Source organism: bacterium, assembly GCA_040755755.1.
Taxonomy (GTDB): domain Bacteria; phylum SZUA-182; class SZUA-182; order DTGQ01; family DTGQ01; genus DTGQ01.
Map to the genome: position 1 here is coordinate 70,204 of JBFLZW010000054.1, position 57,671 is coordinate 127,874.

At 51.1% G+C, this 57,671-nt stretch carries 54 protein-coding genes and 1 tRNA gene; 35 read left to right on the forward strand and 20 right to left on the reverse strand.

Going from position 1 to position 57,671, the window contains the following annotated elements; all coding sequences use genetic code 11:
* From AB1611_16135 to AB1611_16150, 4 genes are all read left to right on the forward strand, one after another.
* Positions 1-604: hypothetical protein (locus AB1611_16135; GenBank protein ID MEW6381118.1), on the forward strand; the 604-nt coding region annotated here is incomplete at its 5' end.
* A gap of 338 nt (positions 605-942) precedes the next feature.
* Complete coding sequence (gene nifU, locus AB1611_16140; protein ID MEW6381119.1) at positions 943-1,791, forward strand: Fe-S cluster assembly protein NifU; 849 nt, start codon at positions 943-945, stop codon at positions 1,789-1,791.
* Entirely contained in the window at positions 1,788-2,966 is a 1,179-nt protein-coding gene (nifS, locus tag AB1611_16145) for a cysteine desulfurase NifS (protein ID MEW6381120.1), read from the forward strand. The genes nifU and nifS overlap by 4 nt, the downstream gene beginning before the upstream one ends.
* 165 nt (positions 2,967-3,131) lie before the next feature.
* On the forward strand, positions 3,132-4,772 hold the full coding sequence (locus tag AB1611_16150) for an ATP-binding protein (GenBank protein MEW6381121.1): 1,641 nt from the start codon (positions 3,132-3,134) through the stop codon (positions 4,770-4,772).
* Positions 4,773-4,862: 90 nt separating this feature from the next.
* Here AB1611_16150 and AB1611_16155 read toward each other — a convergent pair whose 3' ends face one another.
* Positions 4,863-6,419 carry a phospholipase D-like domain-containing protein gene (locus tag AB1611_16155; GenBank protein ID MEW6381122.1) on the reverse strand — a complete coding sequence of 519 codons (1,557 nt, stop codon included), beginning with the start codon at positions 6,417-6,419 and terminating at the stop codon, positions 4,863-4,865.
* A gap of 183 nt (positions 6,420-6,602) precedes the next feature.
* Positions 6,603-7,451, reverse strand: coding sequence for an ATP-dependent sacrificial sulfur transferase LarE (gene larE, locus AB1611_16160; protein ID MEW6381123.1), 849 nt, complete (start codon positions 7,449-7,451; stop codon positions 6,603-6,605).
* A 667-nt stretch (positions 7,452-8,118) separates the two neighbouring features.
* Between larE and recJ the strand changes: the two genes are divergently transcribed.
* The gene (recJ, locus tag AB1611_16165) at positions 8,119-9,834 is read left to right on the forward strand and encodes a single-stranded-DNA-specific exonuclease RecJ (GenBank protein MEW6381124.1); all 1,716 of its coding nucleotides are present in this window, start codon (positions 8,119-8,121) and stop codon (positions 9,832-9,834) included.
* On the opposite strand, the gene AB1611_16170 is transcribed toward recJ, so the two are convergent.
* The 5 genes from AB1611_16170 to AB1611_16190 form a co-directional block, all read right to left on the reverse strand.
* The gene (locus AB1611_16170; protein ID MEW6381125.1) at positions 9,824-10,675 is read right to left on the reverse strand and encodes a deoxyribonuclease IV; all 852 of its coding nucleotides are present in this window, start codon (positions 10,673-10,675) and stop codon (positions 9,824-9,826) included. The two genes, recJ and AB1611_16170, sit on opposite strands and share 11 nt — an antisense overlap.
* A 48-nt stretch (positions 10,676-10,723) precedes the next feature.
* Positions 10,724-13,834, reverse strand: coding sequence for an efflux RND transporter permease subunit (locus AB1611_16175; protein ID MEW6381126.1), 3,111 nt, complete (start codon positions 13,832-13,834; stop codon positions 10,724-10,726).
* A gap of 9 nt (positions 13,835-13,843) precedes the next feature.
* The gene (locus AB1611_16180) at positions 13,844-15,115 is read right to left on the reverse strand and encodes an efflux RND transporter periplasmic adaptor subunit (GenBank protein MEW6381127.1); all 1,272 of its coding nucleotides are present in this window, start codon (positions 15,113-15,115) and stop codon (positions 13,844-13,846) included.
* Between the two features lie 29 nt (positions 15,116-15,144).
* On the reverse strand, positions 15,145-16,410 hold the full coding sequence (locus AB1611_16185; protein MEW6381128.1) for a TolC family protein: 1,266 nt from the start codon (positions 16,408-16,410) through the stop codon (positions 15,145-15,147).
* Positions 16,411-16,550: 140 nt separating this feature from the next.
* Positions 16,551-17,111, reverse strand: a complete 561-nt coding sequence (locus AB1611_16190) for a TetR/AcrR family transcriptional regulator (protein ID MEW6381129.1) — start codon at positions 17,109-17,111, stop codon at positions 16,551-16,553.
* Between the two features lie 229 nt (positions 17,112-17,340).
* Here AB1611_16190 and AB1611_16195 point away from each other — a divergent pair, with 229 nt between their 5' ends.
* The 7 genes from AB1611_16195 (at position 17,341) to AB1611_16225 (ending at position 23,513) form a co-directional block, all read left to right on the forward strand.
* Complete coding sequence (locus AB1611_16195; GenBank protein ID MEW6381130.1) at positions 17,341-17,859, forward strand: hypothetical protein; 519 nt, start codon at positions 17,341-17,343, stop codon at positions 17,857-17,859.
* 378 nt (positions 17,860-18,237) lie between these two features.
* Positions 18,238-18,888 carry a hypothetical protein gene (locus AB1611_16200; GenBank protein ID MEW6381131.1) on the forward strand — a complete coding sequence of 217 codons (651 nt, stop codon included), beginning with the start codon at positions 18,238-18,240 and terminating at the stop codon, positions 18,886-18,888.
* 37 nt (positions 18,889-18,925) lie between these two features.
* Complete coding sequence (locus AB1611_16205) at positions 18,926-20,266, forward strand: porin (GenBank protein ID MEW6381132.1); 1,341 nt, start codon at positions 18,926-18,928, stop codon at positions 20,264-20,266.
* A 187-nt stretch (positions 20,267-20,453) separates the two neighbouring features.
* The gene (gene istB / locus AB1611_16210; protein MEW6381133.1) at positions 20,454-21,248 is read left to right on the forward strand and encodes an IS21-like element helper ATPase IstB; all 795 of its coding nucleotides are present in this window, start codon (positions 20,454-20,456) and stop codon (positions 21,246-21,248) included.
* Entirely contained in the window at positions 21,205-21,933 is a 729-nt protein-coding gene (locus AB1611_16215) for a polyphosphate polymerase domain-containing protein (protein ID MEW6381134.1), read from the forward strand. The genes istB and AB1611_16215 overlap by 44 nt, the downstream gene beginning before the upstream one ends.
* 2 nt (positions 21,934-21,935) lie before the next feature.
* Positions 21,936-22,604, forward strand: a complete 669-nt coding sequence (locus AB1611_16220; protein ID MEW6381135.1) for a DUF4956 domain-containing protein — start codon at positions 21,936-21,938, stop codon at positions 22,602-22,604.
* Between the two features lie 24 nt (positions 22,605-22,628).
* The gene (locus AB1611_16225; protein MEW6381136.1) at positions 22,629-23,513 is read left to right on the forward strand and encodes an SdiA-regulated domain-containing protein; all 885 of its coding nucleotides are present in this window, start codon (positions 22,629-22,631) and stop codon (positions 23,511-23,513) included.
* An 8-nt stretch (positions 23,514-23,521) separates the two neighbouring features.
* Here AB1611_16225 and AB1611_16230 read toward each other — a convergent pair whose 3' ends face one another.
* Both AB1611_16230 and AB1611_16235 read right to left on the reverse strand, forming a co-directional pair.
* Positions 23,522-23,644 carry a hypothetical protein gene (locus AB1611_16230; GenBank protein MEW6381137.1) on the reverse strand — a complete coding sequence of 41 codons (123 nt, stop codon included), beginning with the start codon at positions 23,642-23,644 and terminating at the stop codon, positions 23,522-23,524.
* A gap of 49 nt (positions 23,645-23,693) precedes the next feature.
* The gene (locus AB1611_16235) at positions 23,694-25,019 is read right to left on the reverse strand and encodes an MFS transporter (protein ID MEW6381138.1); all 1,326 of its coding nucleotides are present in this window, start codon (positions 25,017-25,019) and stop codon (positions 23,694-23,696) included.
* 302 nt (positions 25,020-25,321) lie between these two features.
* On the opposite strand from AB1611_16235, the gene AB1611_16240 reads away from it, so the two are divergent.
* Both AB1611_16240 and AB1611_16245 read left to right on the forward strand, forming a co-directional pair.
* Complete coding sequence (locus tag AB1611_16240; GenBank protein MEW6381139.1) at positions 25,322-26,281, forward strand: hypothetical protein; 960 nt, start codon at positions 25,322-25,324, stop codon at positions 26,279-26,281.
* A 434-nt stretch (positions 26,282-26,715) separates the two neighbouring features.
* Positions 26,716-27,993, forward strand: a complete 1,278-nt coding sequence (locus AB1611_16245; GenBank protein ID MEW6381140.1) for a CNNM domain-containing protein — start codon at positions 26,716-26,718, stop codon at positions 27,991-27,993.
* Here the strand turns inward: AB1611_16245 and AB1611_16250 are convergent.
* From AB1611_16250 to AB1611_16290, 9 genes are all read right to left on the reverse strand, one after another.
* Positions 27,985-30,045 (reverse strand): sodium-translocating pyrophosphatase, encoded by a 2,061-nt coding sequence (locus AB1611_16250; protein MEW6381141.1) that lies wholly within the window; start codon positions 30,043-30,045, stop codon positions 27,985-27,987. The genes AB1611_16245 and AB1611_16250 overlap by 9 nt on opposite strands.
* Positions 30,046-30,257: 212 nt before the next feature.
* Entirely contained in the window at positions 30,258-30,833 is a 576-nt protein-coding gene (pth, locus tag AB1611_16255; protein MEW6381142.1) for an aminoacyl-tRNA hydrolase, read from the reverse strand.
* A 20-nt stretch (positions 30,834-30,853) separates the two neighbouring features.
* Positions 30,854-31,483 (reverse strand): 50S ribosomal protein L25, encoded by a 630-nt coding sequence (locus tag AB1611_16260; GenBank protein ID MEW6381143.1) that lies wholly within the window; start codon positions 31,481-31,483, stop codon positions 30,854-30,856.
* A 55-nt stretch (positions 31,484-31,538) separates the two neighbouring features.
* On the reverse strand, positions 31,539-32,480 hold the full coding sequence (locus AB1611_16265; protein MEW6381144.1) for a ribose-phosphate pyrophosphokinase: 942 nt from the start codon (positions 32,478-32,480) through the stop codon (positions 31,539-31,541).
* A gap of 23 nt (positions 32,481-32,503) precedes the next feature.
* A tRNA-Gln gene (locus tag AB1611_16270) sits at positions 32,504-32,575 on the reverse strand.
* Positions 32,576-32,626: 51 nt separating this feature from the next.
* Positions 32,627-32,884 carry a septation regulator SpoVG gene (gene spoVG, locus AB1611_16275; GenBank protein MEW6381145.1) on the reverse strand — a complete coding sequence of 86 codons (258 nt, stop codon included), beginning with the start codon at positions 32,882-32,884 and terminating at the stop codon, positions 32,627-32,629.
* Positions 32,885-32,912: 28 nt separating this feature from the next.
* On the reverse strand, positions 32,913-33,797 hold the full coding sequence (locus AB1611_16280; GenBank protein ID MEW6381146.1) for a 4-(cytidine 5'-diphospho)-2-C-methyl-D-erythritol kinase: 885 nt from the start codon (positions 33,795-33,797) through the stop codon (positions 32,913-32,915).
* A gap of 9 nt (positions 33,798-33,806) precedes the next feature.
* Positions 33,807-34,628, reverse strand: a complete 822-nt coding sequence (locus AB1611_16285; GenBank protein MEW6381147.1) for a DUF4292 domain-containing protein — start codon at positions 34,626-34,628, stop codon at positions 33,807-33,809.
* Entirely contained in the window at positions 34,625-36,343 is a 1,719-nt protein-coding gene (locus AB1611_16290; protein MEW6381148.1) for a tetratricopeptide repeat protein, read from the reverse strand. Before AB1611_16290 ends, AB1611_16285 begins: the two co-directional genes overlap by 4 nt.
* A 472-nt stretch (positions 36,344-36,815) precedes the next feature.
* Between AB1611_16290 and AB1611_16295 the strand changes: the two genes are divergently transcribed.
* Positions 36,816-37,892 carry a HEAT repeat domain-containing protein gene (locus AB1611_16295; GenBank protein MEW6381149.1) on the forward strand — a complete coding sequence of 359 codons (1,077 nt, stop codon included), beginning with the start codon at positions 36,816-36,818 and terminating at the stop codon, positions 37,890-37,892.
* Positions 37,893-37,930: 38 nt separating this feature from the next.
* Here AB1611_16295 and AB1611_16300 read toward each other — a convergent pair whose 3' ends face one another.
* Together AB1611_16300 and lepB are read right to left on the reverse strand one after the other, a co-directional pair.
* Positions 37,931-40,036: a heavy metal translocating P-type ATPase gene (locus tag AB1611_16300; protein ID MEW6381150.1), complete on the reverse strand. Its 2,106-nt coding sequence runs from the start codon at positions 40,034-40,036 to the stop codon at positions 37,931-37,933.
* Between the two features lie 491 nt (positions 40,037-40,527).
* Positions 40,528-41,118, reverse strand: coding sequence for a signal peptidase I (gene lepB, locus AB1611_16305; GenBank protein MEW6381151.1), 591 nt, complete (start codon positions 41,116-41,118; stop codon positions 40,528-40,530).
* Between the two features lie 464 nt (positions 41,119-41,582).
* On the opposite strand from lepB, the gene AB1611_16310 reads away from it, so the two are divergent.
* The 20 genes from AB1611_16310 (at position 41,583) to AB1611_16405 (ending at position 57,547) form a co-directional block, all read left to right on the forward strand.
* Positions 41,583-42,377 (forward strand): IclR family transcriptional regulator, encoded by a 795-nt coding sequence (locus tag AB1611_16310; protein ID MEW6381152.1) that lies wholly within the window; start codon positions 41,583-41,585, stop codon positions 42,375-42,377.
* A 143-nt stretch (positions 42,378-42,520) separates the two neighbouring features.
* Positions 42,521-43,327, forward strand: a complete 807-nt coding sequence (locus tag AB1611_16315; GenBank protein MEW6381153.1) for a carbon monoxide dehydrogenase accessory protein CooC — start codon at positions 42,521-42,523, stop codon at positions 43,325-43,327.
* A gap of 8 nt (positions 43,328-43,335) precedes the next feature.
* Positions 43,336-43,893 (forward strand): GTP cyclohydrolase I FolE, encoded by a 558-nt coding sequence (gene folE / locus AB1611_16320; protein ID MEW6381154.1) that lies wholly within the window; start codon positions 43,336-43,338, stop codon positions 43,891-43,893.
* A gap of 421 nt (positions 43,894-44,314) precedes the next feature.
* Positions 44,315-45,163: a bifunctional methylenetetrahydrofolate dehydrogenase/methenyltetrahydrofolate cyclohydrolase FolD gene (gene folD / locus AB1611_16325; GenBank protein MEW6381155.1), complete on the forward strand. Its 849-nt coding sequence runs from the start codon at positions 44,315-44,317 to the stop codon at positions 45,161-45,163.
* 36 nt (positions 45,164-45,199) lie between these two features.
* Complete coding sequence (gcvH, locus tag AB1611_16330) at positions 45,200-45,589, forward strand: glycine cleavage system protein GcvH (GenBank protein ID MEW6381156.1); 390 nt, start codon at positions 45,200-45,202, stop codon at positions 45,587-45,589.
* A gap of 2 nt (positions 45,590-45,591) precedes the next feature.
* Positions 45,592-46,239 (forward strand): methylenetetrahydrofolate reductase C-terminal domain-containing protein, encoded by a 648-nt coding sequence (locus AB1611_16335; GenBank protein ID MEW6381157.1) that lies wholly within the window; start codon positions 45,592-45,594, stop codon positions 46,237-46,239.
* 3 nt (positions 46,240-46,242) lie between these two features.
* The gene (locus AB1611_16340) at positions 46,243-47,148 is read left to right on the forward strand and encodes a methylenetetrahydrofolate reductase (GenBank protein ID MEW6381158.1); all 906 of its coding nucleotides are present in this window, start codon (positions 46,243-46,245) and stop codon (positions 47,146-47,148) included.
* Between the two features lie 156 nt (positions 47,149-47,304).
* The gene (locus AB1611_16345) at positions 47,305-48,582 is read left to right on the forward strand and encodes an FAD-dependent oxidoreductase (protein ID MEW6381159.1); all 1,278 of its coding nucleotides are present in this window, start codon (positions 47,305-47,307) and stop codon (positions 48,580-48,582) included.
* Positions 48,575-50,347 (forward strand): 4Fe-4S dicluster domain-containing protein, encoded by a 1,773-nt coding sequence (locus AB1611_16350; protein MEW6381160.1) that lies wholly within the window; start codon positions 48,575-48,577, stop codon positions 50,345-50,347. Before AB1611_16345 ends, AB1611_16350 begins: the two co-directional genes overlap by 8 nt.
* A gap of 11 nt (positions 50,348-50,358) precedes the next feature.
* Positions 50,359-50,772 carry a hydrogenase iron-sulfur subunit gene (locus tag AB1611_16355; GenBank protein MEW6381161.1) on the forward strand — a complete coding sequence of 138 codons (414 nt, stop codon included), beginning with the start codon at positions 50,359-50,361 and terminating at the stop codon, positions 50,770-50,772.
* The gene (locus AB1611_16360) at positions 50,769-51,437 is read left to right on the forward strand and encodes a methylenetetrahydrofolate reductase C-terminal domain-containing protein (GenBank protein ID MEW6381162.1); all 669 of its coding nucleotides are present in this window, start codon (positions 50,769-50,771) and stop codon (positions 51,435-51,437) included. Before AB1611_16355 ends, AB1611_16360 begins: the two co-directional genes overlap by 4 nt.
* Positions 51,434-52,375, forward strand: coding sequence for a methylenetetrahydrofolate reductase (locus AB1611_16365; GenBank protein MEW6381163.1), 942 nt, complete (start codon positions 51,434-51,436; stop codon positions 52,373-52,375). Before AB1611_16360 ends, AB1611_16365 begins: the two co-directional genes overlap by 4 nt.
* A gap of 243 nt (positions 52,376-52,618) precedes the next feature.
* Positions 52,619-52,822, forward strand: coding sequence for a hypothetical protein (locus tag AB1611_16370; GenBank protein ID MEW6381164.1), 204 nt, complete (start codon positions 52,619-52,621; stop codon positions 52,820-52,822).
* Positions 52,823-52,881: 59 nt separating this feature from the next.
* A complete protein-coding gene (locus AB1611_16375; protein MEW6381165.1) occupies positions 52,882-53,799 on the forward strand; it encodes a hypothetical protein in 918 nt (305 codons plus the stop codon).
* Between the two features lie 41 nt (positions 53,800-53,840).
* Positions 53,841-54,470 (forward strand): hypothetical protein, encoded by a 630-nt coding sequence (locus AB1611_16380; GenBank protein ID MEW6381166.1) that lies wholly within the window; start codon positions 53,841-53,843, stop codon positions 54,468-54,470.
* Between the two features lie 294 nt (positions 54,471-54,764).
* Entirely contained in the window at positions 54,765-54,989 is a 225-nt protein-coding gene (locus AB1611_16385; protein MEW6381167.1) for a type II toxin-antitoxin system Phd/YefM family antitoxin, read from the forward strand.
* A complete protein-coding gene (locus AB1611_16390) occupies positions 54,989-55,375 on the forward strand; it encodes a type II toxin-antitoxin system VapC family toxin (protein ID MEW6381168.1) in 387 nt (128 codons plus the stop codon). Before AB1611_16385 ends, AB1611_16390 begins: the two co-directional genes overlap by 1 nt.
* A gap of 113 nt (positions 55,376-55,488) precedes the next feature.
* Positions 55,489-55,839: a hypothetical protein gene (locus AB1611_16395; GenBank protein MEW6381169.1), complete on the forward strand. Its 351-nt coding sequence runs from the start codon at positions 55,489-55,491 to the stop codon at positions 55,837-55,839.
* Positions 55,840-56,018: 179 nt separating this feature from the next.
* The gene (locus AB1611_16400) at positions 56,019-56,324 is read left to right on the forward strand and encodes a hypothetical protein (GenBank protein MEW6381170.1); all 306 of its coding nucleotides are present in this window, start codon (positions 56,019-56,021) and stop codon (positions 56,322-56,324) included.
* 287 nt (positions 56,325-56,611) lie between these two features.
* Entirely contained in the window at positions 56,612-57,547 is a 936-nt protein-coding gene (locus tag AB1611_16405; protein MEW6381171.1) for a DUF2887 domain-containing protein, read from the forward strand.
* The last annotated feature ends 124 nt before the right edge of the window (positions 57,548-57,671 follow it).

Sequence of the window (57,671 nt, forward strand, 5' to 3'; positions counted from 1 at the left end):
CTTGTATGGCGGCCTCTACGGCCTGTATGGCCTGTATGGCGGCCTCTACGGCGGGCTCTACGGCCTGTATGGCGGTTTGTATGGTGGACTCTATGGCGGGTACGGCCTGTATGGCGGCCTCTACGGCGGCCTCTACGGCCTGTATGGCGGTTTGTATGGTGGACTCTATGGCGGGTACGGCCTGTATGGCGGCCTCTACGGCCTGTATGGCGGGCTCGGCCTGAGATACGGTCTTGCTGAACAGGCCGGGACATGGGAAGGTACCTGGTCCACGACTACCACCAAAGGTGTAGTGTATGCCACAGGGCCTATAACCTTGAACCTGGTTATAGATCCTCTCGTACCATCCGCTGTTTCCGGTTACGTTCAGCTCGTGGGTAACCCCGTTCTTTCAGTCCTTGTGGATGTCACCGGAGAGATACTCAATAACCAGATTATTCTCTCTGGCGCCGGTCTTGGAATTGGCGCTCAGACGATCCAGATCGACCTGGTTTGTACACTGACCTCCGCCACTGAAATGACAGGTACCTATACCCAGATCAACAGCACTTCAATTATCGGGACAGGTTCCTTTGCAGCTACGTTAATAACACCCGTGATTTAGTTCTCTTCCTTGGAATGTTTTTGCTCCGGATTCCCCCCCTCCCCCAAACAAAATGAGGGAGGAGGGGGACATCTGTTTCCACCTCTTGGGAGGGATAATTTCATTGGAGTCGTAATAATTGTTGGGATACAGAGGAAATACTCTGACAGCAGGAATCAATAGCAGAGAAAAAATGATATAATATCTTCTGTTGGTCTTCAGCAATTGTTGTCTTTTCACCGATTCTGTGCTAATCTACCGTTGTAAGTACTGCATCTATGTAATTGTTTTTTGTTTCTCATATCCCTGTTTCCCTGTCTGCCTATCACGGATAGACGGACAGTTAGAGAGAGGTGGCCATGTGGGATTATTCTGCAAAAGTTATGGATCACTTCCATCATCCCCGCAATGTGGGAGAGGTTGAAAACCCTGATGCCGTGGGAGAGATCGGCAACATTGTCTGCGGGGACGCGCTGAAACTGACCTTACGGATAGACCGGAAAACGGAGAGGATTCTGGATGCCCGGTTTCAGACCTTTGGCTGCGGCAGTGCCATTGCCTCATCCTCGGCCCTGACCGAGATGATCAAGGGCAAGACGCTGGATGAGGCATCAAAGGTCACCAATAAGGATATCGCCGACTACCTGGACGGGCTGCCGGAGGAGAAGATGCACTGCTCGGTCATGGGCATGGAAGCTCTGGAAGCGGCCATCAATAACTACCGGGGGATCAGGCCCCGGAGCCAGGAGATACCGGCGGGAGAAAAGATCGTCTGCCGCTGCTTCGGCGTGACGGACAAAAAGATTGCTCAGGTTATTGAGATGAATAACCTGACCACGGTCGAACAGGTAACTAACTACACCAAGGCGGGAGGAGGCTGCGGCCAGTGCAGGCCGCAGATCGAAGCGATCCTGGCCGAGGTATTGAAAAAAGAAAAAGAGAAAAAAGAATCGCTGCCGAAAAAAATGACCAACCTGGAAAAAATCCGGCTGATTCAGGAAACCCTCGAAAAGGAGATCCGTCCCCACCTGCGCGCGGACGGAGGAGACCTTGAACTGGTCGATGTTGACGGCAATAAGGTTTACCTGCGATTGATCGGCACCTGTCAAAGCTGTCCCAGCATGGGATTTACCATCGAAACCTTCATTACCCAAAAATTGCGCCAGGCGGTAAATGAAGAGATCGAAGCCAAGAAGGTGGAAGAATGAGAACGATTTATCTGGATAACAATGCCACTACCAGGGTGGCACCGGAAGTTATGGAGGAGATGCGGCCTTACTTCGATGAGCTCTACGGTAATCCCTCCAGCATGCACAGCTTTGGAGGACAGGTGGCCAAAAAGGTCGCCCAGGCCCGGATGAGGGTGGCAGACCTTCTGGGGGCACGGTCCCCTTCGGAAATCATCTTTACCAGTTGCGGCACGGAAAGCGATAATGCCGCTCTTTTCGGGGCCCTGCGCTCTCAGCCTGCAAAGCGGCACATCATCACCACCCGGGTGGAACATCCTGCCGTATTAAACACCTGCCGGTATCTTCAAAAGGAAGGCTACCGGATCACCTTCCTGCCGGTGAACCAGGACGGTCAATTGGATCTTGAAGAGCTTCGGGCGGCTATTACTCCCGATACGGCCATTGTCTCGATCATGTACGCCAATAATGAAACCGGAGTCATCTTTCCAATTGCCGAAATTGCCGAAATAGTCAGGGAAAAGGGAGCTGTATTTCATACCGACGCGGTCCAGGCAGTGGGAAAGATCCCCTTGAATTTAAAGGACAGTCCGATTGATATGCTCTCCCTTTCCGGCCACAAGCTCCATGCACCCAAAGGGATCGGCGCCCTGTACATTCGAGAGGGGATAAAATTCACGCCATTTCTCATCGGAGGCCATCAGGAGAGCGGCCGCCGGGGAGGAACGGAAAACGTGGCCTCCATTGTCGGTCTGGGCAAGGCCTGCGAGCTGGCTTCCCTGCACATACATGACGAGCAGACCAGGGTCAGGGCGCTGCGGGACAAACTTGAAAACAATATCCTTGCACAGGTGCAAAACACCAGGGTGAACGGAGACCGCCTCAACCGGCTGCCCAATACGACCAATATCAGCTTCGAGTTTATCGAAGGTGAGGCCATTCTGCTGCTGCTCAGCGACCGGGGAATTGCCGCCTCATCGGGTTCCGCCTGTACCTCCGGATCCCTTGAGCCATCGCATGTTCTGCGGGCTATGGATGTTCCTTTCACCCATGCCCACGGTTCCATCCGGTTCAGCCTGAGCCGCTACACGACCGAGGAAGAAATCGATACGCTCCTCTGCGAACTGCTGCCTATTATCGAGCGCCTGAGAGCCATCTCACCCTTCGGTCCAAAGATGAAAGCCTCCTCAAGATGATAGTTATCCTGGCCACTGATCACTTGCACTTACTGACCACTGATAACTGACCACTGATCACTTCCCACTGATAACTTCCCCTATCCCTGCCGATGAGATATACAAAGAAGTCCTCATCCCAAAACAACAGACGCAGTCAGACGAAACCACGACAGGATACCAAAAATGCTCATGAAGATTGATGAACCGCCTGTATCTCAGAGGGACGCCAAGGAGCACGGGGATCGTTCCCCATCCTCTTTTGCTCAGGGGGGAATGAAGGGGATTTTCAATGGGGGGAGAGGTGAATTTTCAGCAAAAAAAGCGCCTTGCCCGGTGATTCACCTGTTATTGGTGGATGGGGACCGGCAGCTTGACCAGGCAGTTTGGAACCTTATTGAAAAGGAAGGCTGTAAGGTGCACCTGGCTGCCCGTGCCGATGATGCCCTGAATCTCATAAAAAAAGAACCGTTCGATCTTCTTCTGGTGGATACTGGATCATCAAATCGGAGCGGGGTGGATTTTCTGGGCTCGCTTCAGGGTTTTGGGGATGGTCTGCCGCTGATTCTGATTGCCGGTGAACAACAGGCAAGCCCGGCCATCGAGAGCTGGAAGGCAAGGGCATGGGAATCTCTGGCCAAGCCCGTTCAGCCATCGGAACTGGTTCAGGCAATCCGAAGGGTTATCGACAGAAAGGCTGTCGTCGATGAGAGAGACTGGCTGCGCAGGAAACTGGAGGAGATGGAGAGCCAGGTTGAGCAAAGAACGAGCCAGTTACTGGAAAATCAGCGGATACTTGAAATCATGTTTAATGGGCTGGAGGTAGGTATTACTCTGGTTGACAGAAATTTTAAAATCATTAAAGCGAATCGCTATGTCGCCCAGCTTTTCAGGAAGCAGCCGGAAGAGCTGATCGGGAAAAAATGCTATGCGGTCTTCGGTGAAGATAAAGATTGGAAATGCCTTGCCTGCCCGGCGGAAAATTGCCTCAATACCGCTCTGCCGATCAGTATCGATCGAAAGATACGTACTCCCGGAGGAGATCTGCTCTATTTGCAGCATACTACCTTTCCCCTGCTGGATGAAGCTCAAGGAGTCACAGGGTTCATTCATTTTACCGAAGATATCACCCAACATGTCAAGCTCGAAAATCAGTTGATCCAGTCTGAAAAATTCACCGCTCTTGGCAGGCTGGCATCCTGCATTTCACATGACCTCCGAAACCCTCTGACCGTGATCAGAAATGCCAGCTACTATCTCAAACGGAAGGTAGACCAAAAGGAGGATAAGGTTGTCCGGTATCTGGACATAATCGAGCGGGAAGCGGATCAGGCGGAGCGGATTGTTTCGGATTTACTTACCTTTTGCCATCCTCAGCCGCTGGAACGAAGAGAAATCGGGATTCCCGAACTGGTGGAAAATCTGCTGGCTACCATGCCTGTTCCGCCGCACATTACCGTCAGGAAGGAAATCAGTCAGGACATTTCCCCCATCTCGGCAGACCCGGATCAACTTCACCGGGTATTCGGCAACCTGGCCAAAAACGCTTTCGATGCCATGCTCTGCGAAGGCCAGCTTACCATTCGGGCCCGCGAGGAAAACGACCAGGTAGTGATCGAATTTCAGGATACGGGCATTGGGATTCCGGAAAAAATCCTGCCCACACTCTTTGAGCCCTTTTTTACCACCAAAGCTAAAGGCATCGGCCTTGGATTGTACATCTGTAAATCCATTATCGAGCAACATCAGGGTACCATCAAGGTGAAGAGCCAGCAGGGGCAGGGAACCTCCTTTTACCTTTTCCTGCCCAAAAAGCGGGGGATATAAACGCACTTCGTAACTACTATCTTCTTTGCCCCTTTGCGCCTCTGTGCCTGAGTAGCTGTTACAAAAAAATTACATGCAAGCAATCGAGAGCTACCCTTGTCCCTTCTCCCTGTTGAGCAGCCAGTTGCTCAGGAAAGTAATCCCTCTGGCAAAGAGGCTGTTTTGTCCATACATGACCAGCTCATAGATATTCTCTTCGATGACCGGCTTTTCCGGATCGAAAAAGATGCCTTCAAAATTGAGGGAAGACAGCCATTCAGTGTCAGGGGATGCCTTTTCCATCTTATGGTGGCGCAACCGGCTCGCGGGGTTGTCAGCCAGGCGGTTGAGGTTATCCACAAGTCCCGCCACTCTGCCCAGGGTGCGGCGGTGATCCGGATGAGTCATGCCGCTGTGCTCGGCCAGAAGATCAATGCGGGCCTGGTGAATTGAACGGATGAGCTGGCACTGACTGCCGGAGGCAGCCTCCCATGATACATTGAGCTCAGAATCAAATCCCATGCTCCGGTTGGCGATATTGGCAGAGCCTATGGTCAGAAAGCGATCATCGACCAATAAGAGCTTGGCATGGACATAGGACGGAATCTCACGGCCATCCCGGCTGGTCGAAGCAGGATAGTAAACTCCGAAGGCATGGCCGTTCTGCAGGGCAATCTCCTTGAGTGAGTGAAGGACCTTAACCTGCATAATGCCTATGCCGATCTCTTCGAAAAAAGCGTGCATTCGATCAGGCACGATGATGACAATCTGAAGCCGGGGACGGTCAGGAGCCCTCATCCGGTTAACGAGGGCCTTGTAAACTGCCTGGGAGCTGAAGTACTGGTTTTCGATATAAATCAGCCTTTCGGCAGATTCAATAGCCTCAAGATAAAGGCTGCGAATCTCCTGGATAGACTCCTGGATGGGAAAAACACCCCTGGCCTGTGTCCGGCTGATGGCCACATTTTCAGCAGCGATACTGATACTGGGCTCAATCTGAAAAGAATAATTTTCCGGCGGCGGCGGAAAATCAAGATAACCTCCGCCCGACGACTGCCATCGGACCTTGAACAACTCCACCAGTTGCCCGGCTACTGCATGTCCTATATGGTACGATTGAATATCATGGACCGGTTCATAGGGCCTGCCATCCGAGTTCTTCCGGTCGGGGTGCGTCGCCAGGTGCCGGCGGTCATCCCATCGGCTGGCGCAGATATCCATCCCGCCGACAAAGGCGATGCAGCCATCGATCACGGCAAATTTCTGATGATGGCTGGCCCCGATGGGGTGATGGGAATCAAAATGGAACCTGATCTGCCTGCTTGCTCCCCAACTGAATCTCCATGCCTGAAACCATTCCCTGGTCAGAGCATAGACAATGCTGAAATCCCAGGCCAGCATGTAGATTTCAAGCTCCGGGTTTCGTTCGCAGAGGGATTTGAGAAAATGATAAAATCGAACCTCCTGATCGGGATTTTTAACGTCATCCCCCCGAATCAACTGCACCTCGCTGTCAAATTGCCACCCGGCAATCAGAATATAGTGCCGGGCCTTCTCGGCCGCAGCATAAAAGGCACGATAATAGTCGCGGGCATCTACCAGGAGTCCGGTTTCCTGAACATCATAAACGCCCCAGCAGTTATGACCGGGTTTCAATATCGTTTTCAATCTTTCTTCTTACTCCTCACAACACTGGCTTCCCAGGGGAAAACTATTCAAATAACTCGGAATTTTATGCCAAAATGATGCAGGGAAGCGTGACTTTATGGTAAAAGGAAGCGTGACTCATGGGAATCAAGGATTCATCGCCATGTGTACAAAGTTACTGAATCCCGGAAAACGTTGACTATCTCAGGGGCAATACTCCTCCAGGTCCAGGGTCACGGTTTCAAACCCAAGCTCTCGCAGGCCATGGATAATCTTTGGGCCAAGCCCATTATCCAGGATAATTTTCCAGTCATGGCCAGAGGCATGGATTCTGGCCAATTGGCTGTGATGCTGGTCATTGTTCTGTGTTTGGTTCTGTCCATGATGCTGTCCATAATATTGCCCGTGGTAGCGAAGCCGGAAACAGGACAAGCCCAACTCCTGCAGAAACCTCTCTCCCTGCTCAATAAGGCTGAGTTTTCCCCTGGTCAAAAGCTCTCTAACGGGGAACCGAGTAGCCAGGCAGGAATTTGAAGGCTTATTCCAATTCGGCAGGCCAAGTTCCTGAGCCAAAGCCCGGACCTCATCTTTTTGCAGCCCTGCCTCTCGCAACGGGCTTCGTATGGCCAGTTCCTCAGCCGCCCGAAGCCCTGGCCGGGGAAGCCGGGAATCCTGATCATTGGTGCCGTCAACCACCCAGGCCAATCCCTTTTGAGCGGCAATCCCCCTGGCAAAAGAGAATATCCTTTTCTTACATACATAGCACCGCTCAACAGGATTGGTGGCAAGCTCAGGGTCCTGCAGCGGATCAAACGACACTATAAGATGATGAACACCAATCACCTGAGCCATGATTTTAGCCTGCTCGATTTCCTGCCGGGGAATAAAAGGCGAATCCACCGTTACCGCCAGAACACTCTCCCCTAAAACCTCCCTGGCTATTTTCAAGACCAGCGAGCTGTCCACACCTCCGGAAAGGAGAACCACCGTGCTCTCGATCCCTTTGAGTATGCCCTGGATAGCATTGAATTTTGCTGATATATTCTCATCCATGATTCAATTTCCCTTATTGACGAGCTATCACCCTTTTGGGCGGACTTTGGAATGAATGTGGCGGCAGCCGCTTTGGATTGCGGTGGCACGACACCCTTTTCCTCGGCGTGCGTTATGCCAGGGTATCGGTGTGCCAGGAAGTCGGCCTTGTGCGCAGGGAGCCCCTGCGACATCGGATGTCATCAAGCACTTGCAGGGGATATTATACCCCCACGGGGGTGCTTTCCCTGCCAGTAGGAGCCATTAGTTCAGGTCCCCACCCAGCATAAAGGCAATTTGACTTTTCGGTTTTCAGCACACAGCGGTGAGCGATCGACACGTATTGGAGATGATCGCCATTTTATCGGCTATCTTATCCAAATGTCAAGATGAAAATCAGATCGCTTATTAGCCATCGGGTTAATTTCCCTACCATAGGAGCCCCCCGGTTACATTTCCCCAAACTGTTCTCCGGCTCTGGATACCCCGGATAATCTCCCGTCGCTCCTCATTCAGACGAGCTTAAGCAGGAAAAAAAATCAGCCCGGTGAAAAAAGACCTATACAAAAAAAATCTGGCGTACTATACTGGGAGACAATACCGCTAGTTTAAAAATTTCAGTATGATTTATGCGACTTATCAAATGCTTAAAAATATAGCATGACCCGAAAAAGGAATAAAAACTCCCATGTCTAAGATCTGGAAAATCAGGAAGACGGACATCTCCGCCAATCTGACGGGCAGCTTTAATCTTTCTCCCCTTGTTTTGCGGCTCCTGGTTATCCGGGGGATAGACACTGAGGAGAAAATTGAAAAATTCCTGCATGGTTCCAAGGCGGATTTACATCCGCCGACGCTCTTGCGGGATATGGAGAAGGCAGTAGCGAGAATCTTTCAGGCCAGGGAGAGAAAAGAGCAGGTGCTGCTCTATGGAGATTATGATGTTGATGGCGTGACCTCGGTGGTTTTGCTGTCCAAACTTTTCGATGAGCTTGGCCTTCCTTTTTCCTATCATCACCCTCACCGTATGAATGAAGGCTACGGCTTTCATCTTTCCGGGATAGAAATGGCCAAGGCCAAAGGAGCCAGCCTGGTTATTACCGCTGACTGCGGAATCACCAATCATGAGACGGTCGAAGCTGCCCGTACCCTGGGCATTGACGTGATTGTCACCGATCACCACAAGGTGATCGGCAAAATTCCGGATGCCGTAGCGGTCATTAATCCGCAGCGCGAAGACTGCCCCTATCCCTACAAGTTCCTGGCCGGTGTTGGCGTTGTGCTGAAGCTGGTACAGGCGGTTTTCCAGCAGATGACGCCATCCCCCTCGCTGGAGGAATATCTTGAGATCGCCGCCCTGGGGACCGTGGTTGATGTAGTTCCGATCACCGGGGAAAACAGGATTATCACCAAGCTGGGATTAGCGGTCATGGATAATCAACTGAACCAGGGGATTGTAGCCATCCGCAGGCTGGCCGGGCTTTTGGGAAAGAATATGAACTGCGGGCATATCGGATTTCAGATCGGTCCACGGCTGAATGCAGCCGGGCGGCTTTCCATGGCCGGCCTGGCAACGGAGCTGCTTCTGGCCTCGGACGAGAAAAAAATCGCTGAAATTGCTGCCTTGCTGGAGGCAGAAAATACGAAGAGAAGGTCGTTGCAGGAAGAAATGACTGAAACCGCAACCCAGGAGATCGAGAAGCATCCTGAAATTCACAACGGCAAGGTCCTGGTGATTTCCGGTGAGGGGTGGCATCCGGGGATTGTGGGCCTGGTTGCCTCTCAGTTGCAGGAGACCTATTATAAACCTGCCATTGTCATTACCACCGAGGACGGCATCGGCCACGGATCAGCCCGCAGCATTCCTGAATTTCACATCTTCAACGCCCTTCAGCAACTGGCACCGATGCTGCTGAAATTCGGTGGCCACAGCCAGGCTGCGGGATTGACCATCGAAGGCTGCCACATCGGGCTGCTTCGCCAGAAGATCAACCAGATCGCCGATGAACTCCTGGCTGGAAGCGCCTTAATTCCAAAACTGGACATTGATATGCCTGTTGATCTCGCCGAGCTGACCCTCCGCAGTGTCGAGGAACTGGAGCTTTTACAGCCCTTTGGCTATGGAAACCCCGCCCCTGTTCTGGCTGCCTTTAACTGCCGCCTGAAGACCGCTCCCCGCTGTTTCGGCCATGGAGGAAGGCACTTGAAATTCCGCCTGTCGGATGACAAGGGCCGGACATTCGACTGCCTCGGCTGGAACATGGCCAACCGGATCGCCGAGTGCAAGGTTCCCTTCCTGGATATTGCCTTCAAGCCATACATCAACGAGTGGAATAGCCAAAGGAACATCCAACTGGAAATCAAAGACTTTCGCCCGGCAAGCGGCGAGCCGTTTATTTTCTGATCAAAGACCGTAAGATTGAAAGATTCCTCTCATCCTCCTCCAGCCTCATTCCATCGCCCTTGGGTGTCTCGATGACCATCGGGATTTCAGCAAACCGCGCATCGTTGAGCAGCATCCGGAAGGCAGTGATCCCTAATACGCCCTGCCCGATATGCTCATGACGGTCCTTGCGGGAACCGGACTCATGCTTTGAGTCATTCAGATGAAAGGCCAGAATTCGGGAGGTCCCGATAAGGCGGTCAAACTCTTCAAAGGCTTTCCGATACCCCTCTGGAGTGCGAAGATCGTACCCGGCAGCAAAGACATGACAGGTATCAAAACATATTCCGACCCGGTCAGGATAGTGAACGGCTGAGAGTACCTCTGCCAGATGCTCGAATCGATATCCCAGATTGCTCCCCTGACCAGCAGTGGTTTCAAGCAGTATCCGGCTCCGGGAGTTGCCCGTTTCAGCAAAGAGGTTATCCAGATGCCGGGCGATTCTCCGCAGGCCCGCTCTTTCTCCGCTGCCGCGATGCGAGCCGGGGTGAATAACCAGATAGGGAAGGTCCAACGATCCGGCCCGCTGCATCTCCTCCAGCATGGAGTTGTATGATGTGCGGGACAGTTCAGGATCGGGGGATGCCAGGTTGATCAGGTAGTTATTGTGGGCAAAGATAATCCCGATCCGGGACTTTTGCCGCTGAAAATCCTCAATCTCCTCATCGGAGATGGCCTTCGAGTGCCAGCGGTTATTGAATCCGGTGAATATCTGAATGGCCGTGCAGCCGATGGATATTCCCCGCTTGATGCTTTTGGACACCCCACCGGCAATCGACATATGAGCGCCAAGTAATCTCATCGGGAAAAGTTGTCAGTTATCAGTTTTTTTCTGACCACTGGCCACTGATCACTGACCACTCCCCTCTCCCCCCTTGAATCTGCGAATCATCTTCCCCGGCCAGGCGGCTACATCTTCCATGTAGGTGTAGACCACCGGAATAACGAACAGGGTCATCAGGGTGGAGGCGATCAGGCCGCCGATGAAAACCACGGCCATCGGGGCTCTGGTCTCCGCACCCCAGCCGATGCCCAGAGCAAGAGGCAGCATACCGAAGATGGTGGTCAGGGTAGTCATGAAAATAGGCCGCAGCCGCACCCGGCAGGCTTCGGTCAGGGCAGCGTTCCTGTCCATTCCCCGGCTCCGGAGAATGGTGGTGTAATCGAGGATCAGAATGGCCACATTGACCACATAGCCCACGAGCATGACAATGGCCATCAGGGAGAAGATGCTGAAGGTCATGCCGGTTAAAAGGAGCGCTCCCCAGACGCCGATCATGGCCAGGGGGAAGGTGAACATGATGGAAAAAGGCTGCAGGAAGGATTCGAGCAGGGCAGCCATGACCAGGTAGGTCAGGATGACGGCCAGGAACAGGGCCGAGAAAATCTCACCGAAGGATTCGGCCATGTGCTCGGCCTGCCCGGCGAAAAAGAGGCGGTATCCGCCATGAAAAAGATCAGCGGATTTATTCTTGATTTCCTCGATGATATTTCCCAGAGTCGCCCCGCCGGTCAGGTTAGCCGAAACGATGATCACCCGGTGCTTGTCCTTGCGGATAATGGATGCCGGACCGGAGGTTTTCTCGATCCTGGTCACCTGGGATAGGAGTATATTGCCTCCCTTGGGCAAAAAGACCTGAAAATCCTTGACCTGGGAGATATCCTGCCGCTGCTGGCTGACCAGTTTCACCCGCATGTCGTATTCCTTATCTTCGACCCGGAATTTCGAGGCAATCCTTCCTTCCACTGAAGTTCTGATTACCGAGGCTATCTGGGCCACGGACAGGCCAAGGTCTTTGATCCTGATCCGGTCAGGGTAAATGGAGAGCTGGGGTTTTCCGGGCTTCCAACTGGTGCCGACATCGGTGGTTCCCTGTACCTTGCGGGCCAGGGCAACCATCTTGGTGGATAACTCCTCCAGTCTGGCAAAATCATCTCCGGAGATCTCGATCTGCAAGGGAGCCTCGCTTCCTCCTCCGATATCCGGAACGCCGATAGTTATGGTGGCGTCGGGGATGTCCTGCAGTTGAGCACGCAATTCATCCTGAATCTGGAACGATGTCCGGTCGCGGGCAGTCTTGTCGGAGAGCCTGATCAGCATCTGTCCGACATGCGGCCCCTGAATATTGTTTCCCAATCCCCCGGTTAATATCCCCAGAGTTATAAAGCGCTTTTGCACCTCCGGATCTTTCCTGATGACCCGGTCGATACGATCCATAACCGATCGTGTCTTCTCCAGCGGTGTTCCGGGCGGAAGCTCAAGCGTGACCGAAAGCTCGGCCTTGTCCGCCTGGGTGATGAATTCCGAGCCGATAAAGGGAACCAGACGGGTAGCGGCAAAAAACAGTGCCAGAGAAATCGCTATCACCAGCCAGCGTCTCCTCAAGGATTTATCCACCAGATTTCCATAAGCCCTGACCATGGCCTCATAACCCCGGTCCCAGAGCTGGTAGAAGGGAGTGAAAAGGCTCTTTTTCCCCTCTTCCTCCTCCTTTCTGGCAAGAACAGCATAGAGCATGGGAGTGAGCGTGAAGGAAATCACCAGAGAGACGACAGTGACAAAGATGGTGGTCATGCCAAACTGCCGGAAGAACTGCCCGATAATTCCACTCATGAAGGCGATGGGCAAAAAGACCACCAGGTTGGTCATGGTCGAGGCAGCTACAGCCAGGGCAATCTCACCGGTTCCCAGCTCCGCGGCCTCGGCTGCCGACATTTTTTTCTGGCGGTAGTTGAAAATATTTTCCAGAACCACTATGGCGTTATCCACCAGGACCCCGACGGCAAGGCCAAGGGCCATCAGGCTCATCATATTGAAGGTGAATCCGGCAAAGCGCAGCAGAATGAAGGTGGCGATAATCGAAATCGGCATGGTCAGGGCGGCGATGATCGTCAGCCAGACATTGTGCAGAAAGACAAACAGGACCAGCGTGGTCAGGATAATTCCGATAATGATGCTGTCCCGCACGTCATCGATGGAGGCCGTGATGAACGCAGAGTCGTCATTGATGATGTCCAGGCTGATCCCGGATGGCAGGGTTTCCTGGACCTCGGCAATCTTTTTGCGCAGAGCATTGACCACGGCCACAACGTTGGCATCTCCCCGCTTTTTCACCGACAGCCCTATGCCCTCACGGCCATTGATGATAGTCATCATCCGCTGCTCGGCAGAGCTGTCGGAAATGGTGCACACATCGGTGATGGGAATCGTCTCACCATGGGGGCTGGTTAAAAAGAGCTGCCGCATCTGGGGCACGGTGTCGAATTCCCCCTCCAGCCGCAGGGTGTACTCCCTGCCCGCCTGGGTGATATGCCCGCCGGGAACATCCAGGTTAGCGGCATTCAGCGCCTGGATCAGACCTTCCAGGCTTAAGTTGCGGGCTGAGAGTTTATCCTGGTCAACCGCGATGAGGATCTCTCTCTTCTGGCCGCCCAGAATGTCCACCGAGGCCACCCCTTCAGCCCTTGAGAGTTTCTCCGTGATGACCTCATCAGCCAGGGTGTACAGCTCGACCATATTCCGGTCACCGGTCAATACCAGGTTCATGATCGGCTTGGCCTTAAGGTCGAGCTTCTGGATAATGGGTGCATCGGCATCATCCGGAAGCTCGTTTTGAATCAGATCAATCTTCTCCCGCACATCCTGAGCTACGACATCGAGCTTCTTGCTCATCTCAAACTCGATAAAAACCTGAGACATATCCTCCATGGACATGGAGCTGATGTGCCTGATGCCGTCGATTTCACTGACTGCATCTTCAATTTTTTTCGAAATCAGGGTCTCGATATCCGCCGGGCTTGCTCCCCGGTAGACCGTGGTTATACTGACAAAGGGAAATTCCACCGGAGGAAATAGATCGACCCCGATTTTGGCCAGGGAAAAGACACCGATAACCAGAACAGCCAGATAGAACACCGTGGTCGCTACCGGACGCTTAACTGAAAAAGAAACCAGATTCATGGCGTTTTCCTAACTCCCTTTTTTAACCAGCAGAGGCTCATCGCCTGCCAGCTCATTTTGCCCTTCGATGATCAGCAACTCATTTCCGGCCAGCCCTTTGAGAATAATATTTTTCTCATCCACCTCATAGTCGGCTACTTCCACGGGCACCATTTTGGCCCGCTCCTGATCAGCGACAAAAACTACCCGCTGGTGGTTTCGCTCGACAATGGCAAAGCTTGGCACAACCACAGCCTGCTGGAAAACCTGGGCAGTGATTTCCAGTTTGGCAAACAGGCCGGGCTTTAAGGCCCCGGTCGGGTTGGGGACATTGCAGACCACTTCAACTGACCGGTCCACCGGGTCAACGGCCGGGTTGACCCGGTCGATGCTGGCCTGAATCGGAGCAGTGAAGCCATCGGGGGAGATGGTTACGGTCAATCCTGGTTTGACCTGCTGGAGGTACTCGGAAGAGACCTTGGCCCGAAATTCCAGAAGGTCGATCTTTTCCAGAACCAGAATGGTCTTGCCCGTATCGCCCATTTCACCCATGTTCATGATTTTTTTGCTGATCACTCCTGAAAAGGGTGCCGGGACCCTGGTGTCCGAAAGTCTTTCCCTGGCAATAGCCAGGAGCTTCTCTCCGCTGGCTAAAGAGGCCTGGGTAGTCTTCAGCCCGGCCTGGGCCGCTTTCAGCCCGGCCTGGGCACTTTCAAGCTCCGCCTGACTGGCCTGCAGGGATGCCTGGGCTATATCGAAGGCACTCTTGGCATAGTCATACTTTTGCCGGGGCAGGGACTGATTCTTGACCAGCCGCTCGATCCGCTCCTCTTCCAGCGCCTTGAGCTTCAGGTCAGCCTGACTTCGGGCAACCGCTGCCTGGGCCGCAGCCAGGCGCGCCCCGGCGTTTTCCACCTCGGTGTTGGCCGCCTCAAGCCGGGCCCGCAGCTCCTCGCACGTGGCCTCGGCCCGCTTGACGTCCAGGTGAAGCTGAGTATCATCCATGCGGACCAGAACCTGCCCCTTTTCCACCCGGTCCCCCTCGTCAACGGCAATTTCCATGATCTTGCCGGGTGCCCTGGGGCTGATCATGGCCTTCTCATCAGCCTGAAAAGTCCCGTTGGTAACGATTTTCCAGGCCACGTCTTCCCGCTGGACAGACCGGACCACAACCGCAACCCGTTTCTGATCCAGCAGGGATTGAACCTTCGTCTGCCCTTCATTGGGTTTGCAGGAAGCGAGTAAAACAGCCAGGGAAGCGGCACATACGGCATACACGGCGGCAGCGGACATTTTTTTCATGATAATTCCCTCATGTAACCCCTGATCCTTCAATCACCTGTAGCCAGAGACAAGCTGCGGACAGCCAGTACCTGATCATAGCGGGCATTATTCAGGTGATTTCTGGCCTGGGCCAGTAATGTCTGGGCATCCAGCACTTCCGTGTTGGTAGCCATGGATTCTTTATACAGCTCATTGGTGATCCGAAGATTTTCTTCGGCCTGAGCCACCTCTTTTTGCGCGGTTTCAATATCCTGCCGGGCTTTTTGGATATCCAGCCAGGCGGATTCCACATCCTCCCGGATTTGTGCTTCAAGCTTTCGGAATTGAATCTGATTCATGGTCAGTTGACTGCGGCCCTGAGCCACCTGGGCACTGATGCCAAATCCGGTGAAAAGCGGCCAGGTGATATGGATACCTCCAGTCACCGATTGCTCCTGGTATTCGCTTTCGCTTGTTGTATAGTCCCACCTGCCGGAGGCGGAGAGAACAGGATACCGCCTGGACTGATACGCCTTGAGTATATTCTCCCAGTAAGCCCGGTCAGCCAGAAGTCTTTGCAGGTCCTTTCGCCTGCTCAGGGCTGCCTGCTGAAGCTCTGGAAGAGCCTTCTCCGGATATGGTGACAATTCCACGTCCTGCAATTGATAGAGTTGCTCAGGCTCTACTCCCAAAAGGATCTTAAAGGCGGTCCATGATTTCTGCTGCTGGTTCTCCGTTGCCAGAAGGTCTCTTTGCACCTGACTGAGTGCCAGTTCCGTCTTGAGAAGATCGGTTTTGGGCACCATGCCTTCAGCAAAAAAGTTCTGGGTATCCCGCAAATGATCCTGGGTGTTTTTTTCCAGTTCCTTCAGAACACCGATTTCTTTCTGGCATCGCAAAATTCCCAGATAGGCTTCGGTGATCAGAAAATCCAGGGTCTCCTCATACCGCCGTGCAGCCAGCTCTTCCACTTTCTGATACTGCCTGGCTGCCCGGATACCGGCCCAGATTCCAAGGTGAAACAGGGTCTGTTCCAGGGCGATATGAGCATCCGAATAACGCTGGTCCCCATCGGGCATCATCGGCCTGTCGTGAGCCGTATAATTGGCGGATGAAGTAAGCTGCGGCCATGCTTTGGATCGTGCTTCCCGGGTTTTCTCCTGCGCAATCCGAAGATTCAGGCGGAGGGTTTGCAGGTCCCGGTTGCGGGCTCTGGCTATCTGCCTGGCCTGCTCCAGAGTCAGGAGAGAGGGAGTGGCGGTTTGCGCCTGGGCATGAGGCCCTATCTGGGCAACAAGGATTAAAATCCCACCGAAGATGACAATTATCAGCATACTTCGGCGCAGGCGACTATTCTTTTTTAGAGCGTTTTTTTTATGGCATTCTTTCATAGCATTTTAAGTTCTCTTGTGAACATTGACCGAAACGTTATTTGAGTCATAAAGGTTAATGGCGTTCAAGTGGCTATTGTTACTTATTCGGATTTTCCGAGGAGCAACTCCAGGGAATCGTCCAGGAATTTTTCCCACGGGAAATCCTTGTCCACATCCAGACGAAAAATAATATTATTGGCCTGATCCAGCAATACCCGGGCCAGCCGGTTGCGGTCTTCAACCTGATTCCCCGCCTGAAACAGAGGGTCCAGCACGGTAGCCAGCAGGGTCAGACGCTGATCTCTGGTCGATTCCGCCATTTTAATCACCGATTGCATCAGAGGGGGCGGCAGAGTGGACAGAGATATTTCTTCCTTTTTCCTCTGAACTTCAGCGATGTTCGACTTCAACATGGTTGAAACCTTTTTTTCCAGCGGCCAGTTTTTATGAACAATTTTGATCCACTCCCCGGTCACTTCCTGAAGGTGGCTCTGGATAAGGGTCAGCAGTATCTCCTCTTTGCTGGTAAAATGAAGGTAGACAGTTCCCTTGCCGATCTGCGCCTCACGGGCGATTTCCTCGATCGTGGTCTTTTTATAGCCGAACCGCTGAAAGAGCTTCAGGGCTGTCTCAAGAATCGTATTTTTAACCTGGTCATCCATCGTTGACTTGTGTCCATTTCCGTTTTCCAGTCATTATACCAGTTTTTCGACTCCTGTAAAGACCTTTTTCCCTATGGTTGAAAAATCAGACGTACTGTTATATTATAATTTTCCCGATGAAAAACAGAGAGGAGGTGGGGAAAAAGATTTTCCAGGGAAATGGATTGTACACTTTTCTCAAGTGTCTGCTCAGGAACTTAAACTTGACTCATGATTGAGGAGAAGAAAGATGAAGTCTTTCATGATAAAATTGATGATGATATTGTCGTGTTACGGACTGATTTTTTTTGCCTGCATCAATCCCTGCTCTGCTCAGGGAAGTGCCGGTACATTCGGTTTGGGCATTAAGGATACCATAGCTGCAGAAGAGGCATTCATAGTAGTTGGCCGTTTTTGGGTCTCGGACATGGTAACCATAGACGGGAACTTCGGTTTTAAATACATCGATGTTGAGAATGATAAAGATAATGATTATAAACGGTTTTTACTCGGGGTAGGCATCAATCAATATCTGCTTTCTCCGCAAAAGTTCAGACCGTTTGTCGGCCTCGATTTTCTCATACGAGTCGATGACCCCAGGAAGGGCGAAAGCGATACTACCGGAGAGTTGGACGGAAAGGTTGGGGGTGAATACTTCCTTGCGGACAGATTCAGCCTGAGCGGAGAGGTGCTCCTCAGGCTGCGTTTTGGTGATGAAGACGAGTTTGGCACAGGCGGAAGGCTTGGAGTGATCTATTATCTAAACTAAGACGAGTTTGGCACAGGCGGAAGGCTTGGAGTGATCTATTATCTAAACTAAATACTACTACCGCGAAAGCGGAGATCCATGTGCTATTTGGTATTTTCCCGCAGAGACGCACAGGCGCAGAGGATATCATTTTTGGTCATTCTCTGCGCCTGTGCGTCTCTGCGGGAGATCATTCTTCATATACTTTTAAGCCGCCCCGCCCATCCGGTCGAACCCGATAGCGCCCATTTTCTCCGGCAAGGCTAACTGTTTATTTACTACCAATAAGTTAGGCTCATTTTTTCTGATCTGGCATGATACTTGGAGAAGTATAGTTCATTCCTGATAACCACTCAGGTAGAGAGACTGTTGCCATGAAAACCAGTGGAGGATAGGAAGGTGCGAAGGTGGTATTTGCTTTTAAACGCGGTGTTTGCGATTTGGGTGCTTGCCGATGGATTTAAGCGCAAGGCAAATGCTGCCCTCTGGGCAGTCGGAACGCTGGTGTTCGGATCGTATATTTTCCCCGTATATCTTATTACCAGACAGCCATCAAAGACCGAGGCACTTCCCAAGGGCAGGCCAGTATGGCGGTTCCTGAAAAATTTCGCCTTTTTCTCCGGCATCGTTTGCTGGACCCTGCTGCTGATAATGGCTGGTGTCTGGAAAGATACGTCCACGGTAAATGCCAAAGAGGAAAGCCCTGAATACAAACTTGCTGTCCTCAATGCGGAAGGTTATGTCTGCCATGACGATGAAACCGTTTACCGCTTTAGCTCGTTACTCGACCAGTTATCCAGCAACTATGGAGAAAGCCGTCAGCACATTGCGAATATTTCGGTAATAGCTTATAAGAAAGTCAGAACGCGCGACCGGAAGGATGCCTCTTTGTTGAATATCATGGAAGGCTTAAATAAGCTCTGTTATTATGGAGATTTGAAAGATCAAAAATATGCCGCCCATGCTTCCATCTATGTCAGGTTACGATGTATGGGGCAATCTCATAAACAGGCTATCAAAGGACTGCAAGCCCTGGTGAGAGGCTATTGAAGGCCGTGTGCCTTATATCCATGACGGAAGTACAAAAATGGTGAGCAGGAAATTCTTCGGTGCAGCACTGTCGGCCCTGATTCTTGCAGGATTTCTCTCATTTTCCTCTTCCGGGTTGGCGGAGAAGGTCAAAAATGGCACTCCTCAGCCAGAGGAGCGGTCCGGAAGACGAAGACCTTACTCCTCTTTTTCCGAGGCCGGTGAATCACTGAGTAAGTATGACACCAGGGACAACAAAGCCAAGCCTGAGCAGGAAGGAGATGCCAAAATTGAAGTGGGAGTTGTCCTGGCATGGGACTACAGCTCGTATACCGGAGCCCATATTGAGGATAGCTCCCAGCACAAGGATAAGGGCCATCACTGGCGCGGCGAGTCGGAGCTGCGCCGTGCCTCTCTTGACGTGAAGAGTAAACTCAACAAAGACTGGCAGGCAGAGATGAAAGTTAGCTTTAGCAATGACGAAGAGCCTGCCACCGAGATTGAAGATGCCTATATGGAATTCAGCGGCTGGGATCATGGCGACCTGATCATCGGCCAGGCCAAGGAACCGTTCGGGCTGGAAGGGTTGGCCAGTTCCGAGGATACTATAACCATCGAGCGGTCTATGGCTACCAGTGCCTTTGCTCCGGGACGAAATCCCGGGTTGAGATTATCCGGAGCTATCCGGAAATTCACCTGGGCTGCCGGTGTCTATGAAGCCCTTGACCGTGAAGATAAACGGGACACCTATGCCCTGACCGGCCGGTTGACCATCGCCCCCTGGCAGCATAAAACCCGTGTGCTGCATCTGGGCCTTGCAGGTTCCGTCAGGGACTTTGGCGGCGAGAAGTATCAAATTCAAGAGCGTGCCGAAGTACATGCCGCAGAAAAAAGCGTTACCGGCATCGAGACCCTGGCGGATAAAGTCAATCTTATGGGACTCGAAGCAGCCTGGGTGTCCGGGCCCATCTCGCTGCAGGCAGAATATATGGCCGTATCGGTAGAAGCGGATATCGGTGATGATGCCGCCTACAAGGGTTATTACCTGCTGGGAAGCTATTGCCTGACCGGAGAATCCCGGGCATACAAAAAAGGAACTTTCGATAGTATTAAACCCAGGGCCCGATACGGAGCTTTTGAACTGGTGGTCCGCTCCAGTGTTCTGGACGCTTCTATTCCTCTGTCTTCAAAAATTCCGCTTCCTGCCTCTGGCCGGGAAAATAACGACCATAGCCGTGCAGGGGTCAAGGCCGCCAGCCTTACCCTGGGCATGAACTACTACTTCAACCGGCAGGTGCGGCTGATGCTCAACTCCATCCACACCAATCTGTCCGGTAATGTATCGAAGGATGAAGATAATGCCAGTGCGGTTTCCTTCAGGGCTCAGTATAGTCATTAATTCACTAATCCCTGCTCAATTCGCCCCCCTGGTCCTCCTGGTCGCCCATACGGTCGAACTCAATGCTCTGCCTGTCCGGAGGGTGAAGATAAGATAATACTTGATTTTCAATATCTTGTTCCGATCCAGAAAGTCTGGCATGGGAATTGGAAAAATAGTAATCAACAGACAGATTGGGAGGTATTCCATGAAAGATACTACCAGAATAGCATTATTACATCAGCATCTGAGGGAATTGAAATTGGACAATATTTTGGAACACTACCCTGAGCTTATGCAGCAGGCTGAGGACCGGGAATCGAGCTATGAGGAGTTCCTCTTATCACTGACCGAGCTGGAGCTTCGGGTAAGAGCGCAGAACAGCCTCAACCACCGGATCGAAGATGCCCGGTTTCCTCTCTTGAAGACCCTGGAGTCTTTTGATCTGAATGAAATCCCCGGCCCTGCTGGCCGCCTGATTCAGGAATTGATGAATGGAGAATACATCGTGCAGCACCGGAATGTAATAATCCTGGGGGAAGCCAGGACAGGGAAAACCCACCTGGCCATAGCCCTGGGAGTCGAAGCCTGCCGCCAGGGAGTGAGGACCCGCTTCGTGACCTCCGGCAGTCTGGCTCATGAGTTGATTGAAGCCCGCAGGGAGCGGGCCTTAAGCCGACTGGTCGGGAAATATGATCGCTATGGGCTTTTGATTCTCGATGAGCTTGGGGCTGAGCCCTTTTCACCCGAAGGAGCCGAGCTTGTGTTCGAAGTTCTGGCCGAGCGCCACAAAAAGGCATCGGTAATTATTGCCTCTCGCCTTGAATTCGCGGAATGGACTCAAATTTTCGGGGAGACTACTCTTACCAACGCGCTCGTAGACCGGCTGACCCATAATGCCGCAATTATCACCCTCCCGGAGAGGGTTGCCGTCTCGAAAAGACTATCTATAAGGAAGGATGACAGAGGTGATTCAGCGGGAAGGACTGCAACTGCGACATGAATTAAAATTTTACATCGATCCTCCACAGTATCGGATTCTTCGAAGCAGGCTCTCGGCACTCCTGGCAATGGACCCGTATACCGGTCCTGACGGACGCTATCATATCAGGAGCCTCTACTTCGATGACTTCAGGAACACCGCCCTGTTCGATAAGCAGGCAGGGGTTGCCCGTCGAAAGAAATACCGGATGCGCATCTATGATTACAGCGATGCGGTTATTAAGCTCGAACGAAAAATCAAGCTGAATGAGTATATCGGCAAGGAGAGTGTCCGGATCACCCGGGAGGAGGCTGACCGCATTTTGGCCGGAGATGTCGCTTTTCTGGCCAGATCGCAGAGCCGCCTTCTCAGGTCATTCTACCTGGAGAGCCGTATCAACCTCCTGCGGCCCAACGTGATTGTGGACTACTATCGTGAGGCGTATGTTCATCCGATGGGCAATGTCCGGATCACCTTTGATATCGGCGTGCATACAGGGTTTGGCTCGGTGGCGATTTTTGACCGCCATCTCTTCACTACGGGAGCTATCGAGGAGCCTGGTACGATTCTGGAAATCAAGTTTGATAATTTCCTGCCCCAGGCCATTCAGGGGTTGTTCCCCAGTACGATTCGACCGCGATTAACTATCGGAAAATTCGTCATCTGCAAGAAGCATACGAAATATAACGATTGGGAGGATAATTAACAATGATTACTCTTGAAGAATTAATGAATATGTTAAATGGCCTGTCTCAAGTCAACCAGCCGATCACCGCCATGCGGGTGGTGTTGACCCTGCTGATCACCTGCATTATTGGCCAGTTTATATTCTTTGTCTACCGGAAAACCTTCAAAGGAGTTCTCTACACCCGCAACTTCAACGTGGGGCTGGTAATGATCGCTATGGTGACAGCACTCGTCATCCTGCCCATCAGTTCCAACATTCTCCTTTCTCTGGGGATGGTGGGCGCTCTCAGCATCGTACGCTTTCGCACTGCTATCAAGGATCCCATCGATACCGTGTTCATGTTCTGGGCTATCGGGGTGGGTATCTGCTGCGGTGCGGGCTTCTATATGGTGGGTATTATCGGCAGCCTCATGATCGGGCTTTTCATGTTCCTGATGAACCAGGTGAGCCTGAGCGGGGAAGAGCCCTATCTCCTGGTGGTCCACTTTGAAAACGGGGCCGAGACCGCAGTCCGTGAGGCACTTCCGGCACACAAGCTCAAATCTCAAACCGTGACTGCTGCCGGCGTGGAACTGATGCTTGAGGTCCGTGCCAAGGCCAATGCCGCCTCCAGGATGGATAAGCTCCTTCAAATTGCAGGTGTCAAGGATGCCGCACTCATCAGCTATAATGGTGATTATGTGTCGTGAACATGATATGCTAGAGGGATGCGCATGAAAGTATTCCTGGTTGTATTGTCATGTGCGGTTATAACTATGGCTGGAGGGCTTCTTTTCGAGACTGGCCGTATCAGTGACGGCCTTAAGTCTGTCCAGGTTGAAGCATCAACCTTTCCCTATGACCTGGACAATCCGGCAGATAAATTTAAGCTGCCTCATGTTTTGGATGAAATCTCCGGCATCTCATATTTGCCGGAAAATAAACTGGCCTGTGTCCAGGATGAGGATGGGATAATCTATGTATTTGATCTTGAACGAAAGAAGATAACCGCTACCTGCGAATTCGGCAGGGAAAGGGATTATGAGGACATTGCCCTCGTGAACAATACTGCGTATGTCTTGCAAAGTAATGGCCAGATACTGGAAATAACCGACTTCTGGAGAAAAGACCCCACGATTAGCAGGCTAAAAACCCCACTCCTGTCGAAAAAAAATGATACTGAAGGACTGGCTTTCGACGCTGAATCGAATTCATTGCTGATTACCTGCAAGGGATCGCAGAACACGAAAAAAAAACGCGGTGGTTTACCTGGTTTAAATGGTTTACAGGGTGAAAATACAGTTTACCAGTTTGATCTCGGTACCCGGAAGCTTTCGGTAAAATTGGGGTATACGGTTGGAGCGGATGATGCATCCTTTCACCCATCCGGAATTGCAGTTCATCCGATAACCCGGGATATTTATATCCTGAGCTCGGTCAATAAAACATTAATCGTTGTACATCCGGAAGGGGAAATTATCGCAGCCAGGAGATTGGATAACAAAACCTTCAAACAGCCGGAAGGAATCTGTTTTAATCCCGATGGAGATTTATTTATTTCAAATGAAAGGCACCAGGAGGGCAAGGCCAATATCCTGCGATTTAACTATCAACCGTAATATGCAAGTCAAATGAAGAGCCTGACCGTTGTTAGCAGTCTGACATTTATCTGTCTGATGGCTGCCTTGCCTGGCCTGGCTAGAGGGGGAAACAGGAGGGCTATCAGCTTTACCAGGATCCGGGAGTGCATGAGCAGAACTCTCCCTAAAACTATTTGAATTTGCTTGTTGCACTCCTCCCTACCCCGTCTCCTCGGCAGCCATCTGAATGCCTGCGGCCACATCGGGAATGATGCCCAGCTTGATATAGATCGGATTAATCATTTCGCTGAGGGCCGAAAGCCTGCTGGCAAATGCCAGTGATCCGAGAATACAGCAGGCCCCTCCGATCATGAGCGTATTCGGCGCGCCAATGGCACTGGCCAGACTGCCGGCCAGCAGGCTGCCGCAGGGTTCCATACCGACAAAGGCCATGGTGAAAAAACTCATTATCCGGCCACGCTTATCTTCCTCCACAATGGTCTGCAGGAGCGTATTGCTTGAAGCCATCTGCACCATGATCCCAAATCCGGTCAACAGCAGGGGGAACAGCGAGAGTATCAGAACACGGGAAAGGGAAAAAGCGACCAGCCCGATGCCAAAGATGCCCGAAGCAATGGCGATCATTTTCCCAAGCCCCAGAACGCTTCTCTGCGAGGCAAGGTAAAGAGAGCCCAGGAAAGCTCCTGCGCCCGAAGCTGCGACCAGGAAACCCAGGGTCCTGGAGCCGCCGTGAAGAATGGTTTTGGCGAAAATAGGCATCAGTACCATATAGGGCATACCCATGAAACTGACCAGAGCGAGGAGCAGCAAAACCGATCTGATGGGTGCAAACCCGAAAGCGTACGAGAATCCTTCCCGGAGCTCCTGCATGACATAGGGCCTTTGGCCACTTTTTTCTTTCGGTGCAATCTTCATGGCCAGCAGGGCTACGATAACCGCCAGAAATGTCAGGCCATTCAGGAGAAAGCACACCCCCTCCCCGACGAAAGAAATGAGTATGCCCGCTATGGATGGCCCAACCAGCCGGGCCCCGTTAAACATCGTGGAGTTGAGGGCGATTGCATTGCCCAGGTCATCCTTTCCGTCAATCATATCCACCAGAAATGCCTGGCGGCCAGGGATGTCAAAGCCGTTGACCAGACCGATGAATATGCTTAACAGTATGATATGCCAGGCCGCAACATGACCGGATAAAGCGAGAGCGGCCAGAATGAAGGCTTGAATCATGGACAGAGTCTGAGTGGCGATCACAAGACGCCGGCGGTTCCATCTGTCGATCAGCACCCCGGCCAGCGGAGCAAAAAGGAAGGCGGGAATTTGACTGGCAAATCCGACCACACCGAGCAGAAACACCGAATGGGTCAGGTTATACACCAGCCAGCTCATGGCCACCATCTGCATCCAGGTGCCAATCAGGGAAATGCTCTGGCCAAAGAAGAAGAGACGAAAATTCCTGTAACGAAGAGAGCGAAGGATCAGCTTCAGTCCTTTTACTTCGCGAGAGCTAGTTTGCGCAGGTTCCATATTCTTTTTTCGGTTTTTCCCTTATCTCAACAATGGCTTTCTCCTGTAGGCCTTCTGATTATGCATACGACATGTTTCTCCTCGGTCCTTTAATTCCACTCATTATACAGCCTCTCTCCTGAAATGACAATTGAAAGATGCTGATTGAAAATCATAGCCCCGAAAATTCCCCGAAAATCCGATTAATTACGTAAACAAATATATTATTCGTCAAAATATCTGATAAAGACGAAGTTTAAGTTATCGAAACGATTAACTATCAGCTTAACAGAAGCTTAAGCTTAAGAAAGGATTGACGGGAAATGAAAAAATGTATCTTCATGACTCTGGCTACACTCCTGGTATTAAGTTTCACCTGCGATCATGGTTTTGCCTGGGGGCCTGCCACGCACACGTATATTATGCGAAAGCTGGATAGGGGGTTTGGAATAGCAAATTCACAAAAGCTGTATGGAGCCATAGCTCCTGACATCTTCAGCTATATTTACCGGGTACCAAACAGGAGGTATTTAGAAGAGCAGATGCATTATGAATTCATGGGCGTCTGGGACGAGGCCGAGGGGAAAAATGAAAAAGCGTTTGCCCTCGGATTTATAAGCCATAATGATGTTTGGGGAGCGGATTACGTTGCCCGCCATGTGCCTGACTATGAGAGCATGAAAGCCCAACAGCTCATCGACAGGATACTGAAAGAAAATCCATCCCACTATTCTGCGGACGTAAAGGGCGTCCTGAATGCGCTGCTGGCTCTTGGCTATGGGCACGCCGAAGAACTCTGCCGCATTGCTGTAGAATATAGTGTGGATCTCTTGATAAAACGGTATAATGATCCGGAAATCGGGGCCAGAATTGCCCTTTCGTCCACACTGCGGGACTCAAGCATCCCATCTCTCCTGGCCGGGGTCTATGGCCGGGATGAAGACGAGAAAAAGGTCATTATTCAGGGTGAAGCGGCATTTCAGAAGATCATGGCATCTTACGGAAAAGACCTGCTCCAGGATGAAAAATCCGCGATTAAGGCAGTTGCCGGGCATATCGCTGCAATTGCTCCCCAGGCACTGTGTATCGAGCTTCCCGAGAAGGAGAAATTAGTCAAAATTGGTGTTGAGCTTATCAACGGTGGAATGGCTGTCTGCAAGTCCGACTATCATCAACTTGTCTTGGCATCGGTCAAAGCCATAAAGGAAAAAATCAGTCTGGGAAATTTCGAGAGTAATCTGGATGATCCCGGTAACTTGGAGAGTATGGAACCTGCGGAATAGGAGCTCCGGATATCCCCTCCCCCGGCATCATCCTGTCATTCTGTCAAGGTTGATCAAGGGAGGGGATGCGTTATCAGTGGTCAGTGGTCAGTAAAAACTGATCCCTCGTATATATCAGCCAGCACACCGCATGTCATTCCCGCGCAGGCGGGGATGTCGGGCAGTTGAGCATCGAATAGCCAAAGGTAACGTTGTGCCTGTGTGCCCCTTTGTGCCTGAGTAGTTACCATGTCGGAAATAAAGATTGATTCTTACCTCTTGTTTTTCTCTCCTTCAAACCATCTCTCGATTAAAAGGTAATCTATCAAAAAGGCTTTGCCCGCAGCATGCTTCAACTCATTGCCTTATCAGCCAAAATATGGTTTAATAATCCCAAGAGGGTTTATTTATCGGTAAACTATGATGACAGGCTATTTTTGAAAGGAAACCTGCTTTTGAGTCAACTATTATACTCCTGGCCGCTTTTATCAGCCATGCTTATCGCCTTGTTGGCGCTTTCCGCTTTTTTCTCCGGGTCTGAGGCTGCCATGATGTCCCTCAACCGGCTGCGAATCCTCTATCTGGCCAAGCGTCGCCAGTCAAAAAAGGCTCAACTGATCAATCAACTGCTGGAACACAGGAAAAATATGCTCAGCACTATTCTGGTGGGCAATAATTTCGCAAATGTAGCCGCGTCCTCCGTGGCCACTGCCCTGGCTATCGCCCTGTGGGGAAGCAGCGGCATTTTGTATGCCACGATCGCGATCACGCTGATCTTGCTGATTTTCTGTGAAATTTCACCCAAAATCTACGCCAGCAGGTTTCCGGAAAAGATTGCCTTTATGGTGGTCCGTCCTGTGTTATGGTGTATGAGTCTTCTGCAGCCGGTTGTCAGTGCCGTCAACCTGCTGGGTGACCTCCTGTTGAAATTTATCACCCCCCATGAAAGCAGAAAAGTGCCGCTTATCTCGGAGGAGGAAATTCTGGCTGCCATTTCAGCGGGAGAAGAAGAGGGCGTTGTTGAAAAAGAGGAGAGTAAGATGCTGATGAGCATTTTTGACCTGGCCAGCATCTCGGTGAGAGAAATCATGATTCCCAGGACAGAAATGATTTGTATTGAAGAAAAAGCCTCATATGCCGAGGTAGTCCGTCTCATCAGTCGGTCAGGCCGCTCCCGTATTCCTGTTTATAAGGATTACATTGATAACATTATCGGTGCCATTCACAGCCGCGACCTGATCGACTTTCAGGAGAGCCCGCAAGCCTTCTCTCTGCCTAAAATCATGCATCCCCCCTTCTTTATCCCGGAGTCCAAAAAGGCACTCTCTCTGCTGGCAGACTTTAAGGAGGGGAAAATGTATCTGGCCCTGGTCGTCGATGAATATGGAGGAATTGAAGGGTTAGTCACCCTGGAAGATGTGCTGGAGGAGATCGTCGGTGATATTCTCGATGAATACGACCGCAAGAGGGAGTGGATTAAATATCTCCCTGATGGAAGAATCATCGTTGATGGTCATGCTTCCATCAGGGAGATTAACAGGTCTCTGAATACTTTCATTCCCCATGAGGAGTTTCAAACCCTGTCAGGCCTGATCCTGGATCAGCTCGGCCATATTCCGGTCCGGGGTGAATCCGTTTCCTACGAGGGGTATCTTCTTACTGTCAGTTCCATGCGCAGGCAAAGGATTTCCAAGGTTGAAATCCAGATCCTGGAGCAGCCAAAATCAGAATAAGCTGAGCAGCATGGTGTGCAAACGGACAATAACCGGTCCGAAAACCAGGGAAGAAACTGCCATCAGCTTTAACAGGATATTCAGGGACGGACCGGCAGTATCCTTGAAGGGATCACCAACCGTATCGCCTGATACCGCTGCTTTATGGACATCCGAACCTTTGCCTCCAAGGTTGCCTGCTTCGATAAATTTTTTAGCATTATCCCAGGCGCCACCGGCATTGGCCAGCATGATAGCCAGGGGGACTCCGGAAACCAGTGAGCCCACCAGAAAGCCGCCAAGGGCTTCAGGGCCAAGGATGATGCCGATAATCAGGGGGACGGTGACAGACATGATGCCGGGAACAATCATTTCCCGTATGGCTCCTTTGGTGGTAATATCCACGCACCTGGCCGAATCCGGCATGGTCTTTCCTTCCATCAGCCCTTTAATCTCCCGGAATTGCCTTCTTACTTCCTCCACAATGGAGAAGGCCGCTCTTCCAACCGCCTGCATGGTCATGGCGCAGACAATGAAAGGAATGATGCCGCCGATAAAGAACCCGGCCACAACATATGGGTCTATGACGTTCAATATTCCCAGCTTGACCGTTTCCCCATAGGCAACGAAAAGTGCCAGAGCGGTCAGGGCTGCGGAGCCGATGGCAAATCCTTTACCGATAGCCGCAGTCGTATTTCCGATGGCGTCGAGTTTTTCCGCCCGCTCCCGGACCTCCCGGCCCATACCGGCCATTTCGGCAATACCGGCTGCATTGTCAGCGATAGGGCCATACGCATCCACGGCCACTGTCATTCCAGTGATGGCCAGCATCCCGATGGCGGACAGGGCAACACCGAATATCCCCGCAGCCCGGTAGGCAATGATGGTCGCTATGGCAATACCCACCAGGGGCAGGGCTGTTGATTTCATACCTACAGCCAATCCCTGGATGATGCAGGTAGCTGCACCGGTCTTGGCTGCATTGGCTACGGTTTCAACCTGCGTGCCTGAAGTATAGTATTGGGCGACATACCCGACGACCATACCGGCAATCAGCCCTGAGAGGACTGCCCAGAAAAGGTTCATACTGCCATACCACTTGGCACACAAAACAAACGATCCGATGGCCAGGAGAACTGCCGATGCAGTCATGCCCCGGTTCAATGCCTTCTGCGGGTCGGACTTTTCATCAGCCCTGACGAAAAATATCCCGATTGTTGAAGAGATGATGCCCCATGCCGAGAGCAAAAGGCATAATAAAACTCCTTTTACGTCTATGTTGGGATTTGGAGCGGCGGCTATGACCATGCCGGAAACAATGGCTCCGATGTATGACTCAAACAGATCAGCACCCATACCAGCCACATCACCGACGTTATCTCCGACATTATCGGCAATAACTGCCGGGTTTCTGGGATCATCTTCAGGAATACCGGCCTCGACCTTGCCGACAAGGTCCGCACCGACGTCGGCGGCTTTGGTATAAATTCCGCCGCCGACCCTGGCAAAGAGAGCCACGGAGGATGCCCCCATCGAGAAACCGGCAATCATCTGAACCGCGTCAATGATCGCTGTATCTAAATCCGGACGGCTTCCTTTCAGGATATAGATGATACCCACGAAAACGGCAGAGAGTCCCAGAAGGCCCAGGGAGACAACACTGGTCCCCATAACCGCTCCTCCCGGAAAAGCAACACCGATAGCCTCATTATAGCTTTTGGCTGCGGCCTGGGCGGTTCTGCAATTTGCTCTGGTGGCGATACTCATGCCGATATAGCCAGCCGTGATAGAGCACAGAGCACCGATAACAAAAGCCACGGCTGTCTCTATGGTAACGAACAGAGCCAAAACAGCAAACACCACGACTACAAAGACTGCAATTGCTCTATACTCTCTGAACAGGAAGGCCATTGCACCTTCGTGGATGGCATCAGAGATCCTGACCATTTTCTCTGTGCCCGGGTCTTTCGACAGGATCCGCTTAGCCAGAATCCAGACAAAGAACATTCCAAGAATTCCCACCGCAATTGAAACAAAAATAGGCCCCAAGGAACCACCGATTAAGGCATCCATACTATCATCGTCCTCCTGTATAATCCCACCAAAATAAAAGAGAAAACAAGGAATAATGAGTATAATCCGAAAAGACTACTGCGGCATAAACTTCTTTGAAGAATGCTGTGATTTATGTGCCCATCTGACAGATCCCTCCCCCTTTAGCCCGTTTTATCATTCTTCAATTTCTCACAGCGCCAGGTGATCGATAGGTACTATTTATTTTTACTTTAACCCACAGCATCCAGGCGATTAAATCTATTCATGGCTGTCAGGATTCCCTCATCGAGGATGACCTCCACGCACTGGACTGTAGTTTCAATAACCTTGGCTACTATAGTCTGTTCTTCTTCGGAAAATTCTTTTAAAACATATTCTTTTGGTTCCTGCTGGCCGCAGGGCCTGCCGATGCCGATCCGAAGGCGGGGGAACTGGGAAGTTCCCAGACACTGGATGATTGACTCTATGCCCCGGTGCCCGCCGCTCCTTCCCTGCCCGCGGATCCGTATGCGGCCCAGTGGTAAATCCATATCGTCATGAATGACAAGAAGATCTTGATAGGTAAGATGGTAATAAGAGAGAAAAGTAAGGACTGCTTTTCCGCTGAGATTCATGTAAGTCTGAGGCTTGACTAAAAGTACCTCCTTTCCCCTGATTGTCCCCCTTCCCCATTGAGATACCGAATCAGTGTGAGAAAGCTGAATCTGATATGCTGATGCCAGTGCATCAACGGACTGGAAACCAATATTATGGCGGGTTCGTCGATAACGGGAGCCGGGATTTCCCAGTCCGACAATGAGTTGCAAATCCAAGCCCCGGCCCCGGCCTATTTTGCTTCAGGTTCGGGTGCTGGTGCAGGTTCCGCAGCAGCGGCAATCTTCGATCCCTGAGTAATCGTCAGCAAAACCGTTCCCGGATCTTCCAGAATGGTGACGCCTTCAGGAGCCTTCAAATCCCGTACATGGATAGCTTCTCCTGCATCCAGGTTGGTAATATCAACCTTTATAGAGTCGGGGATAAACTTGGGAAGACATTCAACCAGAATCTCCCGCTTTACGTGATCCAGGATTCCGCCACCGAGCTTGACACCCCTGGCCTCGCCGACGGTCTCCACCGGCACTTCCATTGAAATCGCCTTGTCTGCTACCATCTCATAGAAGTCTACATGGACCAGGGTATCTTTTTTGGGCTCAAATTGCAGCTCTTTGATAATTGCCCTGACCGTCTCCTCCTTATGATTGGCATCAGCTTCGATTTTCATATTAAAAATAACATTTTCATGTAACTCACCATGAGTTTGTTTTAAAAATTCATTGGTATCAAACCATAAGGGCAAAGCTTTTTCGCGGTTCCCATACAGAATAGCCGGCGTGAATCCCTTCCTGCGCAGACTTTTGTTGGCTTCCTTGCCGAACTGGTCCCTGACTTTTGCCTTTATGTTAATTTGAACAGCCATTTACGCCTCCATGCGAATAAAAGCATACCGCTATATGCCATCAAGATGTTAAGAACTATACAAAAAGGGAACTTACCGATTTATCGACGTTGATCCGATAGATGGTTTCACCGATCAGGTCTGCCACTGACAGTATCTCGACTTTAGCGGAATTCTGGACCTTTTCCTTGAGTGGAATCGTATCGGTAACCACTAATTTTTTGAGATCCGAAGAATTGATCCGGTCCATGGCGCTTCCGGATAGCACGGCATGAGTGCAGCAGGCATACACACTCCTGGCTCCGTTCTGAATCAGGGCCGTGACCGCCTTGACCAGGGTGCCGCCGGTATCGATCATGTCATCGATAATAAAGGCATCTTTCCCCTTGATATCTCCAATGATGTTCATGACCTCGGATTCATTGGGTCTTTCTCTTCGTTTGTCGATAATGGCAATCGATACATTCAGCCGCTTGGCATAGTTCCGCGTGCGCTCCACTCCGCCGGCATCCGGGGAAACGAGAATCACATTGGACAGCTTGAGGCTTTTGATATAATCAATCAGCACCGGTGCGGCTAAAAGATTATCCACCGGTACATTAAAAAAGCCCTGAATCTGGCCGGCGTGCAAGTCCATAGTCAAAACTCGGTTAGCCCCGGCAGTGGTCAGCAGGTCAGCCACCAGCTTGGCGCTGATGGGAACCCTCGGCTGCACCTTCCGGTCCTGCCGGGCATACCCGTAATAGGGGATCACGGCGGTAATTCTCCGGGCGGAAGCCCGCCGGAGTGCATCAATGATAATCAAAAGCTCCATCAGATTGTCATTGACCGGAGGACAGGTTGACTGGATGACGAACATATCTGCGCCGCGGACATTTTCATTGATTTGAACGACAATCTCACCGTCGGCGAATTTTCCGACCGTCGCCTCCACCAGGGGAACTCCCAGGTAGTTACTGATCCCCTTGGCCAGAGGCACATTTGAATTTCCTGCTATTAATTTTAATTCAAAACCCATTTCTCTTCTCTCTCAAAAACTGACTGGGGCGGGAGGATTCGAACCTCCGAATGCAGGAACCAAAATCCTGTGACTTACCGCTTGTCGACGCCCCATCAAAAGTTAATCATTACCTCATGTTGAGTTATATTGGTTGAGGCACCAGATCACATTTCAACTTGCGTCTTGTAGTGGTTGAGAACACTCTCCTCAATCAATTTTCGCATTTCCTTATTCAGGGGATGGGCGACATCCCGAAAAGTCCCATCCTTGGTTTTCTTATTTGGCATAGCGACAAACAGTCCATTGTTGCCATGGATGATTTTCATATCCCGAACAACAAAGGCATCATCAAAAATAACCGTTGCGTAAGCCTTTAGCTTTTCACCATTTACTAAATAGATGTTCACGTCTGTTATTTCCACCTGCCTTCACCGTCCTCCCGGTAAAAAGTTAGTTGATCTTTGTGTTACCCACTGGTTGAGCTAAAAAAACCTTCCACCCACTACTTTCTTTCCTCATAAGATTAAAAGCCTGGTCGGCTAATGGATGATCAGCGAATATTCCAAAGACACTCGCACCGCTTCCACTCATGACAGCACCCACGGCTCCCGCGGAAAACAGACGATTGGTTAATTCGGCAATTACAGGGTATCTCTTGACTACAACCGCTTCCAGGTCATTGTGAAGATAATAACCTATCCGAGACAGGTCATTCTCTCTCAAAAAAAGTTGCACCATGTTAATATGATTCGACTTATTTGTCAATAACAAACTGGTATGCGCATAAACCCATTGGGTTGCAATGGGAAAGCCGGGATTGACAATAACTATCCATGACTTAGGCAAGGGTGTCACAGGAGTGAGGTCTGCTCCGATCCCCTCACCCAGGGCACAGGCATGTCCCGAAAGGAAAAAGGGTACATCCGCCCCAAGTTGCCTGCCCATCATAAGCTGCTCCTCATATGGAAGAGTAAGTTGAAACAGCTCGCTCAAGCCTTTCAGGGTAGCTGCCGCATCACTGCTGCCGCCCCCCAACCCTGCGGCTACCGGGATAGTTTTGCGGATACGGATGCGGACCCCGGATGGAACGCTGAACCGGGACAGAAACAGCCTGGCTGCTTTCCAGACGATGTTGTCCTGACCGGACGGGATATCCTCATCCCCTTCACAGACAAGCTCAATTCCCTCTCTGACGGGCCAAAACTCCAGTTCGTCATGCAGGCTCACTGCCTGAAACAGGGTCCGGATGTCATGATATCCATCCTCTCTCTTTCCGAGAACCGCCAGCCCCAGATTAATCTTTGCCGGAGCGATGACCTTTATCCCCTGCTCCATTTTCTCCTGCTACCTTTCAGGCTGCCATCTGCCGATATTTTCGATCACAGTCCCGGAAGGATACGGCAGACGATAGGCGCTGTCAGTGATTCCTGAGTTCAGGGAGAACTGCTTGTATCGGATTTTCAGGTGCACCTTCGAGGGGATAAACGAACACTCAATCCGCCGGGGCCAGGTGTAGCCTTCAACTGTCTGGTAGTCGTCAAACAGGACAGTAAAAAGAGGCTCTCTGTCTGCATCCAGGGTTTCCATCCTGACCATCACTCCTCTTTCCCGGTCTACCTGGATGCGGTACCAGGCCTGATTCTGACGGGAGAAAAATTCAATATTCTCTCCCTCGCCGCTCAGGGATCCACGTTTCAGCGTCTTTAATGATACATCGGCTGGAAGGTTTCCGGAAAAAAGCTCCACCAGAGACTCAGGCTGCAGGCAGATGCCGGTTAACCGGTATAAGTTCCGGCCCGATGATTCCCCGCACAAGACCCTTTGCTGATCCGGAGCGTAAAAGCAGATCCGGTTACTGTCCGCAACCAGAAAAAAGTAGGGGGTATCGGCAAACCCCAGCCCCTCGATCCGGGTTCGATGAGAAGCATCAAAAACAAGATTTGCAGAAAAGCTTTGCTTTTTCCCCTCCCGGGTTATGCTGACCGATGCCCGCCCCCGAAAATCCTGAAATGCACTCCGGCGCTCCAGCAATTGATGGAGCGATTTTTCAACAGGCAGCAGGGTGCCACCAGGCTGACGATACTTTCCGGCGCATCCCCAGACGATGCACAGATAAGCGCAGCACAGGATTAAAACTGCCGTCCGCCTGGTGAGGGGGAACATCATTTGGCTTTCTCAATCTGCTGTTGCAGATCTTCCAGGCATCGTTTGACATTCACATTGTTTGGATCATATTCCAGGGATTTTTTTAAGTAGTCACGAGCCAGAGGAAGGTCGCCTTTGCGGAAATAAACCTGGCCGAGATGTTCATAGATCACCGGATCATCGGTAATAAGCTTGACCGCTTTGTTGAGCTCTACTGCCGACTCTTCCAGCAGCCCTTTTTTAAAATAAGCCCACCCGAGGCTGTCCAGGTATGCTCCATTTTCGGGCTCGAATTCAAGGGCTTTTTTGATCTTCGAAACCGCATCTTCCAGCTTGATCCCTCGCTCGGCATACATATAACCGATGTAATTGTAAGCTTCCGCCCGCTGCGGGTTCAGTTCGATGGTCTTTTCGAACTCACGGATGGAGTCTTCGAACCGGCCGGCCTTTTCGTAGATAGCTCCAAGGTAAAAATGCAGGCTGTCATTGTGAGGCTCGATGCCCAGGGCTTTTGAAAGGCAATCAATAGCCTCTGTGTACTGCCTGGTCTGATTATAGGTCAGGGCCAGAGTTATGTACAGATCCACGGTTTTGGGCTGGAGCCGGATCGCCTCTTTCAGGATCTGAATCGCTTCAGGCCATCGGTTCTGCTTCTGATAGAGATAATTGAGATGGACCCTGGCCTTGATCGATTCGGGGTGAAAGGTCAGGATCTTTTTAAACTGCGCAAGGCCGGCTTCATAATCCTGCATCTCTTCATAGGAGATACCAAGATACAGCCGGACATCCTCGTCGGCGGGGTTGGATTCCAGAAACTTTTTAAATGCCTCTATCGCTTTGGGATAGTGCTTCTGCTCGTAATAGATGAGCCCGATCTTGACATACGTTTCCGGGTTGTCGGGATCTTTTTGCTGGATGGTCTGAAACTGCTTCAATGCTTCATCCAGGTTGTCCTGAAGAATGAACAGTCTGCCGAGCTGGTACCGGAATTCCAGGGCTTCGGGGTCCTGATCGATGAGCTGGTTGTAAATCCTGACCGCCTGATCATAATGCTTCTGGTTCTCGTAGACGATCGCCAGTTTGATGAGGGCGGATTTAAACTCAGGATTGATCTGAATGGCTTTTTTGAGATAATCGATCGCCGTCTCCACCATATTGAGCTCAAGATACACCTTGGCCAGATAGTAATAGGCGACATAATAGTCAGGTACAATCCCGATAAGCTGCTTATAGGTTTCGATACTTTTTTCATATTCTCCGCCCGTCGAATACACCTGCCCCAGAAACAGGTAGGCCATGGGGTTTTCCTTATCGATGCTGATTGCCTTCCGGTAAAGGGCAATGGCTTTTTCGACCGTACCCTGCTGAGAATAAATCCTGGCCATCCGGAAAACAGCCGCAACATTGTTAGGGTCGATAGCCAGTATTTTTTCACAGTGTGACAGGGCTTCCTCCACCATGCCCTGCTGGTGCAAAAGATTGGCCAGCTCACTGTGGAGAAAGAGGGATCGGGGGTCGGCCTTGGAGGCTTTGGTGTACTCTTCGATCGATTGGTCTATTTTCCCCTCATTACCGAATAACTCAGCCAGCAGAAAGTGATAATAGGCACTGCTCAAACCATTCGGTGCATCGGAAGGCCCATCTTCGGCCAGACAGGATACCGGTCCCAGAAGGCATAATATCATCAGTATGATTAACCAGCCGATTCCCCGGGGGGAAGGGGTTCTTTTGTCCATGATCTTTCCACCTTTCAGTACTGGATAGTGAGCTGATAGTTTGAACTCCCAAGGCATAGAGGCAGAGAACTTTAAGCTTACCACAAGTAGTATAACACAATTTTTTATAAAGTCAATTGGAACTCTCAAAGCATCTTAACAAAAATCAAAGCCTTATACCCAAACCAAATTCATTTTCCCGAATTCATACCCCTCTTTGAATTTATCGGAAGCTCTTTCCGATTTACCCTCCCTCTGCAAATTGTGCACTACATTAGAGCAACAGAATGATCTTCAGAAGCTTCGCTCGTTGCGCCGCGTCACCGGGAAAGCAGTATCCAAGCCACTCCGACAGGTAGCGATTATTATGGCACCGATTTTGCTTGCTTACGGGGTGATCAAGTTATCTCCGTTTTTTAACAATCAGCCGCAAGCCTACTATACAAGCCGTACGTCCAGAATCACTAATGCAGGATAAAAAAAGGAAATTGGCATGTCAAAGCAGATTGACCTTTGCAGTACTCGGAATTTAAGCTTCGCAGCTAAAAAACAAATCATACAGAGCCTGGGAAAACAAGGGAATGGAGATGCCTGCCGGTTACTCGTCGAATTTTTATCCGACAGCGACACAACGATTCAGGAGTTGGCCGCATCCACCCTGATCAGGATCAATACTTCTGAAGTGACCGTCAGCCTTTTGCCCCTGCTGCATAAAAGTGATGCACAAATCCAGAATATGGTCATGGAGATCATCGCTGAGATTGCCTACGATCATATCTCTCTGCTCATTCCCTTACTGCAGGATTCTCACGAGCCGATCAGGGCCCGCATCGCCGACCTGCTCGGATTAATCGGCAACCCCGAGGCCGGAGAGGCATTAATAGCTTCTCTCCGGGACCCTTCTCCCCGAGTGAGGAGCGGAGCTCTGGCCAGCCTGGGAAAGCTGAAAAGCGAGGACGGGATCGGGGCAATCGAAAGACTGCTGCAGACCGAAGAGGAATCCTGGGTGATTTTCTCCGGTATCAAAAGCCTGGAACAAATCGGGGGCAAGAAGGCTATCCAGATTCTCCTGGAGCTTCTCAAGCAGGATGATGAATTTATCCTGGCGGCTTGCGTTGAATCTCTTGGCGAAATCGGCAGCACGCAGATCATCAGCTCCATGCTCAGAAATATCGCTCATCCGAGCGACAGCATTATCGAGCGAATGAGCACGGCCTTCATATCCATACTCCATCGACATGGGTTCTTCAGCCCGTCGAAACCGGCTGCACACTTATCCAAGCAAGCCAGGGCGGATCTCATTTCCTTCTTCAGCCTGTGTGTCAGGATCGCCATCAATCAGGGGACCCGCCTGCGGGCCATTGAACTGCTCGGAAAGCTCAAGGCCAGGGAAAGTCTGGATATCCTGTCCAGAATCGCCCAAAACGGCCCCTCCATCTTTCAGGCCGCTGCGATCCAGTCTCTTCAGCATATTGGCGGAAATACAGCCAGGGTGCTCCTTCTGCAATTATCCCCTCCCTGGGTTCAGATGGCGGCAGGTCAGCAGTTCAGCAGTCACTCGGAAAATTAAGGGCGGCAGGAACTCGGTTTACCCCTCCGGTGTTTCGGCTACTTGGAGAGAATTACGTCTTGCGTCACTGACCACTGACCACTCGCTGAGCCGTTGAGCATTGGCCGTAAAGCATTCAGGGAGGCGACGACCGCTGATCCGTTGCTGATGACGGTAGTGCCGACAGGACCGAGGACCCCGAGTAAAGCCAGGGTAATTGCTCCCGTGTTGGGGTACAGGTTAATCTTCCAGTTTTGCTGGATAAGTCGGGTTGACTCCCGGGCGATATCGATGGCTTGAGGGATCTTCCACAGGTTTCCTTCCAGGAAGGACACCTGAGCGGTTTCCCTGGCCACATCCGCCCCTCCCTTGACTGCAATGCCTACATCGGCCTGAACAAAGGCCGGGGTGTCGTTTATTCCATCTCCCACTACGGCCACGATATGCCCTCCATTCTGCAGCGACTTCACGACCTCTGCTTTCTCTTCAGGGAAGGTATCGGCCACATACTTGCCGATACCCAGAGTGTGGGCCACTTTCTGGGCAATGGCCGGATGATCGCCGGTCAGCATGACGATATCTTTGATCCCCCTGCGGCCAAGGGCCTGGATGACACTCGATGCTTCCGGCCGGATCGGGTCCGTATAGATCAAAAGGCCGATCAGACGGCCGTCCAGAGCGACAAACAGGGGAGTGGCTGCCCGCCCGTTCATCTTCAGGATATCCCGGTCAGCCTTGCCGATCCTGATTTCTTTCAGGGCCATGAAGCGGTGACACCCTACCAGCACCGAAGAGCCTCCGACCGTGGCCTCAACACCCAGACCGATCGTATAGTCAGAAGATTCCCTTTCGAGGATGGCTATTCCCCGCTGCCGGGCCGCCCTGACAATGGCCTCGGCCACCGGATGGGTCAGGCGGGCTTCGGCTGCGGCAGCCAGGGCCAGAACCTGTTCGCAGCTCATATTTCTCCCGTAGGGAATGGTCTCGACCACCTCGGGCTCTCCAAGGGTCAGGGTTCCGGTTTTATCAAAGACAATGGTATCGACCTCGGACAGAAGCTCCAGATAGCGGCCTCCCTTGATCAGGATGCCATGATGGGCAGCCTTGGCCATAGAGCTTAAAACCGTGGTCGGGGCAGCCACCCGGATGCCTGTCCCGTAATCGACAATGAGCAGGGAGGCTGTGGTGCCGGTGTTGCCGCTCAACGCCAGGGATGCCCCGGCAGCCAGGAAACTCCAGGGTACGAAGCGGTTGGCAAAGTGCTCGGCATAATTCTGAATCCTGGTTTCGCGGACAGGAGCGTTATTTACCAGGTGGACAATCCTGGCCCTGGTCGTCTCAGTTCCAACCTTCTCAGCTCTGATGTAGAGTTTTCCCTCCCGGACCACGGTCCCCGCATAGACCAAAGCCCCCTCTTCCTTCTCAACCGGCATCGATTCACCGGTGAGGATTTTCTGGTCAACGGTAGCCCTGCCCACAAGAACAATCCCATCGACCGGAATAAGCTCTCCAGGATAGACTACGACTTCATCCCCTGCCCTGATCTCTTCGACCCTCACCCGGACCTTCTTCCCGTTGCGGACGATCCAGGCGAACTGGTCCAGGCCATCGAAGAGCCTCTCGATTGCCCGGTGAGACCGCTGCACGGTTGCATCACGGATAAAATCCCCCAGGGAAACGAGCCAGACCATGGCCGCAGCCGTACTGAACTGGCCGCGAAGGGCAAGAACTGCCGTAGCCGAGGCATCAAGGACATCCACATTCGGCCTGCCCCTGTTTGCGACAAGGGCATTGAAGGCACGGGTGAAGATCGGAATGCTGGCCCCGGCCAGAAGCCAGGGAACAAACAGGGATTCAGACAGCATGCCAAGCGCCGCCGCTGTACTGGATAAAGCCAGGGGCAGCCATGAGAGCCGTTGGCGATCGCCGCAATCGCCGGGACCGTTGCCCTGAGAGGGCTTGGGCTGGTAAGCTTTCAGTGCCTCGAAGGAAAGTCCCTCAAAGATGCCGATCAGTTCATCTTCGGTGAGGATGTTCGGCCGGTAGGTCAGGATGAGGCTCTTGCATCTTCGATTCAGCCTGACCTCCTGAATTCCATGCCGGTCCCGGAAAAAGGCTTCCAAAGCCCCGTCCAGTTCCTGGTCAAACGGCTGGATTAATTCCAAGTGAAGGCGCAGACGGCCTCGGATTGAATGAATAATTCGGTATCGAAAAGGCATGTTCTCTTCCTCATCTTCCTTATGCTTCGTAACTGCTCAGATTATTGAGGCTGAAGGCTGTTAGTTTAAAATCCTTTCCATTTCCACTCCCATCTCCTATGACCGGGAATTTTTTATTATGCTTTTTTATGGTTGTACACTGACAATGGATTACTCTAAGGTTGGCTGCTGGCAGGAGTTTTTCTCCTTGAGCTGGCAAGAAAACTTTTCCATGCCCTTACGCAGCTTTGAATCTTACGAATGGGGCGCATGTGTTAGCGGATTTGGATACGGTATCAGTAATTTGTAACCAAGACTTATCGGCAATATTCTGGGTTTGTGACTACCGAAAAAACGAGCATTGCGGAGATTAAAAAACGAGCATTGCGGAGATTATGGAGAAGACTCTGGAAAAGATCGGCTACTGCCAAAGCACTCTTGCCCTGTCGGAACAAATCCTAGTGCAATATCTTGGCAAAACGGTTCCATCGGACCCATTTTCGATCTGAATCCCATGACCAGTAAATGATAAAAGCTTTCCCCTTGATCAAATCTTCCTGTAAAAGCCCCCAGAATCGACTGTCAAGGCTGCAATCGCGATTATCGCCCATCACAAAGAAATATCCCTCCGGGATAGTGATGGGGCCGAAGTTATCCCGGTTGGGAGGAACATACATGGATGCTTCGCCACTTTCATGGATCGTATAGGGTTCATCCAGGGCCTTGCCATTCAGGTAAACATGCTTATTCTGAATCTCCAGAGTGTCGCCGGGGCGTCCGATCAGGCGTTTGATAAAGTCCCGCGACGGGTCCTTGGGATATTTAAAGACAATTATATCCCCCCGCTGCGGTTTTTCGAATCGGTAAATGAACTTGTTGACAAGGATATGATCTCCTATCTGCAGGGTTGGGATCATGGACCCTGAGGGAATTTTAAAAGCCTGGACAATAAACGTGCGGATGACAAGGGCGAGAGCTACGGCGATGATAATTGCTTCCAGATATTCCCGATAGATTGACTTTCTTTTGATCTCTTTATCCTGATTCATAAAAATATTGAATTCCTCGAAAAGTTAATATATAAGTGCAAAAGATGCAGACAAAAACATAATTTTAATCATGGTTCAAAGATTTGTCAAGTATCAGGCCGTACTCAAACGGGATACCGCTGAATCGGTTAGCGGGACAAATTCCAGGTATCCGGCGATTATGCTTTAAAATAAAACGGCTTTCTAATCCATCTGCCGAAAATATGGCCCAAGTCATGGATATTAATCCATATATTATTTCCCCTCGATACCTTGAATTGCCAAGGGTATTTTTCTTGACAAGAATAAAACAGTGTGTTAAGTTTATCTATCACTGGCAACAGGCACTGGAATGAAGAGCGGTCTTCTTTTCAGCCTGAGGGATCCTTCCTTGAGCGAATTGCTCCGGTTGGAAGGAGCTCACTTTCCGGATGAGGAGAATGCCTTTCTGCGGGCTTGCAGCAGAATTTAAGGTTAATGAGTGGATGCCAAAAAAACAGACCTGTGAATATACAATCCAATCCGTACTTCATGCTCTTGATGTCTTGAACGTTTTTATCCTGAGTAATGAGAAAGAGCTGGGAGTCACAACTTTAAGTAATCGACTGAAGTTGCCGAAAAATAATATCTTTCGGTTACTGGCCACACTTTCCTGTCAAGGGTATATCGAGCAAAATCCCGTTACCGGCAATTACCGGCTCGGATTGAGATGTTTTGAATTGGGCCAATCCTGTCTGCGAAGAATGGGGCTGGTCAGCCAGGCCCATGATGTCCTTGATGCCCTGGCGAGTAAGACTATGGAAACCGCTTACCTGTCCGTTTGTGACCGTGGAGAGGTCGTCTACATCGACATGATAGAAACCTGCCGTCCGGTTCGGATTATTCCCATGCTTGGGCGCAGGGCCCCGATATTCTGCACCTCAGCCGGAAAGATTCAGGTAGCCTATAAGTCATCCGAAGAAATCCGCAACCTTCTCAAGAGCATAGGACTGAAAGGATATACCAGGAACACCATTGTTTCGGAAAGCGAGATGCTCCGGCATCTTGAACTGGTGCGTAAGCAGGGCTATGCTATTGATAATGAAGAATATGAAGAAGATGTAAAATGTGTCGGCGCTCCCATACGGGATTACACCGAAAACGTAGTGGCAGGTCTGTGCATTTCCGGTCCCATAAACCGCATGGCACACGAGAGAGTCGAGAAGGAACTGGCCCCGCTCATCAAAAATGCTGCCCTGGAGATTTCCCGCCGCCTTGGGTATGGCGCAGAGTCTATCTGACATAATTGCAACTACTCAGGTAGATAGGCTGTAGGCATTTAGGCTGTAGGAGAGGACAATGCAGCCTGACTGTAAGAAAGGCTTTTCAACTAACAGCCTTCAGACTAACAGCCTGAGTATTCATTTAAGGAGTAAATATCATCGTGAAGATTGCTGTCACTGGTAAAGGAGGAGTGGGGAAGACCACTCTGTCTGCTATTCTGGCCAGACTTTATTCACAGCAGGGGCACAGGGTGCTGGCTATCGATGCCGACCCGGACGCCAATCTTGCTTCAGCCATCGGTTTTCCGGAATCGGAAATCGAAAAAATTCAACCGCTCAGTACTCTCTCTTCCCTGATCGAAGAGCGGACGGGAGCCAGGCCGGGAGCAGGGGGAGGTTTTTTTAAAATCAATCCTACCGTAGATGATATTGCCGACCGCTTCGGCGTGCGGTTTGAGAATATCCTGCTGCTGGCGCTCGGACAGCCCAAACCCGGCGGCAGCGGCTGTTATTGTCCTGAAAGCACCTTTATCAGGAGCCTGGTGACCCACCTTCTGCTGAAGCAGGACGAAACCCTGATTCTGGACATGGAAGCAGGCATCGAGCATCTTGGCAGAGGAACGGCACGGGCGGTCGATGCGTTCCTGATCGTCGTCGAACCGGGCCACCGAAGCATTCAGACAGCCAGGGATATCCGTCAATTGGCTTTGGACCTCGGTGTTCAAGAGGTTTTCTTAGTGGCCAATAAGGTGCGGCATCTCCAGGACAGGGATTTCATTCACAGCCGCCTGGACGGTTTTGAAATCATTGGCTCCCTCCCCTTTGAATGGGCTCTGGTTGAAGCCGATGCTGAAGGAATATCACCTTTTCCCGCCTGCCGCGAGGTGATTGCGGAGATCGAAAAAATTAAACAATTCCTGGACGCCAGGCGGACCGCACCGGCAGCAAATACGGTCAGTCAGCGTTGAGGGAGAGAATGGACAGGGAAAAGATAGAAGCGGGAATCAGGCTGGTTCTCCAGGGCATCGGCATAGCTGACTGGCAGGGAGTTCAGGATACCCCGGCCCGCATAGCCGAAATGTACGGGGAAATTTTTGCCGGTCTGGATCAGGATCCGCGAAAAATCATGACTCCGATCAAGGGAGAGGAGTATGATGAGATGGTGCTGGTCAAGGGGCTTCCGTTTTATTCGATCTGTGAGCATCATCTTCTCCCGTTTTTTGGTGATGCGCATATCGCTTATTTGCCCAGAAAGGGAGAGATTATCGGGATCAGCAAACTGGCTTTGACCCTCGACGTTTTGGCCAGGAGGCCCCAGCTTCAGGAGAGGCTGACCAAGGAACTGGTGGATATTATTATGGATGGCCTCAAACCGATCGGCGCTATGGTCGTGATCCAGGCAGAGCACTTGTGCATGTCCATGCGGGGTGTGAAAAAACCTCACGCCAGGGTGGTAACATCTGCTGTGCGCGGGGCTTTTCGGGACAACCCGAAAACGAGGTCCGAAATGCTGGAGCTTATCCAGAAACCTTAGATTTTTAGTAACTACTCAGGCACAAAGGGGCAAAGGGGCAAAGGCACAAAGGGGCAAAGAAGATAGATAAATACTGGGCAATTTAGCTGGGAAGTTAAGCAGCAAATAGGCACAAACAGGCAAAGGAAACCTTGTGCCTCTGTGCCTTTGCCCCTCTGAACCTAAGTACACTGCGCATTAAATACGCGGCCAGTTAGGACGAACCATGAGATCGCGTGCGGTATTTGGTGGGGCAAAAAAGCAGCCCCACCCTACATGTGGTCGATGCCTTTCTCATGGGGGGATAGCCTCTCCTCCACTCCCTCGCCCCCTTTGGGGGGAGAGGGCTGGGGTGAGGGGGGCTATTATTTAATCCGGCCGCGCAATTCCCGCGCAGTGTACTAAGTAGTTACCAGAAGATAACAATACAAGGAGATGCAAAATGAGTGGCATGATTATCGATGGGACAAAAATCGGCAATGAACTGCGGGAGAAACTCAAAAGCAGGATCGAAACGCTCAAAACTCAGGGCAAGGTCCCCGGCCTGGCGGTGATTCTGGTGGGCGAGAATCCCGCCTCAAAGGTTTATGTCCGCATGAAGGAAAAGGCATGTGAAAGCCTGGGCATTCACTCCGAGAAATATGCCCTTCCTGCGGAAACCCCGCAGGAAGAGGTTCTGGCCCTGATCAAGCGGTTGAACCAGGATGAGAAAATCCACGGGATATTGGTCCAGCTCCCGTTGCCCGATCACTTTAACGAGGAACTGATCATCGAATCGATTATTCCCACCAAGGATGTGGATGGCTTTCATCCGGTTAATATCGGAAACCTCATGCTGGGAAAAGCTCTCTTCCCGCCCTGCACTCCGGCAGGAGTCATGGAGCTTTTACATTACAGCAATATCGATATCAAAGGGAAAAACGCTGTCGTGGTAGGCCGAAGCAACATTGTCGGAAAACCGGTAGCAACCCTGCTGCTCCAGGAGCATGCCACGGTAACTATCTGTCATTCCAGAACCAGATCTCTGGCCGATGAGATCAGGAGAGCCGATATCCTCATCGCGGCCATCGGCAGGCCCAAGATGATCACTGCGGACATGGTTAAAGAGGGAGCGGTGGTCATTGATGTCGGAGTCAACCGCCTGCCCGATGGAACCCTGGTCGGAGACGTGGACTTTGAGGGAATGAAAGACAAAGTGGCAGCCATTACCCCTGTCCCCGGCGGGGTAGGACCAATGACCATTACCATGCTTATGGCCAACACGGTCAAATCTGCAGAGATGTTCTCTTGATACTTTTGCCTTCTCAGAGGGTCAAGGAGGATAATAATCATCATGGCTGGAAAATTGTACTTCAATAAAGAGCACCTGTGGGTTAAAGTGGAGGGAAATAAAGGCACTATCGGCATCTCTGCCCATGCTCAGGAAGAGTTGGGGGATGTTTTACTGGTTGAAACCTCCGGGGTGCGCCATAAAGTACAGCAATCGGAATCCTTTGGCCAGATCGAGTCTGCCAAGGCCGTATCCGATCTGATTTCGCCGGTCACCGGGACCATTATCGAGATCAACGAGATCCTGGAGGATGAACCGGAATTGATCAATGAGGACCCCTACGGGAAGGGGTGGCTGGTCAAAGTGATCATGGACGATACCGGGGAACTGGATAATCTGCTCAGTGAGGATGACTACAACCAGTACCTCCAGGAAGAGTATAGCTGATTATGATTATTACCAGGCCAAAACCCTTTGGTGAAGTTTGCAGTGCCCTTCAGGGAAAAAAGAAGGTCTTTCTGGTCGGCTGCGGCCTGTGTGCAGCCCTCTGCCAGAGCGGAGGAGAAGAGCAGGTGCTGAAGATGAGAGAGCGCCTTACGGATGAAGGCCATGCGGTTTCGGGGTATGCCGTACTTGAGGCTGTCTGTCACCTGCTGAAGAGTAAAAAAGAGCTGCGGGCCAGGAGGGCCGAACTGGAGGACATCGAGGCTATCCTGGTCATGGCCTGCGGGGCCGGTGTCCAGGCCGTGGCACAACTGGCGCAGATACCGGCTGTAGCTGCTCTTGACACGCTGTTTCTCGGCAATGTGCAGCGGTTTGGCCAGTTCGAAGAGCGCTGCTCCCTGTGCGGTGAGTGCATTCTGAATACAACGGGCGGTATCTGTCCGGTGACCACCTGCTCCAAGGGGCTCCTGAACGGCCCGTGCGGAGGGATGCAAGAGGGTAAATGTGAGCTGGACCCTGAGCGGGATTGTGCCTGGGTCCTGATTTACGATCGGCTGAAAGCGGCAGGGCAGGGGGAGAAGCCTCAGCAAATTCGTGCTCCGCGGGACTATTCCCCATGCACTAGGCCCCGCAAGCTGGCAGTTGAGAAATAGCTGATGGAGGAATTAAGTTTTCGGCAGGTCCTGGAAAAGAACCAATTTGCCATCACCGCTGAACTTGGCCCCCCGAAGGGCACCGATGTATCCCGGATGCTGGCCCATGCCGACAGGCTCAGGGGCAGAGTGCACGGGATCAATGTGACGGATAACCAGAGCTCGGTCATGAGACTGGGATCTCTGGCTGCCTGTCACCTGCTGAAAGAGCGGGGCTTTGATCCTGTTTTTCAGATAACCTGTCGTGATCGAAACCGTCTTGCCCTGCAATCCGATCTTCTCAGCGCCAGCGTTTTGGGCATCCGGAACGTCCTGGTTCTGACCGGAGATCATCCCGGAGCGGGCGATCACCCCCAGGCCAAGGCGGTTTATGATCTTGATTCCACCCAGCTCTTGCAGGTTATTGACCGGCTCAATCACGGAAGGGATATCTCCACCCGATTTATGGGAAAGGCTCTGCCCAATAGCACAGCACTGACAGGCGGGACGGATCTTTTCCCCGGTGCAGTGGTCAATCCGGAGGCAAACCCGCTGGAGCCCCAAGTCTGGCGGTTTTCCCAAAAGGTTGCAGCCGGAGCCAGGTTTTTCCAGACCCAGGCTGTCTATGACCTGAAAAGATTCGAAGAGTTCATGAGCTATGCCAGAGAGCTTGGGGCGAAAATCCTGGCCGGTATTCTTGTGGTGCGATCTGCGGCTGCGGTCCGGTACATCAATAAAAATGTTCCTGGTGTTACCGTGCCGGATTGGGTGATCAAAGAGCTTGAGTCTTCGCCCGACCCCCTGGAAGCAGGGATCAGGATTGCCGGTCGCCAGATTCGGGAATTCAAGGGCTTGTGTGCGGGCGTGCATATTATGGCCATCGGGCTGGAGGATAAAATTCCTGCTGTCTTGGATGAAGCGGGGATTTGAGTGATCAGTGGTCAGTGGCCAGTGGTCAGTGATCAATGGCCACTGATCAGTGGTCAGTTAAATAAAGTTATCGGTTCGAAGTTATCAGTTTTCAGTTTTTTACTGGTAACTGAAAACTGATAACTGATAACTTCTTTTTAAAGGAGGTTTCAGACCTTGAACGATCAGGATCAAGCCATTGTTATCGGCGGCGGGATTGCCGGGGTCAGCTCTGCCCTTTCCCTGGCTGATAGTGGCTGCCAGGTATATGTTATTGAAAAAAAATCAAGTATCGGCGGACATGCTCTTCGCTTCGGCTGCAAGGCTACCGATCAGTGTAACACCTGCGGTGTCTGCCTGGCAAAGGACAGGATTATGAAAGCCGCCTCCCAGCCCAATATTCACCTCCTGCCTCAGTCCGAGGTGGTAGGGGTGCGGGAGAATGGAGCAGGCTTTACCGTTACGGTCCGAAAGCAGCCGCGGTTTATCGATCAGGAAAAATGTGTTGCCTGCTCCGTGTGCTACCAGAGTTGCCCAAAGCCGGGAGCGGCAATCAGCCGTCCCTATCTTTCTTCCATCCCGAACGTATTTTCCATCAACCGGGATCAATGCCTGCACTTTCAGCAGGGAGCGGCAGGCTGCACCCTCTGTCAGGAGAGTTGTCCGGCTGGAGCCATTTCCTTCGATCGGCAGGAAGAGATGACAACCCTGCGGGCTTCTGCCGTGGTTGTGGCTACCGGCTTTTCAGCCTACGATGCCAGGCAAAAAGGGCACCTTGGCTATGGCCGCATCCCGCAGGTAATCTCGGGGCTGGACCTTGAGCAGCGTCTGCTTGACGGAGATGCCACGGCCCTCGTTGAGAAGGCGCAGGGGAAGCCCCGGATAGCCTTTATCCAGTGTGTCGGCTCCCGCGATCCGCACATCAATCAGGATTACTGCTCACGGGTGTGTTGCAAATATGCTGTCCGGATGGCTGCCAAGCTCAAATCCCAATTGCCGGAGGCTGACGTAACCATTTTTTACATTGACCTTCAGCGGACGGAGCGGGAATTCCTTTCCCTGATCGAGCGGGTGAAGGAAAAAATCCGCCTGGTGAAAGGGCTTCCGGTGGAAATCGAGCCGGCGGCAGGAGGCGGGGTATCGATGCGGTATGAGGATATCGACCAGGGACGCATGGGGAAGGCCGAATTCGATCTGGTCGTCTTATCGGTGGGAATCAGCCCCTGCGGTGAAAATCAATCTCTGGCTCAAAGCCTGGGCCTGAAGGTTGGGGCGGATGGATTTTTTGCAGCGGTCAACCTTACGGATTCCACGGTAACATCCCGCAAGGGTATTTTCCTGGCCGGTACCTGCCAGGGGCCAAAGAGCCTCGTGGAATCCATTTCGCATGGCCAGGAAGCGGCCTTGCGGGCACTTGCCTTCATGAAGAGGCGGGAGGAGGTATATCATGGATAGTCCGCTCAAGATCGGGGTGTTCCTGTGCACCTGCGGCCATATGATGAATGATTATTTCGATACCAGGCTTTTGCTGGATTCCGCGGCCAGGGTCCCCGGTGTGACCTGTGTGGATGAGAACCGCTTTCTATGTACCAGAAGCGGCCTCGAGTGGCTGAAGATCAAGATTGCCCAATCCGGCTGCAACCGCATAGTCATTGCCGGATGCTCACCGCATCAGCATGAATTCAAGTTCATGCAGGCGCTTGAAGAGGCGGGTTTGAATCGCTCCTTGCTGGCCATTGCCAATATCCGGGAAGGCTGCGCCTGGGTGTGTTCGGAAAAGAGCGAATGCCAGCCGAAAGCTCAGCGGATGATCGCGGCTGCAATCCGCCGGGTGGCTCAGGCCAGACCTGTGGAAAAGGTGCAAACCAGGATGAATCCTTCGGCCCTGGTCATCGGCGCGGGATCGACCGGCGTTCGGATGGCGCTGGAGCTGCACCGGCTGGGTATTCAGCCTGTCCTGATCGACCGGAATTCCCAGGCAGGCCAGGTGGATACTTCCCTGCTCAGCCCCTGCACCGGGGGTGCCTGCACGGAGACCCTGGACCAGCGGCAGCAACTGGCGTCCGGGCTGAAAGAGCTTGGTGACAAGAAGATCGGGATTTTAACCTCCACCGAGGTCAGGGATGTGGCCGGCGGCCCCGGAGCTTTCCAGGTTACCCTCGATATGCAAGGCCAGGACAAGGTCCTTGAGGTCGGAAGCATTGTGGTCAGTACCGGCTTGCAGAGCCGGGACGGGCAGGGGCTGGCTGGTGTGGGCTCCTCCAACCGGATCGTTGGTCTCACCCGGCTGCGGGATATGGCCGCTGGCGAACGAAAGACCCTTGAGCGGATCATGATGAGCCCGGATAAGCGGACCAAGTATGTCTGCTTCATCCTTGGTGCATCGCAGGGGGGAGGATCACGCGGGGCTTTTGCCAAGAGGGCAACCGTCATGGCCCTGAACGAAGCCATTGCCCTGAAAAAGCAATTTAAGGCGGAGGTTATGGTTGCCGCCGGTGATATCATGGTCTGCGGCACGGAACTGGAATCCCTGTACCGGCTGGCCCGTGAATCCGGGGTCCTGTTCTTCCGGTTCACGGAAAGCACCCGGCCTGAAGTCAGCCTTGAAAAGGGAATCATCACCGTAAAGCTGTATGATCCTGCCCTTGCCGGAACGGGAAACGGAAACGGGAACGGAGAAGGGGGAGGTGGTCGCCCCATCTCGGTCCTGGCCGACCTTCTCATCCTTGAGGATGAAGTCCTCCCCGCTGAGGGGACTCAAAATCTGCAAAGCGTTCTCAGGATCAATCTGAACGACAGAGGATTTTACCGGGAAGGCTTTTTCCAGGGAGGAAACATTCACCTTGCGCCAAACCTCTCGAACCGGAAGGGGATCTTTGTAGCCGGGGCCTGCCACGGAAAAGAGGAAACTTCCGAGATCCTCAGCGATATCCGGTCGGTGGCTATGGCTGTCTGCTCCCTGGTATCCCAGGCAAATGCCGGGGTGGAGCGCAAGGTGGTCATCAACACCGAAAAGTGCGCCCTGTGCCTGACCTGCATCCGTACCTGCCCGCACCGGGCCATCGAGGTCGGAGAGGTCGAGGCCGGGCAGAAATGGGGGGCCAAGGTCATGCCCGAAGCCTGCCAGGGGTGTGGAATCTGTGCCGGTGAATGTCCGGCCAAGGCAATTGAAATGGTGCAGTATTCTGATGCCCAGATTTTCTCTGAACTAATCTTTTGAGGGGTAAACCAATGGATTTTACACCGGCCATTGTGGCTTTTTGTTGTGAAAATTCTGCCTATCGGGCGGCGGATACAGCAGGGGCGCGGCAGGAAGGATACCCTTCCAACATCAAAATCTGCCGGCTTCCCTGTTCGGGAAAGCTCGAAGTTATTCATATCCTGAAGGCTTTTGAAGAGGGTGCTGATGGGGTTTTTGTCTTTGGCTGTCACCCGGATAGCTGCAAGTTTCTGTCAGGGAACGTGCGGGCAGGAAAGAGGGTCGATCATACGGCTGCCATGCTGGAGAAGCTGGGAATCGAAAAAGAGCGGCTGCGATTCTTCTATCTGTCCGAACTGGAATGGACTCAATTCGTGGATCTGGTTCGACAGGGCAATGAAAGTATCAGGAGCCTGGGGCCCAGTCCGGTAAAGGTGAAACCATGATTGTTGCAGATCAGAAAGATATAACCGAAATTATCGCCATGACCGAAGGTTACCGCAATATTCTGGTAATCGGCTGTGATACCTGTGTGACGGTTTGCCTGGCCGGTGGAGCCAAGGAAGTGGCCATTCTGGCTTCCGGGCTGCGGCTGGCAGCCAAGGCCAGCGGCAGGCAGGTGGAAGTGCACGAGACCAGCATCGAGCGCCAGTGCGAGAAAGAGTTTGTTGACGCTCTGCACAGTGCGGTCAAGGGGCAAGACCTCCTGATCTCCACAGGCTGCGGCATCGGTGTCCAGACCATAGCCGAGCAGTTCCCGCAGATTCCGGTGGTACCTGCCCTCAATACCAAAATGCTGGGCCTGCCGGAGCGGCAGGGTGTGTGGGTCGAGCGCTGCCAGGCCTGCGGCCAGTGCATTCTCGATAAAACCGGCGGTATCTGCCCGATTTCCCGCTGCTCGAAGAGCCTGCTGAATGGCCCCTGCGGGGGATCGCAAAACGGCAAATGTGAAATCAACAAGGATATCGACTGTGGCTGGCATTTGATTTATGAGCGCCTGAAAGCTCTGGGCAGACTCGCATGCCTCGAAGAGATCATGCCCGCTAAAAACTGGTCCACAAGCCGGGATGGAGGACCGCGAAAGGTGATCAGGGAGGATATGTGTCTATGAAGGCAGGCAGCCGTCTGGAACAATTGTTGACTCGAGGGGAATTTGTGGCTACCGCGGAGCTGGGGCCACCAAAGAGTGCGGATATTCAATTGATTAAACGTAAGGCCGAGATACTGCGCGGATTTGCGGATGCCGTCAATATCACCGATAATCAGACCGCCATCGTCCGGGTGTCCAGCGTTGCCGCCGGGAAAATCGCCCTGGACGAGGGTCTTGAGCCCATCATTCAGATGACCTGCCGGGACCGGAACCGCCTGGCCATGCAGGCCGATATCCTGGGAGCGTATGTGCTTGGCCTGCGAAATCTTCTATGCCTGAGCGGGGACCATCAGAGCTTCGGCAACCATCCCCAGTCCAAGAACGTATACGACCTGGATTCCATCCAACTGGTGCAGATGTTCAAGAACATGCGGGATGAAAAGGTCTTTCAGTGCGGCGAGGAGATCCGGAATACCAAGAAGTCAGAAATCATGGAGCCGCGAATGTTTTTGGGCGTGGCCGCCAACCCCTTCGGTGATCCCTTCGAATTCCGCGTGGTCCGGCTGGCCAAGAAAATCAAGGCCGGAGCCGATTTTGTTCAGACCCAGTGCATCTTCGATCTGCCCAAATTCAAGCGCTGGATGCAGATGGTGGTCGATCAGGGCCTGCACGAGAAAGTATACATCCTGGCCGGAATCATGCCCATCAAGTCCCCCAAGGTGCTTCAGTACATGAAGAACAACGTGGCCGGAATGAGCATCCCGGATGAACTCATCCGCCGGATGGAAGGGGCAAAAGACGCCAAGGCCGAAGGGGTCAGGATTTGCGTGGAGCTGATTCAGCAGGCGCGGGAAATCCCCGGCGTGCGCGGAGTGCACATCATGGCCGTGGAGTGGGAGGAGATCGTGCCGACTATTGTCAAGGATGCGGGCCTGTGGCCGAGGCCACAGGTGGGGTAGTGAGGTTTTTAGTTAATATCTTGAATTTGCTGGATCTCATATCCCTCCCCCTTGAGCAGGGAGCCCCTGTGGCAGGGGGAGGTTAGGTGGGGGTGATTGCTCAGCACAGGCAAAACGCTATGCTTATGTCCTTCCCTCAATTCCTTCCACCATGTTAGGATTTTTGGGTAAGGGTGAGAGAATCCATAAACCCTTCCCTTATAGTGAGGCAGGGGAGGGGGAGATAAGGACAGATGATAGCTCATGGAGATTGACGAGGGCCGGATCGAGGAGCTGCTCAAGGAAGCTCTGGTGGAGGTGCTTGAGGAACGAAGGGATACGCTCTTCTGTGGGCTGGTTGTCGAGGTGTTGGAGGATGTTGCCTTGGCTCATGCAATACGGGAGGGAGAAAGCACAGAGCCGGTAAGCAGGGAGGATGTTTTCAAGCTGCTGGAAGACAAAGCATGAAATGATGATTCATGTCCACCAGAGATCTCGAAACCGCTATTGCTCCAAGGAGAATTGAGATGAAACAGGAGAAGAAAACGATCTTTGACCAAATGTTGTCCCACATAGGCGATCAAAGTAAAAATCTTCCGAGCATTGAATTGACAGGCTTTGTTGGAATGCATGGTCAGCGAGCCAATGGTGAGTTGATGGTAATTGGCCGCTCTGCTAATGAGTGGATAGGAAATCTGTCGCCTGCTGCTTTTTTAAATAAGGAAGAGAGACAACAATTCATTGATCAAATCTTCTCGAGAAGTGATAATGAGACAAATTGCCCCTTGCAGTGGGTTAGTGATTGCTGGGGTGCCATACCTATGCATAGGCCACGAGAATTACCCGACCAGTGTAGTGGGTCGTCCATGGCAACAGGGGAGGATTGCCTATTGTGGCAAGCGTGGCAATCTAATCTTGAGACATGCACTTGCAAGACAAGGCCCGTATTTAATGTGCAATGTACTAAGTGCGTGTATAATAAAAATAGGTACAATACCAAGAAGTCAGCTTTCTGGCGTACTATCCAGCGAGTTATTTTGAACCTTCAAATTGCAACTGACAGCGCAACTGATTGGCCAAGCCGTATAACCTGGACTAATCTTTACAAGGTTTCTCCTGCCAAGGGAGGGAATCCATACAGTACATTGATGGAATTACAGCGCCCCTTTTGCGGAAAACTGCTAAGGCAGGAAATAATTGAGTCCGCTCCCAAGCGGTTGCTCTTTCTGACTGGAATTAATTGGTTTGAGCCTTTTATACCACTGATTGGCGAGTTCATTGATGTTGTTCGTAGCACTGGTCTAGTTCAACTACGAGGGTATCTTCATATACCTGAAGCAGACTACAAGTCGAGTATAGTTGTAGCCCAGCATCCTCAAGGGAAACCAGGGGATCGTTTTGTTCTAGAAGTAACAAACGCTTTCAGGGATATACCTGTGACCTAACCGGTGGACATCTCTATTCATCATTTTAAGAAGGTAACTATATGAAATCTTTATCTCCTGATTACAAAAAAGACCTTCTCAGGGAAATAGAGGGGTTGCCGCCTGAGAAGATAAAGGAGGTTCTGGATTTTATCAAGGCAAAAGATGTCAGATATATTTCTGGACAACTAAATGGCAAGAGATGGAGAGGGAAGCCGCCAAAGACAAAAGAGGCAGGCAATATCATAAAAGAAAAATATAAAATCATAGAGAAAGACATTCTTAAAATAGTTCAGGAAATTAAGAAGAAAGACTCTACCCATGTGTCTGATTATGATTGGCTATTTGATAGGCTCCACCAAACAGACGTCTCTACGGACATGGAATATCAAAAAACTTATAAGAATTATTGGAGAATGAATAGAAGGGCTTTACCTGATGAATGGTTTAAAAAATACTTTGAAATCTTAGAAGAAGCTAAATACTGCGAAAAAGCTAAATACTGCGAAGTCGATATATCTAAAATATGCCTTGATTTATATAATATTAAAAACACAAGAGGAGAAAAAAGTCTGCAGTTCTCGTTTGCAACTAAACTAGCTCATATGATCGATAATAATAGCCCTATTTATGATAACTTTATCCGAAGCTTCTATCAATTATCTTTCCCTTCAAGGAATAAAAAAAAATAGAAGATCGACTAGATCAGGTTATGCATATTCTCATTTCTTTAAGGAAAGAATATACAATGGTTCTTACTGAGGGATTCTTAAAAAATAGTATACAAATATGGAGAGAATCATTTCAGCCTAAACATTTTTCAGAAATAAAAATAATTGATTCCTTAGTCTGGAGCTTTAGTAAGATATACGCATAATATTTTTCAGTTTTCTGCCAATGGCTTAAAGGAAGTATTTGAAAGCATTAAGAAAGTAATACGGCATCAAACCAGGGGATGAAACAAAAAATAGAAAGGCACATTTGCAATGCACCAAGTTGATATAACACAAGCCAAACAGCATCTATCCGAACTTATTGAGCAAACTATCAGCGGAGAGGATGTTGTTATTACTAAAGGTGGCCAACCGGTTGTCAAGCTTGTCGCTATCAGTAAGGGTAAGAAGCAGCGACAGTTTGGAAGTGCAAGGGGCCTTATCAAGATACCTGATGACTTCAATGAGCCACTTGAAGATTTTGAGGAGTATATGTAATGCGTGCGCTCCTTGATACAAGTTGTTTCCTGTGGTTTATTGCTGGTAGTGATAATCTGAGCATCAATGCCCGGAACTTCATTGTCGACATAAACAATGAACTTGTTCTGAGTATTTCGAGTCTATGGGAAATAGTAATCAAGGTGAGTATTGGTAGACTTGAGTTATTAAGGCCATTTGAGCAGCTCATCCCGGAGCAACTAAACGAGAATGAAATAGATATATTGCCAATAGAATTGAGCCATCTTTCAACGGTTATGGAATTGCCGTTTCATCATCGAGATCCGTTTGATCGGTTGATAATTGCGCAGGGCATTACGGAGAGGCTTCCGGTGATTAGCAATGACAATGTTTTTCATGAGTATCCTATTGAAATAATATGGTGAGCAATGAGCAGTCGTCCCCTGTTGAAATAGCCAGAATAGTCAGTATCGCGTTAGGTTCACAACACGAAAAATACGTATACAAATCATAGGCTCAGCCTATGAGGCCAAGAGACATGACTATACTTGATAAAGTCAAAGAGCTTGAAAAATATATTGCTTCTGGCAAGTCGGCGGTTGATCCGGTAATGGACATTGCTCTTGATAAATTACTGGAGCGTGAAATCGGTCGAATGCTTGAGTTAAGAATACGATTGGCCAATCAACTTAAGGAATTCGAAGAGAAATATGCTTTAGTTTCATCCGATTTTTACAGATGCTATGAAAATGGCGAAATGGGTGATGCAACGGACTTTGTTGAGTGGGCAGCTACTGTGGAAATGCTGGTGAATACCGAAAGGTGGCTGGCATTATTGAGGCAAGATGCTGACTCATGTATCCAGTTGTTAGGCAATACTTTGATTTAATTGATGCCCGCTTGATTGAAAGTTCAGTCATTATGGGTAGTACTCGCAATTATACTTAGCTCATTACAAGGGAAAGCGGCCTCGCCCGTTCGCTCCAAAGCGGCTACCCTATAATATGGGTACCGCCGCTCAAGGCAAATAAATACGTAGTGGGATTTTTACCCGTAGGAGCAATAATCGTGAAATTACAAGCTAATGGAAAGATCTCTCAAACAAGTCGAAAAGATAGCCCTAGGATATCGGCTGAAATTAGAATTGATAAAAGCAAGCATCCAAATTTTCCTCATAAAAAAGATGATGAGTTGCCTGTTTGTTTGTTCATAGGTCAAGTTAGACATCAAACTGTTATACGGGAACGTAATGGAGTTAAAAGACATTATTGGATATCTCAAAAAGAGGGATTGTGGGAATTATTAGAAAAACATGGATACTCTCTCAATGAGAGCGTCTTACTAGACATAGATACAAATGAAAATCCGATTTGAAAGAATATATGGGGAAGCAGGGAAACATTTTATACATGTTCATCATCTTATCCCACTTTCTGAAATTCGAGCAGAGTACGTAGTAGATGGAAAGAAAGATTTACTTCCTGTTTGCCCTAACTGTCACGCGATTATCCACAGATTTAATCCCTGCTTATCAATAGAGGAACTGAGGGCTATTATCCAAGAGCAGCGTGAGCGTTTTAACCGGAAAAAGGCTCAATCTCTTCCCTGATGCCGGGTAAGTTGAATAGCCCAAAAGGGGAATACCGGGAGTGAAAGAAATAATGAGTAGTACCCATACACGGGGCACAGATGATGCTTTTTACAACCTGATGTTTATTGGTGCAGAAGCGGTTCTTAAGCTCCTGGGAGTAAAAGATCCAACCGGGTATGAGGCTAAAGCCGTTGTGCTGAAAGGGAAGGAGGTTCGCCCGGACATTATGGCTCTGCCAAGAGGCACTGGCCGGGAATCTAAAGAGCGGGTCTATATCGAGTTTCAGGGCTACAGGAGTGATATGATCCGTTATTCCCTAGCTTCCAAGGTGGCCCTGTCTTGTGCTCAGGAGCGATATACCGGGCCGGTCCTGGCCGGGATTATCTTCACCGATTCAGAGTATCAGGAAGACGCCCTGCCTTTCAATCTTGCGAGCCTGGATGGGGTATTCTCGATTCAGGGGAGGTTCAAGGAGATCGTTTTGACCAGCTATTCGGAAGGTCAGTTAATGGCCATTGATTCCCGGCTGGTGGTCCTGGCTCCGTTTACGGTTTCCCGGCAGTTGACAAAAGATGACCTCATGGATCGAAGCCGAATATGGGTAGATACAGCCTATAAGGCCTATCCGAAGAATCTTCACCAGAATGTCTTCAACGTTCTGGCTCTGTTTCTTCTGAATCGGTTTCGGGACCTGTCACGAGAGGAGGTAATACAAATGTTAGACTTTGATCTGGCCCAGACCAGGGCAGGACAGGATATCTTTCAGGAAGGCAGAGAGAAAGGAAGGCTGGAAGGAATAGAAGAGGGAATAGAGAAAGGAAGGCTGGAGGGGTTGATCGAAGCTATCAAATTAGGTATGGAATTGAAATTTGGATTAGAGGGATTGACGCTGTTACCGAGGATAGAAAAAGAAAAGGACATAACCAGGCTCGATATCATTAAAGAGGCAATAAAAATAGCCACGAGCGTAAAAGAGATAGAGAAATTACTGGGGAGCGAACCCTGACCAGCTCGTATAGACGGTATAGGTAGATACAGATTATAAGGTCTATCCTGAGCATCTGCACCAGGACGTCCTCAACGTTCTGGCTTTGTTTCTGCTGAACCGGTTCCGGGATCTATCAGGAGAG

Coding starts and splice junctions, on each gene's coding strand:
- AB1611_16280 (MEW6381146.1), bottom strand. CDS start 33,797: ATGGAGCAGGGGATAAAGGTCATCGCTCCGGCAAAGATTAATCTGGGG.
- nifS (MEW6381120.1), top strand. CDS start 1,788: ATGAGAACGATTTATCTGGATAACAATGCCACTACCAGGGTGGCACCG.
- AB1611_16310 (MEW6381152.1), top strand. CDS start 41,583: ATGCCAAAAAAACAGACCTGTGAATATACAATCCAATCCGTACTTCAT.
- AB1611_16285 (MEW6381147.1), bottom strand. CDS start 34,628: ATGATGTTCCCCCTCACCAGGCGGACGGCAGTTTTAATCCTGTGCTGC.
- AB1611_16380 (MEW6381166.1), top strand. CDS start 53,841: ATGAAATCTTTATCTCCTGATTACAAAAAAGACCTTCTCAGGGAAATA.
- AB1611_16170 (MEW6381125.1), bottom strand. CDS start 10,675: ATGAGATTACTTGGCGCTCATATGTCGATTGCCGGTGGGGTGTCCAAA.
- AB1611_16265 (MEW6381144.1), bottom strand. CDS start 32,480: ATGGGTTTTGAATTAAAATTAATAGCAGGAAATTCAAATGTGCCTCTG.
- AB1611_16295 (MEW6381149.1), top strand. CDS start 36,816: ATGTCAAAGCAGATTGACCTTTGCAGTACTCGGAATTTAAGCTTCGCA.
- istB (MEW6381133.1), top strand. CDS start 20,454: ATGAAAGATACTACCAGAATAGCATTATTACATCAGCATCTGAGGGAA.
- AB1611_16185 (MEW6381128.1), bottom strand. CDS start 16,410: ATGCTGATAATTGTCATCTTCGGTGGGATTTTAATCCTTGTTGCCCAG.
- AB1611_16390 (MEW6381168.1), top strand. CDS start 54,989: ATGCGTGCGCTCCTTGATACAAGTTGTTTCCTGTGGTTTATTGCTGGT.
- AB1611_16385 (MEW6381167.1), top strand. CDS start 54,765: ATGCACCAAGTTGATATAACACAAGCCAAACAGCATCTATCCGAACTT.
- AB1611_16240 (MEW6381139.1), top strand. CDS start 25,322: ATGAAAAAATGTATCTTCATGACTCTGGCTACACTCCTGGTATTAAGT.
- AB1611_16190 (MEW6381129.1), bottom strand. CDS start 17,111: ATGGATGACCAGGTTAAAAATACGATTCTTGAGACAGCCCTGAAGCTC.
- AB1611_16340 (MEW6381158.1), top strand. CDS start 46,243: ATGGAGGAATTAAGTTTTCGGCAGGTCCTGGAAAAGAACCAATTTGCC.
- AB1611_16405 (MEW6381171.1), top strand. CDS start 56,612: ATGAGTAGTACCCATACACGGGGCACAGATGATGCTTTTTACAACCTG.
- folD (MEW6381155.1), top strand. CDS start 44,315: ATGAGTGGCATGATTATCGATGGGACAAAAATCGGCAATGAACTGCGG.
- nifU (MEW6381119.1), top strand. CDS start 943: ATGTGGGATTATTCTGCAAAAGTTATGGATCACTTCCATCATCCCCGC.
- AB1611_16360 (MEW6381162.1), top strand. CDS start 50,769: ATGATTGTTGCAGATCAGAAAGATATAACCGAAATTATCGCCATGACC.
- AB1611_16335 (MEW6381157.1), top strand. CDS start 45,592: ATGATTATTACCAGGCCAAAACCCTTTGGTGAAGTTTGCAGTGCCCTT.
- AB1611_16220 (MEW6381135.1), top strand. CDS start 21,936: ATGATTACTCTTGAAGAATTAATGAATATGTTAAATGGCCTGTCTCAA.
- AB1611_16225 (MEW6381136.1), top strand. CDS start 22,629: ATGAAAGTATTCCTGGTTGTATTGTCATGTGCGGTTATAACTATGGCT.
- AB1611_16180 (MEW6381127.1), bottom strand. CDS start 15,115: ATGAAAAAAATGTCCGCTGCCGCCGTGTATGCCGTATGTGCCGCTTCC.
- AB1611_16205 (MEW6381132.1), top strand. CDS start 18,926: ATGGTGAGCAGGAAATTCTTCGGTGCAGCACTGTCGGCCCTGATTCTT.
- AB1611_16260 (MEW6381143.1), bottom strand. CDS start 31,483: ATGGCTGTTCAAATTAACATAAAGGCAAAAGTCAGGGACCAGTTCGGC.
- AB1611_16375 (MEW6381165.1), top strand. CDS start 52,882: ATGAAACAGGAGAAGAAAACGATCTTTGACCAAATGTTGTCCCACATA.
- AB1611_16215 (MEW6381134.1), top strand. CDS start 21,205: ATGACAGAGGTGATTCAGCGGGAAGGACTGCAACTGCGACATGAATTA.
- AB1611_16365 (MEW6381163.1), top strand. CDS start 51,434: ATGAAGGCAGGCAGCCGTCTGGAACAATTGTTGACTCGAGGGGAATTT.
- AB1611_16350 (MEW6381160.1), top strand. CDS start 48,575: ATGGATAGTCCGCTCAAGATCGGGGTGTTCCTGTGCACCTGCGGCCAT.
- AB1611_16250 (MEW6381141.1), bottom strand. CDS start 30,045: ATGGATGCCTTAATCGGTGGTTCCTTGGGGCCTATTTTTGTTTCAATT.
- AB1611_16290 (MEW6381148.1), bottom strand. CDS start 36,343: ATGGACAAAAGAACCCCTTCCCCCCGGGGAATCGGCTGGTTAATCATA.
- AB1611_16150 (MEW6381121.1), top strand. CDS start 3,132: ATGCTCATGAAGATTGATGAACCGCCTGTATCTCAGAGGGACGCCAAG.
- AB1611_16195 (MEW6381130.1), top strand. CDS start 17,341: ATGAAGTCTTTCATGATAAAATTGATGATGATATTGTCGTGTTACGGA.
- lepB (MEW6381151.1), bottom strand. CDS start 41,118: ATGAATCAGGATAAAGAGATCAAAAGAAAGTCAATCTATCGGGAATAT.
- AB1611_16370 (MEW6381164.1), top strand. CDS start 52,619: ATGGAGATTGACGAGGGCCGGATCGAGGAGCTGCTCAAGGAAGCTCTG.
- recJ (MEW6381124.1), top strand. CDS start 8,119: ATGTCTAAGATCTGGAAAATCAGGAAGACGGACATCTCCGCCAATCTG.
- AB1611_16395 (MEW6381169.1), top strand. CDS start 55,489: ATGACTATACTTGATAAAGTCAAAGAGCTTGAAAAATATATTGCTTCT.
- AB1611_16230 (MEW6381137.1), bottom strand. CDS start 23,644: ATGCACTCCCGGATCCTGGTAAAGCTGATAGCCCTCCTGTTTCCCCCT.
- AB1611_16175 (MEW6381126.1), bottom strand. CDS start 13,834: ATGAATCTGGTTTCTTTTTCAGTTAAGCGTCCGGTAGCGACCACGGTG.
- AB1611_16355 (MEW6381161.1), top strand. CDS start 50,359: ATGGATTTTACACCGGCCATTGTGGCTTTTTGTTGTGAAAATTCTGCC.
- AB1611_16235 (MEW6381138.1), bottom strand. CDS start 25,019: ATGGAACCTGCGCAAACTAGCTCTCGCGAAGTAAAAGGACTGAAGCTG.
- folE (MEW6381154.1), top strand. CDS start 43,336: ATGGACAGGGAAAAGATAGAAGCGGGAATCAGGCTGGTTCTCCAGGGC.
- larE (MEW6381123.1), bottom strand. CDS start 7,451: ATGGATGAGAATATATCAGCAAAATTCAATGCTATCCAGGGCATACTC.